Origin of the sequence: Snodgrassella alvi (assembly GCF_002777425.1) — a bacterium.
In the GTDB taxonomy this organism is placed as follows: domain Bacteria; phylum Pseudomonadota; class Gammaproteobacteria; order Burkholderiales; family Neisseriaceae; genus Snodgrassella; species Snodgrassella alvi_B.
Window position 1 is genome coordinate 1 of sequence record NZ_MDVC01000099.1, and the last position, 47,395, is coordinate 47,395.

Below are 47,395 nucleotides of genomic sequence, written 5' to 3' on the forward strand. Positions count from 1 at the left end.
TTATTTTAATATTAGTAGTTTACATATAAATTTTTAGTCAGTTGAAAATATTTAAAGAACTGGAGTTTCAATTTTTTATCTCAGAATCAGCAAGAGCGGAAAGATTAAAGAGTGCTGAGCAAAAGTATTGACAAATCAGCCTGAAAAATTTGTTATCTGCTGGTTACATAATATTTCTGATTTTAATGCAATAAATTTTTAATTCCAAATAATTACAATCGTGATTGATATCAGTTAATTACCAAAATACTTTGTGATTAGTTTTTCCCGTTAAAAAAATCGGGCATACGATTGTATGCCCGACACTTAAAATGTTTATTCAGCTATTACCATTTATAGCCGATACCTGCATTAAAGCCAGTTTCATGACCGGTGGTAGAGACACCTGCACCCCATGAGAATTTACCGCTGTTGTTTGTGGCTTTGTAGTTAATACCAACGGCAGTATAACCATGGTAGGAGCCCATACCCACGCCGACAGTCTGCTCACCGGCATTCAGCTGTGGCAGATAGGCACCTGATAGCGCCATGGCCAGTGCCGTACCGGAATAGGCACGGCGTTCTACGTGCTGTATACGATCGTTAACATTGTTGACGTAGCGGTTGATGTTTTCTATACGGGCATTAACGCCTTTGAGCTGTGCCACGTTCACGGCATCGGAATCTTCTGTACCAGCGGCTACACCGGTAATCTGGCGATAAATACCTTTGGAAGCATCACCTACGGAAACTGCTGCTTCGGTGCTGGTGGTAGCCTGAATGGCGCGAGCCTGCTGCGCTGTGGCACCTGCCGGAATATAGCCCATGATGCCACCTGCTGTATTCGCTACAGAGTTGGCACCCAGCGCAACTCCGCCACTTTGGGTAACGCTGGCATGATTACCAATGGCAACCCCATCTGCGGCACTGGCTTTGGCTTCTGCGCCGATGGCCACAGCCGCATTGCCGCTGGCTGTAGCAGCACCGCCTATGGCAATGGCATTATTGCCACTTGCCGAAGCGGCACTCAGGGTGGAGTTGACTTTGGCATACTTGCTGCCACCGTTGTACAGATTGCTTAACGCATCACCGACATTATTAGCAGTAAGCGCAGTACCATCAGCAGCGGTGCTGCTGTAGCTTGGTGCGGTAAAGCTACCCGTTTCGGCATTATAGCTGGCATTGCCGCCCAGACTGCTTGCCACTTCGGATAGTGTCTTTGCTGTAGAGGTAGACAGGCTGTCCGCTTTGGCCATTGCCTGATTGGCTTTATCAGTTGCTGCATTAATGGCTGCGGTACTGCCACTGTTGTTTTGAGCCAGCTTGTTGTCAAATGAATCAGACAGGTTTTGCAAATCCTGTTTGAAATCATTTTTCATTTGCCACAACTGGCTGCCATTAACCGCATCCGTTGAATGTTCACCAATATCACCAACAGCAAGATTAGTAATTTTCTGCGGGCTACCAGAATGATGGCTGGCATCATAAGCATTGCCATTCCATTGCAGGGCGTCTGTCAGCAATGTGCTCAGAGAGCTTGATAACCCTGCTGGTATATTGCCAGAAGCTAGATTCAGCTGATCCTGTAAGCTGGACAGACTGGTCGAAGTAGAAGTAGACAGCGCATAGAGCTGACGGCCATTCACTGCCTGATTAGAGGTGGCATCAACACGACCGTTTGCAATATTACTAATCGTTCTTTCATTGCTGGTATCACGGTTCAGCCCGAAGAAGCTGGATGAACCTGCATCATCGTCGTCGAAATGCACAGCATTTTTTTGCAATTCCTCAATCAGTTTTTTCGAGGTCTGGATATCAGTCTGAGCCGTTTGGATATCATTCTGCGCAGTCTGAAGGGCTGATTGTGCAGTTTTGAGATCTCGGTTTACAGCATCCATATTAATCTTGTTTTCATTAACTACATTTTCAACGCTACTGGATACTGAGCTGAAGATTGAAGATGAAATGCTGTATAGCTGTCCGCCATTAATGGCATCAGTTGAATTTTCCCCGATATTACCGTTAGCAACATTAATGATTCTCTGCGCATTGGCCGTACCGTGGCTGGCATCATAAGCGGTGCCATTCCACTGCAAGGCATCTTTTTGCAGAGTGCTGATGCTGTTAACCGCAGTAGAGAGATTACCGGCCAGGGTGGCTGTAGACTGGGACACAGTATCAATACGCGAATTGGCAGTGTTCAGACCAGTAGAGAGGCTGTCACTGAAAGCAGTAGACAGATTATCCAAACCGGTCATGGCAGAGCTGGACAGAGAATATAATTGTCCGCCATTAACAGCATCGGTGGAGTTTGCGCTGATATCACCAGCAGCCACTTTAATAATTTTCTGCGCATTAGCAGTGCCGTGGCTGGCATCGTAAGCGGTACCATTCCATTGCAGGGCGTCTTTCTGCAAATTGGAAACACTGTTAGTTAAAGAGCTGATGCTGTTATTAACATTACTCAGGTCACCAGCATTGCGTAAAGTAGTAGACAGCGATTCCACACTGGTAGATGTAGAGCTGGAAAGACTGAAAAGCTGTCCGGCATTAACAGCATCGGTAGAGTTTTCGCTGACATCACCAGCAGCTACTTTGATAATTTTCTGCGCAGTGGTAGTACCGTGGCTGGCATCATAAGCGGTGCCATTCCACTGCAAGGTATCTTTTTGCAGAGTGCTGATGCTGCTAACCGCAGTAGAGAGATTACTGGTTAGGGTGGCTGTAGACTGGGACACAGTATCGATACGCGAATTGGCAGTGCTCAGACCAGTATAGAGGTTGCTACTGAAAGCAGTAGAGAGATTATGCAAACTGGTCATGGTAGAGTCGGACAGAGAATATAATTGTCCGCCATTAACGGCATCGGTAGAGTTTTCGCTGACATCACCAGCGGCCACTTTAACAATTTTCTGCGCATTGGCAGTGCCGTGGCTGGCATCGTAGGCAGTGCCATTCCATTGCAGAGCGTCTTTTTGCAAATTGGAAACATTGTTAGTTAAAGAGTTGATGTTGTTATTAACATTACTCAGATCACCGGCATTGCGTAAAGTAGTAGACAGCGATTCGACACTAGTCGAAGTAGAGCTGGAAAGACTGAAAAGCTGTCCGGCATTAACGGCATCGGTAGAGTTTGCGGTGATATCACCAGCGGCCACTTTAGTAATTTTCTGCGCATTGGCCGTACCATGGCTGGCATCATAAGCGGTGCCATTCCACTGCAAGGCATCTTTTTGCAGAGTACTGATGCTGTTAACCGCAGTAGAGAGATTACCGGCCAGGGTGGCTGTAGACTGGGACACAGTATCGATACGCGAATTGGCAGTGCTCAGACCAGTATAGAGGTTGCTACTGAAAGCAGTAGAGAGATTAAGCAAATTGGTCATGGTAGAGTCGGACAGAGAATATAATTGTCCGCCATTAATGGCATCGGTAGAGTTTTCGGTGACATTACCAGCGGCCACATGGGTAATTTTTTGCGCATTAGCAGAACCATGGCTGGCATCGTAAGCGGAGCCATTCCATTGCAGGGCGTCTTTCTGCAAGTTAGAAACATTATTATTTAAGCTACTAATACTGCTGTTAGCAGTATTGAGGCTACTGCTTAAAGAGTTGATGTTGGTATTAACATTACTCAGATCACCGGCATTGCGTAAAGTAGTAGACAGCGATTCGACACTGGTAGATGTAGAGCTGGAAAGACTGAAAAGCTGCCCGGCATTAACGGCATCGGTAGAGTTTTCGCTGATACTACCAGCAGCTACATTGGTAATTTTCTGTGCAGTAGTAGTGCCGTGACTGGCATCGTAAGCGATACCATTCCATTGCAGGGCATCTTTCTGCAAGTTAGAAACATTATTATTTAAGCTACTAATACTGCTGTTAGCAGTATTGAGGCTACTGCTTAAAGAGTTGATGTTGGTATTAACATTACTCAGGTCACCGGCATTGCGTAAAGTAGTAGATAGCGATTCCACACTGGTAGATGTAGAGCTGGAAAGACTGAAAAGCTGTCCGGCATTAACAGCATCGGTAGAATTTTCGCTGACATCACCAGCAGCTACTTTAACAATTTTCTGCGCATTAGCAGTACCGTGGCCGGCATCATAAGCGGTGCCATTCCATTGCAGAGCGTCTTTTTGCAAATTGGAAACACTGTTATTTAAAGAGTTGATGTTGTTATTAACATTACTCAGATCACCGGCATTGCGTAAAGTAGTAGACAGCGAATCCACACTGGTGGAAGTAGAGCTGGAAAGACTGAAAAGCTGCCCGGCATTAACGGCATCGGTAGAATTTTCGCTGACATCACCAGCAGCTACTTTAACAATTTTCTGCGCATTAGCAGTACCGTGGCTGGCATCGTAAGCAGTGCCATTCCATTGCAAGGCGTCTTGTTGTAGGGTGTTAATGCTGTTGTTTATTGAGGTTAAATCAGTTGCTCTAAGGATTGCTGTAGACAAACTGGATAAACCTGTCGAGGTAGAGCTGGCCAGATTTTTTAATTGTGCTACGTTAACCGCATCAGTATCGGCAGTACCGGCCGCCAGGCCAGTTATCTGGCGGGTGAGCTGCATACTTGTATTCCCGATGGCAACTGCACCAATGGTACTTTTCCATGTTGCAGACTGATTTACAGCATCGGTATTAGTGCCGGCCGGGTCATAACCCTGAATACCGGAGCTAGTATTGGCCAGAGAATCGCTACCCAGAGCCACTGCTTTTTCTACTATTGCCATGGCGTTGGCACCCAACGCGGTAGCATTATCTTTCTGGGCAGCACTATTGAAACCAACCGCCACACTTCCTGCACCATCGGAAGTGGCCACGGAACCAAGCGCTAAACTTGCAGTGTTAGTAGCCTGAGCACCAACACCGATTGCAACAGCAGTTGCGCCAGAAGCCAATGCCGCTACACCAAAAGCCTGAGCACCACCAGCTGTGGCAGTGGCATTATTACCGAATGCTGTTGAATAATTACCTGTGGCATAAGAGCCGCAACCTGATGCAAAGGAATAAACACCATAAGCTACAGGAAGTCTATTGGTGTCTCCACCAGTTGGAGTACCCATGTAGCCGGATGATCCGGTGGTAATCCCACCAGTAGCACCGTCTCCTGTCCATACTTGCTGACCGTTGCTGACGCCATAAGGATTTCTGCCATTAAACGAACGATTCTCGGCAAAACGCAAGTACTCATCCATGGCACTGATTCCACCTGTGGTAATATTTCTGCGCCCGTTTACTTTGTCTGCACCACAATAGTCATCATCACCAGCCAGAGCAATACTGCCGTGGCTGCCGAAAGCATAGCTTACGCCTGTGCCATTGGTACTTGCATTAGTAGTGCCGGTGATAGCTAGATTGGCAGCATAGACTGGGGAAATTGCCTGCAATTGTAGTATTAGTGTTGTAAGTGTGAGGCTGACAATTTTTTTTAGCCCAAACATATTTAATATGCGTTTGACAAGTGGTAATTCACAAACAGTATTTGATTTGGTTTTACTGTTTGCCAATTCTGATACAGCTACCCACGTTTGCGTATGTTCATTCCAAACAACTCGATAGACTTTATTCATAGGTTTTCCTAACTCTTGATGAAAATTAAATAACTAACAAACCTAACCTCTTCTACACATAACCATATCTGTTCATTACATCCGCCAGTCGTCCAAGCAGGCCGACAGATACATAAACAGCCAATCAATAAGGATTAAAACTGCCTGTATAAATTTTCTAATCATTTACACATAGTCAAATGCAGCTAATCTGAAAGATTACGCTTGAAAAATAAAATCTTATTAAATATTAATTATTAATTATTAATATTTTCAGAATAGGAAAATAATTAACTTATTGCTGTGGCTTTTTAATGTATGAGTATAAATAGAAGTGGGTATTTATTATTTTTATTAAAAAAATTAACTAATGAAAATATATTTATTCCTGTAAAAGGACAAGTAAACTTGATAATATTTAATGCAAAGATTAATAAGAGGAAAATTGGTCTGGCTGAGTAAAAGAAAACATCAGACAAAAGCAGAAAACAGTTGAATATAAAGTAATCATAACTATTCTGTTAATTACACTGCTGCCCGGTCTGGATAACAAAGAATATATGTTTTAATTAAACTATGATAAAAATGCAAAGAAAATAATTAATTTTTGGAAAAAGAGTTGTAACTGTATAAATTTAAGCTGAGTTTAAAATGGTATTAATTCAAAACCAAACAGAATAATTTTTACTTTTGCACCTTTTAATTACTTTTATATTTATAGTAATAGCATAAAATTCAGAGATATTAAATTTAATATGCCATTAATTAGTGTAATATCTGGAATAAGTATACTGGCAGGCTATACTAAACCATAATGTAAATGCCCCATAGTTAGTATAAAACTGACGTAGAAAATTATACTGCTTGTTTTAGTGTCTGATATTCAATTGATGTCATATTATTTAATACCTACTTTATATATTGCGGCAAGTATTAAATGAGTGAAATAATCTATCAAAATGGATACAAGAATAGCTTTTTATTATGATTAATTAAAAGTAAATATTACAGAAAAGAAAATTTTGTTGATTTGTTAAATTGATATTAATCATATTAATCAGTAGTGTAGACAAAAAAATAACCGCATTTAGCGGTTACTAATGGTGGCCAGAGGCAGGATCGAACTGCCGACACACGGATTTTCAGTCCGTTGCTCTACCGACTGAGCTATCTGGCCATCGGGGAAGAGTGCGCATTAAACCAGATATAAACTCTCTTGGCAAGTGTTTTATGTGTGCGATTGTATATGTGGCTGTTTATTTAATGGAAAAAGTCTGATTTTGCCTGTTTGTTGTGCTATGTACGATTTTGATTTGGCCTGTGTTTATGGCTAATCGCTGCTTATTTCCCGGATTGTGGCCTCCCTCTTCGCTAAAAGTGGACGATTAAACCAAGCTGTATTAAGGTAAGCACTTTTATCACAAAGGCGAAGAGGATGCAGGGCGAACAAAAGCCGCTATGGACAGACGGCTGGTTACAGCAGTGTACGCATGTGCCGTCACCGAATTTCAGCCAGCGCTCGCAGCCGGCTGAAGTATCGCTGGTGGTATTGCATAATATTTCCCTTCCGCCGTTTGAATATGGGCAACAGGCCGTGCAGCGTCTGTTTACCAATCAGATTAAGGCGGATGAGCCGGATGATTTTATGCGTTCGCTTATCAATTTGCGGGTATCAAGCCATTTTCTGCTGGAGCGCAGCGGGGCATTAACCCAGTTTGTTTCCTGTGATGATGCTGCTTTTCAGGCAGGCGTGTCGCGTTTTGACGGACGTGAGGGCTGTAATGCATTTTCAATCGGGATTGAATTGGAAGGCTGTGATTTTGAGCCGTTTACAGAATCGCAGTATGCACAGTTAAATAAATTATTGCAGGCACTGTGTGAGCGCTACCCAATTCAGGCGATTACCGGGCATCAGCATATAGCGCCGGGGCGCAAATCTGATCCGGGACATTTTTTTCAATGGGACAGGCTGCGTGCATGGGGCTTGCCGGTGATAACAAAATATCAGTGGCCACTATAGTTTAAGGCTGCCGGCAGGGGTATTTTTGGTTATAATTCTGTTTAGCTGTTAATTAAACTGCGGCTTCCGCAAATTGCCTAGTAGGAATGTAATGAGTGATTCTGTATTGATTATGTTGGTAGTGGGTGCGGCGTTCATTCTGGCAGTGCTGGTCTATAATATTTATCAGGAAAGCCAATACCGCAAACAATTGCGTGAACAGTTTGGACACGCCAATAAGGATGCTTTACTGGACAGTCAGGTGAATTCTGTACGTGATGGCGCTCAGGCACAGTCTGTGCTCAATGAAAAAGCTGTGCCGCCAGAAAATGAGACGGGTATGGCTGCCGATTCATCTACCGAGCAGGCTGAATCTGTGGCTACTGGTGAGGAAGCCGTGCCTGAAGCCAGTAATGGCCATATACAGGAAGAAACAGTGGCCACTGCGCAACCACCGGAGCTGCCCGTCGCTAACGAAGATGCAGCACCAGAAAGCTCGCCTGTACACCGTGATATGGAATCATTATCACGAACTATTCCGGTAAAAGGGCGCAAAACCTTATTAGATTTGCGCGATATGGCCAAACAGCCGCTGCCATGGTTTGATGTGCGCTTTGATTATCTGGCTTATATTGCTTTGTATGAGCCCAAAGAACTGCACGCCATGCCGCGTTTAAGCAGCCGTTCACGTTTTCGGCTGGTGGGCTGTACCATGGATGACCGTTATCAGGTGGCTGAGCCGATTCCCAGTGTTTATTATCAGGGATTTGTGGTTGGCTTGCAGGCTATTAGCCGCAGTGGCTTGATCACGCATGAAGAGCTGGCAAATTTTGGTGAACAGGCCAACCGTTTTGCCGAGCAAATGGATGGGCAATTACTGTTAACGGATATTAATACTTTCCTGAGTGTTGCGCGGCCACTGGATGACTTGTGTGCCCGCGTTGATCAGACAATTGCTATTCATCTGGTCTCACGCACTAATGTAAGTGGTATGGAGTTGCGTTCTGCGGTTGAAAGGCAGGGTTTTGAACTGGGGCATGATGGTGCATTCTACTATGCCGATAGTAATGGTGAACCTTTGTTCAGTATTGTAACGCTGGATAACTCGCCGTTTACTTCTACATTGTTAGCAAATCAAAATTATCGTGGATTCAGTATGTTATTTGATATAGTACACATACCGAACGGCGAAAAATGTTTTGATCAGTTTATGGATATGGCCGTTAAGCTGTCTAGTCAGCTAGGCCTGGATCTGGTCAACGATAAAGTGGAAGAGTTATCCACAGAGTGGTTGCGTGAAGTACGCCGCTATGTGGTTGACCGGCAGAAGGAAATGAAGCAGGTTGAGCTGAAGCCCGGAAGTGAGCTGACGAAAAGGCTGTTTTCCTGATATTGCCTGTATTTTTAATTTTATAATGAGATGGCAAGCCGCAGAATGGGGGTTGCCATTTTCTTTTTAGCTGCTTGAAGGAATAACTGGAATGGATACAGTGAGCGAACAGCAAATTATTGATTTAACCGCACTGCTTAATCGCTATGCACATGAGTATTATGATCTGGATGCGCCTACTGTACCGGATGCGGAATATGACCGGCTATTCCGCGAGTTACAGGCTCTGGAAGAGCAGTATCCGCAATGGCGCCAGCCGGATAGTCCCAGTATGCGTGTGGGTGGACGCGCACAGCAAAAATTCACTGCTGTGGTGCATCAGATTCCCATGTTGTCATTGAATAACGCGTTTTCGCCGCTGGACGATAATAATCAGTTTGACCATAGTGAAATGTATGCTTTTGATAAGCGCGTGCGCGATGGTCTGGGTGCCGAGCCTGAATATATTGTGGAACCGAAATTTGATGGTCTGGCCATCAGCTTGCTTTATCGTGATGGTTTGCTGGTACAGGCTTCAACTCGTGGTGATGGCTATACCGGCGAGGATGTAACAGAAAACGCGCGCACGATTGTGAATATTCCTTTGCGTCTGCATGGGGATAATGTGCCCGATGTGCTGGAAGTGCGCGGTGAAGTGCTGATGCTGAAAGCAGATTTTGAGCGGCTTAATGCACATCAGCAAGCAGAAAATCAGAAAACATTTGCCAATCCGCGCAATGCAGCAGCTGGCAGTTTGCGCCAGCTAGATCCGAAAATTACAGCACGCCGACGCCTACATTTCTATGCTTATGGAATTGCCAGACTGGACGAGCGTTTTGTACCGGATAGTCACAGTGAAGAGCTGGCGCTGCTGGCGCGTTTGGGTTTGACCATACCGCCAAAGGATACCTTGTGTTATCAGGCTGATATCAAAAAGGTACTGGCATTTTATGAGCAGATTTATCGGATACGTGCTGATTTGCCGTTTGGCATCGATGGCGTGGTAATCAAGGTTGATAATCTGGCACAGCAGGAACAGCTTGGTTTTGTGGCGCGGGCACCACGCTTTGCCATTGCGCAGAAGTTTCCGGCAGAGGAAATGCTCACCACAGTTGAAGCAATTGATGTACAGGTTGGGCGTACAGGCGCGATAACACCAGTAGCACGTTTAACGCCGGTATTTGTTGGCGGCGTAACCGTAACCAATGCAACTTTGCATAATGAAGGTGAAGCTCAGCGTAAGGATGTGCGAGAAGGTGATACGGTCATTGTACGGCGTGCCGGCGATGTGATTCCGGAAATTGTATCTGTGGTGCTGGCACAGCGGCCAATGGTGGAAGAACAAACAGATTTACTCACGCCAGCAGAGGCTGTGCCAAAGTATCCGCCTTTCCGTATGCCGCAACAGTGTCCGGTTTGTGGGCATGAGATTGTGCGCGAAGAAGGAGAGGCAGTAGCACGCTGTAGTGGTGGCATGCTGTGTCAGGCACAGCGGGTACAGGCACTGATTCACTTTGCGTCACGCCGGGCGATGGATATTGAAAATCTGGGCGAGCGGCAGATTGAGCTGCTGGTAACACAGGGGCGTGTGCATCATTTTGCCGATGTGTACCGTTTACAATTGGCCGATTTGCTGGCCATGAAACAACAGGCCAAGCAGGAAGCAGCGGATAGCGCAGAAGCAGCGGCGGATGAGCTGGCCTTATCCACTACCGGTAAGGCGGCCAAACAGCAACCTTCCCGCTGGGCAGAAAATATTCTGGCCGGTATCGATGCCAGCCGCCGGCGTCCACTGGCCAATCTTATCTACGCTTTGGGTATTTTTCATGTGGGTGAACGCACCGCCAAGCAGTTGGCACAGGCATTTGGCGATTTGACCACGCTAACTCAGGCTACTGAGCCATTACTGGCCTGTTTGCCGGATATCGGTACTGTTGTGGCGCACTCGGTAGCGTATTTTTTCAGTCAGGAAGATCAGACTGGTCAATTGCAGGAATTGCTTGATGTAGGCGTAGAACCACAGACAGAAACCCGCCGTATACCATTGCGTGAGTATTTTGCCCCTGAGCGAGTACTGGCACGCCTGCCCGGCGCGGGTTTAACTGAAACGCGGGCGCAGAAACTGTGGCAACTGGTGGGCATGGACTGGGCGCAGCTATTAACAGATAAGGCCTTACCGGAAAGCTGGCAACAGTGGTGTGCTCAGCCGGAAAACCGCTTATTATTGCAAAAAACCATTGCTTTACGTGAGCAATTACTTGCCGGCCAGCCAGAAGAAAGTGCGCCGGCAGCCAATGAAACTGTTGCCGGTAAAACTTTTGTCTTAACCGGCACATTGCCAGACTGGTCGCGAGATGTGGCGCAGCAGCACATTGAGGAAGCCGGTGGCAAGGTTAGTGGCAGTGTGTCGAAAAAAACCGATTTTGTCGTGGCCGGTGCTGAAGCAGGCAGCAAGCTGGCCAAAGCCGAGGCACTTGGTGTTACCATACTGGATCAGGCTGCGTTGATGGCTATGTTGGGAATTAAAGAGTAGAGCTGATGAAAGCAGAACCAATCCGTAAATGTGTGTTTCCGGTAGCTGGTATGGGAACACGGTTTTTACCGGCTACCAAAGCCAGCCCGAAAGAAATGCTGCCGATTGTGGATAAACCACTGATTCAGTATGCAGTGGAAGAAGCCGTGGCTGCCGGCTGTACCGAGCTGGTATTTATTACCGGCCGCAATAAGCGCTGCATCGAAGATCATTTTGATAAGGCGTATGAGCTGGAAACCGAGCTGGCTTACCGCAATCAGAATAAATTACTCGATTTTGTGCAGGATATTCTGCCACCTAATGTCACTTGTCTGTATATCCGCCAGCCGGCTGCGCTGGGACTGGGGCATGCGGTGCTGTGCAGCCGTGCCGCTGTGGGCAAAGAAAACTTTGCGGTGGTGCTGGCAGATGACCTGATTGATGCCCAGCTCGGAGCCTTAAGTCAGATGATGGATGTCTATCATCGTACTGGTTGTAATGTGCTTGGTGTGGAAAATGTAGCCCCCCAACAGACTGGTGCTTACGGTATTGTGGAAACTGCCCGCGAAGATAGCTTTGATTATGTCAAAAGTATTGTGGAAAAACCGCATCCGGATGAAGCACCTTCGCATCTGGGCGTAGTAGGGCGCTATATTTTATCTGCCCGTGTGTTTGATTTTCTGACTAATTTACCGCGAGGCGCGGGTGGAGAAATCCAGTTAACCGATGCTATTGCCCGCTTGCTCACCGAGCAGAAGATGATTGCTTATGCTTTTGCCGGCAGACGCTATGATTGTGGCGATAAGCTTGGCTATCTGGAAGCAACAGTGGCGTATGGAATGAAGCACCCTCTGGTGGGTGAAGACTTTAAGAAATTGTTGCAACGGATGGTGTGTTAATAGAATGACTGCCTGCTTACAGCTTTGCAGGCAGTCTGATTTATTGTGGTTATGATTTCAGGGTAAGCTATCAAGGACAGTTATTGCAGATAAATCATCTGATATTCAAGTTTAAGCGGTTATGCTGCTTCTAAATGACGTGATGCCCACTATCTTTTATCTGCTCCCAGCTTAAATCAAACTTGGCCAGATATTTTTTCAGCCTGTCGGCATCATTGGTACGCTGTTTCTGTGCTCGTGATACAGCAAACAGATAGCGGCCGGCCTCGGATAAGGTTCGGCTTTTGCGGCATACTTCAATCACCTTTTCTAGCTGATAGCGGTCGAATTCATCAATTTCAGCCGGAATCAGCGCATCGGCGGGTGTTGTCTGCTGCCAGTGTTGCTGTAAGCGCTGAATTTCGTCTTCAACCTGTGCCAAAGTGATATTACCTTGCGTGGCCAGTGTAGCCATGCGGGTAATGGAAGCAGTGAGTTCGCGGAAATTACCCGTCCATCGTGCGGTAGCCGAAGTGGCAAAGTTTACATAGCGGGTTCTGGATTGCTGATTAAAGCGTGGCATAGTGCCATATTCCTGTGCATAGCGCGCCAGCTCAAAATCAATATTCGGCTCAATATCTTCTTTGCGTTCTGCCAGCCCGGGTAATTGATAGCTCCACAAATTAATCCGTGCATATAAGTCTTCCCTGAATGCGCCACAGGCAATTGCCTGTTTTAAATCTTTATTGGTGCCGGCAATCAATTGAAACTGGCTGGAAACCAGTTTATCCGAGCCCAATGGATAAAAATGTTTTTCTTCAATGGCTTTGAGCAGGATAGCCTGTTCATCCAGCCCCAGCTCACCGATTTCATCCAGAAACAAAAGGCCGTTATCAGCCTGTTTGAGCAGGCCGCTTCTGGCCATGCTGGCACCCGTATAAGCACCTCTGCTATGGCCAAACAAAGTTGACATGGCATTATCACCGGTAAGAGTAGCGCAGTTAATTTCCACAAACTGGCCGCTTATCTGATGCTTATTCAGCTTAAGCTGGTAAATTTGCCGGGCAAGAAATGACTTACCGGCGCCGGTAGGGCCACACAGCAGGATAGGCGCATGGGAGCGGCTGGCTACCTGTTCTATTTCAGTAATTAGCTGATTGTAATGCGGGTTTCTGGTGGCAATGCCGGATTTGAGTAATTCAGTCGCCTGGCCGGCGTATTGCTGAAAGCGGGTCAGAATCTGGTCGTAGCGGTTTAGATTCAGGTCAATAATGTTGATTTGTCCGCGGCTGCATAGCTGTTGATGCTCTGCCGGCTCAGTTAACGCCGTTTCATGCCGTGCTGCCCCTTTGGTTGGCGATAATTGCAGCAGTCTGGCCGGATAAAAGCGTGATTCTGCCAGCAGAAACCAGCAAATCTGCATAACGTGCGTGCCGGTAGTGATATTTAAATAATAATTTTCCTGTTCATAATCAAATTGATAGCTTTTAGCTAAATCCAGTAAACAGGTATACACCTCCTCAAAATCCCACGGGTCATGTATATCCACTGCAACCGGATTAACCTGTGTATCCGGGGCAATGGTTTTAATATCCTGAATAATTTCAGCCAGTAACTCGTTATCATTAACGTGATAAAGCAGCTCAAAGCGGGATACCGGCAGTTCCGGATGATTACAGACATCAACCGTTGGCCGCCAGCGCCCCCAGCGTTTTCTGCCTTTACCGCGCTGGTCAAGCACATTGCCTAAAAAGCCGAATACAACGTTTTTCCTGTTCATGGGATTATTTTATTGGTTTATAAATATAAATAAAATTATATATAAATTTATAAAATCATGTTGGGTTTAAGCAATAAATGGCTGGCAAGTAATTTTAAAATTTAATTATTTAATTAATAAAAATAATGGTTTATAAAAATTACCTAAAAAAATTTACCTGTTGGTACATTAATTGCAATAAAGCCTGTGTCTGCAATACATGCTGTCTGATATGGCAGTCAGGTGCATAGCGAATGCTGCCGGATTCGCCGCAAGGCCAATTCATTTGCATTATCAACATGTATTCCTGAGTATAAAAGACACCTCCCTTTCACGGAGTATTTTTGAAAAGCTCACTGGATAGAGCAATTGGTACCAAACCAATCTGTGACAGGTTCGATTCCTGTTTCAAAAATCACATAGTAATACTTGTAGTATTAAGCAATACCAGCCAGTAAATGGGAATAAGCAGAGTAGTCAAAGCTTAGGCACAGGAAAAACCGGTTAACCGGGCAAACTCAGCTATAGTTGTTTTTGTCTGGGTAAAAAAACCGGATAGCAGGCAAAATATTTATTAACCATAATCAGGCAGTGATTAGATTATGGTGATGAATCTTTCCCCTGTTATTCCGTTACTTAATCCGTTTGATTGTGTTCATCCGATTTACTGGCTGCAATAGACTGGAGAATGAATATGTTAACCATAATTGATGTAAAAAAAGGTGAGCTGGCTGTTGTTAATAAACGGGATGAAATTAATACCATTGTTACCGCCGGCCGCCACACTTTCTGGGATCCTTTTTCTGCAATAACGTATTCTCTGATGGATTTGGCCGATACTGAAATCGAGCCGAACATCGCCGAAAAACTGCTAAATTTTTATCCGCAACTAGTAGAAAAATATTGTCATTATGTCAATGTTGCTGATAATGAAATTGCCCTGCGCTATGAAGAAGACATGCTGGTAGAGATTATTATGCCCGCTACCAAAGCACTGTACTGGCAGAGTTATAAGGCGCAATCAATTAAAAAAGTCACTTTGCAGCAGGGCTACCGCTTGCCGGATGAAGTAGCGCTGGAACTGATACAGGCCAAAAATACCGCCAGACTCATTACCGGTATAGACAATGTAAAACTGCATTATTTTGTGGATGAACAGATTGGTACCCTGTTTGTGGATAACCAGTTTGTGCAGATTATTCCGCCCACATCTGTAATTGGCTTGTGCGAATTCAAACATAAGCTTGTACTGGGAAAATTCAAATTACAGGACAACCGTATCGATGACCTGCTGGCCGCCACGATTGAGCAGAATGCACCGGAGCAGATGCAGCAATTCTGTGTGCAGATGCAGGTAGGTGCCAATCAGGCCGGTTTACGCTTTGAAGACGATTTACTGGTGGAAATCCTGCCGCCGGGAACAAAAAGATTATATTGGCAGAATAATTGCAAGCAGCACATGCAGACTATCGAGCTGGCTGCCGGCTACCAGCTTTCAGAACAAATGGTACAGCAATTATTACAGCCTAAATTGCGTCAAAAAGAAGTGATCGGCGACAGCAGCGTGCTAATTGCGCAGGTACCGGCCTATCATGTTGGTGTATTAAAAGTAAATGGAAAAGTAGAGCAGCTACTGGATGCCGGCATTACCGCTTACTGGCGCTTTAACCGCGAAATCAGTGTTGAAATCGTCGATACACGCTTGCAGACAGTAGAAATATCCGGGCAGGAAATACTAACTCGCGACAAAGTAAATCTGCGCATCAATCTGGTGGCCAACTGGTGCTATACCGATGTATTAACTGCTTTTGCCAAAGCTGCTCAGCCCGTGGAACTGTTGTACCGGCAATTGCAATTTGCCTTACGCGAAGCAATTGGTACCCGCACACTGGATGAATTACTGGAAAACAAGGATGTGATTGATGAAGTCATCAATGCACATATGCAGGCCAATATGGCAGGCTATGGAATTGAAGCCATTAGCGTAGGCGTGAAAGACATAATTCTGCCGGGCGACATGAAAACCATTCTAGCGCAGGTAGTGGAGGCTGAAAAAGCGGCACAGGCCAATGTAATCCGTCGCCGCGAAGAAACTTCCGCCACCCGTTCCCTGCTGAATACCGCCAGAGTAATGGAAAACAATCCGGTGGCTTTACGCCTGAAAGAAATGGAAACACTGGAACGTATTGCTGAACGCATCGACAAAATTTCAGTTGTGGGCGGTCTGGATCAGTTATTACATGGTTTGATTAACATTCAGGCGAAATAGCAGCCTAACCTATGCTGATTGATTAAACAGAAAAATAATGAAAGATAAAAATGCAAAAATATGAAGTATTAAAAGAAGATAAAACCCGTCCGGTAAAAATGTGGACTAAAGGCGTACCAGTAGAAGATATCGCCAAAACACAATTGCTGCAAACCGCACAACTGCCCTTTATTTTTAAGCATATTGCCGTGATGCCCGATGTGCATCTGGGACGAGGCTCTACCATTGGTAGTGTGATTCCCACCACCGGCGCAGTTATTCCCGCTGCGGTTGGCGTAGATATCGGCTGTGGCATGATGGCAGTACAGTTGTCGCTTACAGCACTGGATTTGCCGGAAGACTTAATGCCATTGCGGCTGGCGATTGAAAAAGCCGTACCGCATGGTTCTACTCCGGGTAATAAAAAATATGATAAAGGTAGCTGGCATAATCCGCCTCCGATTGTGCAAGAGTACTGGCAGCAGCTATTGCCAGGGTTTGAAAAACTCACCAACAAATATCCGCGCTTTTTAAAAGCCAATAGTTTGCATCATCTGGGCACACTGGGCAGTGGTAATCATTTTATTGAAGTTTGTCTGGATGAAACCGATCAGGTATGGATTATGCTGCATAGTGGTTCACGTGGTATTGGCCATGCCATTGGCAAATATTTCAGTGAGCTGGCGCAAAAAGAAATGAAAAAGTATTTTATTGATACCTATCTGCCCAATAACGATCTGGCGTATTTTGCCGAAGGAACAGAATATTGTCGTGATTATTTGGAAGCCGTGCATTGGGCGCAGGATTTTGCCCGCGTAAACCGTGAAGTAATGATGCACAACACCATTGCTGCATTACGCCAAGTGATTGATGTGCCGTTTACCACGCATCTGCAAACAATAAACTGTCATCATAACTATGTGCAAAAAGAGCGGCATTTTGGCCACAATGTTTTTGTAACTCGTAAAGGAGCCGTCTCTGCACGCGAGGGCGAACTGGGGATTATTCCGGGCTCAATGGGGGCAAAAAGTTATATTGTGCGTGGTTTGGGTAATACAGAAAGTTTTCATTCCTGTTCGCATGGGGCAGGGCGCGTAATGAGCCGCGCCGAAGCCAAAAGAAGATTTACCATTGAAGACCAGATGCAGGCCACCGCCCATGTAGAATGTCGTAAAGATGCGGAGGTAATCGACGAAATTCCATTAGCGTACAAAGATATCGATGCTGTAATGCAGGCACAGCAGGAGCTGGTGGAAATCAGGCATCAATTGCGTCAGGTTGTCTGCGTCAAAGGCTGATGATTTAGCTGCTTTTGCTGTATCTGATATTTAGCCAGTTCAGATTGGCTACTTAATATAATCATTGCAATAAAAAAGGATGGCTATGCCATCTTTTTTGATGTAATAAAGTGATTCAAACATCTACCTGCGCATTTAAGGCATTGTATGCAATCAATGCCCGCTGTGCTTCTACTGCATCACCTATCAAGGGTAATAACGCCATTATCCGCAGCCAGCGCATCTTCGATTTTCTCTGCCTCAGTCGGTTAAATACCAAATTCAATGCAAATCATTACTGCTAAAATTGCGCTATGGTAGAAAATAAATGCTTGCAATGGCACCCCCTTTTTAAATAATTTTGTCATTAAATAATTGATTGACTGAGCAATACAGCAAACGCCAGAAAATAAATCATGTTCAATCGGCACAGGCAAAATGCAATGTGCCGACCTGTTACAGAATCTGCGGCCAGAATGAATCGCCACTTGTAAAAGCAATATACACAGAATGCAGGCTAAAACCTTGGGATCGAAGAACCCATAACGCAATTATTGCCTTGTGGCGTATATTATTTTGTACCCTGATGAACCAATAAGCAGCCATACTGATAAAATACACAATTACAGCTTAGATATCTCAATAAGCCTAATATTTAACACACAGATTTTTATTGGAATTTAATCATGGCCATCAGTATCCAGCAACGAGACCAATTACAACGCCAAATATGGAAAATTGCCGACGAGGTAAGAGGCGCTGTCGATGGCTGGGATTTCAAACAATATGTACTTGGCACCTTATTTTATCGCTTTATTAGTGAAAACTTTGCTGATTATATGCAAGCTGGCGATGAGAATATTGATTATAAAACAATTTCCGATGATGCTATCACCGACGAAATCAAACAGGATGCCATTAAATCCAAAGGCTATTTTATCTATCCAAGTCAATTATTCTGCCATACTGTTGCCGAGGCCAATACCAATAAAGACTTAAATACCCACTTGGCCAATATTTTTAATGCGATTGAAAGTTCGGCTATTGGTTATCCTTCTGAAAGCGATATTAAAGGATTATTTGCTGATTTTGATACCACCAGCAACCGTTTAGGTAATACCGTAGAGGACAAAAACAAACGGCTAGCCGCCGTACTTAATGGCATTGCTGAGCTGGATTTTGGGCAATTTGAAGATAACCATATTGATGTGTTTGGTGATGCTTATGAATATTTAATCTCTAATTATGCTTCTAATGCCGGTAAATCAGGGGGCGAGTTTTTCACCCCGCCAAGTGTATCCAAATTAATCTCACAATTAGCCTTACATAATCAAACTAAAATCAATAAAATCTATGACCCCGCGGCAGGCTCAGGCTCTTTATTATTACAGGCAAAAAAACAGTTTGATAAGCATATCATTGAGGATGGATTCTATGGTCAGGAAATTAACCATACCACCTATAATCTTGCCCGTATGAATATGTTTTTACACAACATCAACTACGATAAATTTGAAATTGTCTTGGGGGATACACTACTTAATCCTAAATTTGGCAACGAAAAGCCGTTTGATGCCATTGTTTCCAATCCCCCTTATTCGATTAAATGGATTGGCAGTGATAACCCAACCTTAATCAATGATGAACGATATGCCCCCGCTGGCATACTTGCGCCAAAATCAAAAGCCGATTTTGCCTTTATTTTACATGCATTAAGTTACTTGTCTGAGCGAGGGCGGGCGGCGATTGTTACCTTTCCGGGTATTTTTTATCGAGGTGGTGCTGAGCAGAAAATCCGTAAATATTTAATTGATAATAATTTTGTTGAAACCGTGATATCACTGGCACCAAACTTATTTTATGGTACTTCAATTGCAGTCAATATTTTGGTACTGGCGAAAAACAAAACTGTCAGAACCACACAATTTATGGATGCCAGCAAACTGTTTAAAAAAGAAACCAATAATAATGTCCTAACTGATAAGCATATTGAAAAAATTGTGCAAGTATTTGCCAGCAAGCAAGACGTCGAATATTTTGCCAAATCGGTTGCTAACCAAACCATTGCCGACAATGACTATAATTTATCGGTAAGCTCCTATGTGGAAGCCGAAGATACCCGTGAAATTATTGATATCACCCAGCTTAATGCTGAATTAAAAGACACTGTAGCTAAAATTGATAGCTTACGCGCCCAAATTGATGCAATTGTGGCGGAGATTGAAGCATGATTAATATAATCACAAAATTACTTAATGGTATGAATATTGAGTGGAAACCATTAGGGGAATTACTTATACGTACTAAAGGAACAAAAATTACAGCAAGTCAAATGAAGGAACTCCACAAAGATGATGCTCCTTTAAGGATTTTTGCTGGAGGAAAAACATTTGCACTAGTCAATTTTGATGATATACCTGAGAAAGATATCAATCGAGAACCTTCTATTATTGTAAAATCTCGCGGAATTATCGAATTTGAATATTACGGCAAACCATTTTCACATAAAAATGAAATGTGGTCATATCATTCCAAAGATAAAAATATTAATATCAAATATATTTATTATGTTTTGAAAAATCAAGAAAGATATTTTCAAAACATAGGCGCTAAAATGCAAATGCCACAAATTGCAACGCCTGATACCGATAAATTTGAAATCCCTATTCCTCCTATCTCTATCCAGACCGAAATCGTCCGTATTCTAGACACTTTTACAGAGCTTACAGCAGAGCTTACAGCAGAGCTTACAGCAGAGCTTACAGCACGGAAAAAGCAATACAACTATTATCGTGATAAATTGTTGACCTTTAAAGAAGATGAGGTTGAGTGGAAAGCTTTAGGGGAAGTAGGGCAGTTAATTCGTGGTAATGGGCTACAAAAGAAAGATTTTACTGAAACGGGTGTGCCGGCTATTCACTATGGGCAAATTTATACTTATTATGGAACTTTTGCTACTGAAACCAAGTCATTTGTTTCAGCTAAATTAGCTGAAAAATTAAAAAAAGCCAGATACGGCGATATTTTGCTTGCAGGTACCAGTGAAAATGTTAAAGATGTGATGACACCTTTAGGATGGCTTGGGGGAGAAATTGTTTTTTCTGGCGATATGTTTGCATTCAGACCAAGTAATATTCTTAATACAAAGTATTTAACTTATCTTTTGCAAACAACTCCCTTCCAGAAGTTTAAAGAAAAATATGCTAATGGTACTAAGGTTATTCGTATTCCAGCCGAAAAGTTTTTAACTTTCAATATTCCCATCCCCCCACTTAAGGAACAAGTCCGTATCGTCGAAATTCTAGATAAATTCGATGTACTCACTAATTCAATCACCGAGGGTTTACCGCGTGAGATTGAATTACGCCAAAAACAGTACGAGTACTATCGTAATTTATTATTGAACTTTCCTAAGGTAGAAGATAAATAACACAAGACAATCAGAATATGAATAATACACTGATAAATATTGCTGAGCAGATTGATAGAAACGCCCAAAGCACCCAAAAAGGGAAAAAGGGAAACAAAGCCCAATTGATTTATGCTTTTAATGGCACCGGTAAAACACGTTTATCGCAAGCGTTTAAAGAGTTTATTGTATCGCAGGATAAAGCGGATAAAGAAAACAGTGGCGCCTTAACACGGCATAAGATTCTTTACTATAACGCATTTACTGAGGATTTATTTGTCTGGGATATCGATAAATATCAGCAAGGCGAGCATCAGCTAAGCATACAACCCAATTCATTTACGGATTGGATTCTGAAAGAGCAAGGGCAGGAGCAAAATATTGCTCGTTACTTCCAATCATATACTCAGCAAAACCTGACGCCGCATTTTAATGAGGATTTTTCCGCTATTACTTTCTCGCTCGCAACGGGTAATGATCAGCGTATTGCCAATATTAAAATCTCCAAAGGGGAAGAAAATAACTTAATTTGGAGTATTTTTTTCACCTTGATTAGTTTGGTGATTGCCGAGCGCAATATTGCGGAAAAAAGCGAGCGTTCTACTAATGAATTTGACCAATTACGCTATATTTTTATTGATGATCCGGTTAGCTCATTAGATGAGAATCATCTGATTCAATTGGCGGTGGATATCGCAAAGTTAATTAAATCGAATGACTCCGAAATTAAATTTATTATCACTACCCATAATCCACTGTTTTATAATGTACTTTATAATGAATTGAAGTTGCCAAACGGTTATATTCTAAGACGATTAGCAGATGGCTATTTTGAACTAGAAGAAAAAAAAGGCGATTCAAACCACAGTTTTTCCTATCATCTGTATTTAAAACAGTTGCTGCAACAAGCGATTAAGGAAAATAAAATTGAAAAATATCATTTTACCCTATTACGTAACCTGTATGAAAAAACCGCCTGTTTTTTAGGCTATCAGCGTTGGTCAGACTTGTTGCCTGACGATAGAGACGTATACTTAACCCGCATAATCAATTTTACCAGTCATTCAACCCTATCCAATGAAATGGTGCCCGAGCCTTCCGAACCTGAAAAAAAGATAGTTGCCTTTTTACTGAATCATTTAGTTAAAAATTACAATTTTTACGAGAAGGAGGAGGAATAGACGATGGTCAATTACACAACCCCGATTGCCGAAACTGATCACTATATTATTTTAGATAACTACACCAAGCTTGAAGAGCCAGCGGCAGCGTATCAAACGGAAAATGAATTAGAAAACGAATTGATTCAGGATTTATGCCATCAAGGATATGAATATCTGCCTGAGCTGAATAATCAGCAGAAATTGTTGGCCAATATTCGGGTGCAGTTGCAAACGCTCAATAATATGCAGTTTAGCGATGAGGAATGGCAGCGCTTTGTATTAGAGTATCTGGATAAACCGAATGAATCGATGATCGATAAAAGCCGTAAAATTCACCATAATCACATCTACGATTTTGTGTTTGATGATGGGCATATTCAGAATATTTATCTGCTTGATAAAAAAAATCTCAGCAACAATAAATTACAGGTGATTCGCCAATTTCAGCAAACTGGCAGTTATGCTAATCGCTACGATGTTACTATCTTAGTTAATGGCCTGCCTTTAGTACAGGTGGAGCTTAAAAAACGTGGCCTTGCCATTCGTGAAGCGTTTGGCCAAGTTCATCGCTATAGTAAAGAGAGTTTTAATCAGGACAATTCCCTGTTTAAATATCTACAGTTATTTGTGATTTCAAACGGTACCGATACCCGGTATTTTGCCAATACCACCAAACGGGATAAGACCAGCTTTGATTTCACCATAAACTGGGCGAATGTTGAAAACGAACCAATTAAAGACTTAAAAGATTTTACCGCCACCTTTTTTGCCAGCCGTGTGCTGTTAAGTGTTTTAATCACTTACTCCGTTCTGGATATCAATGATACTTTATTGATTATGCGCCCTTACCAGATTGCCGCAACCGAGCGGATTTTATGGCAGATTATCAGTGCTTATCAGGCCAAAAACTGGAGTAGCTTACATAGTGGTGGCTTTATCTGGCACACCACCGGATCAGGAAAAACCCTGACCAGCTTTAAAGCAGCGCGTCTGGCCACCGAACTGGAATTTATTGATAAAGTGTTTTTTGTGGTGGATCGTAAGGATCTGGATTATCAAACCATGAAAGAATATCAGAAATTCTCAAAAGACAGTGTCAATGGTTCCGATAGTACTGCCGGACTGGAGCGCAATATTGAAAAACAGGATAATAAAATTATTGTCACCACCATTCAAAAACTCAATAATCTGATAAAAGCTAAGGATGATTTAGCAATCTATAATAAACAGGTCGTATTTATTTTTGATGAAGCACATCGCTCACAATTTGGTGAAGCACAAAAAAATATTAAGAAAAAGTTTAAGAAATATTATCAATTTGGTTTCACCGGCACGCCAATTAAGAAAGAAAATGCATTTGGCGAACAAACTACTGCCAAGGTGTTCGGGCGAGAACTACATAGCTATTTAATTACCGACGCTATTCGCGATGAGAAGGTACTTAAATTTAAAGTTGACTATAATGATGTACGCCCGCATTTTAAAGCGATTGAATGTGAGCAAAATCTGGACAAACTCAGTGCCGCCGAAAATAAGCAAGCATTACTGCATCCCAAACGGATTGAACAGATCAGCCAATATATTCTGAACAAATTTAACCAAAAAACGCATCGTTCAAATGGCAGCGGCAAAGGCTTTAATGCTATGTTTGCCGTGAGCAGTGTGGACGCGGCAAAGCTGTATTATGAGTCGTTAAAAAAGCTGCAACAATCATCCAGTAAACCATTGAAAATTGCTACGATCTTTTCCTTTGCTGCTAATGAGCAACAAGACCCCGCTGGTGCTATTGCTGATGAAAGCTTTGAAACCAATGCGTTAAATCAAAGTGCCAAAGAGTTTTTAGCCTCTGCGATTGATGATTACAATCAAATGTTTAAATCTAACTATGATGTTAGCAGCGGACAATTTCAGAATTATTACCGTGATTTATCTTTGCGCGTAAAAAAACAGGAAATTGATTTATTAATCGTCGTGGGTATGTTTCTAACCGGCTTTGATGCGCCAACCCTTAATACGCTATTTGTCGATAAAAACTTACGTTTTCATGGCTTAATCCAAGCTTTTTCACGCACCAATCGCATCTACGATAACACCAAAACCTGCGGTAATATTGTGGCATTTCGTGATTTAGAACCGGCCACCATTGACGCCATCAAACTATTTGGCCAGAAAAACACTCAGGATGTGGTATTAGAAAAAAGTTATGAGGAATATATGCAGGGCTACACCGATGAGATTTCCGGTGAAATCCATAGCGGATATTTAGCTCTTGTGGCTGAGCTACAGCAACGTTTTCCCCATCCGGATCAGATTACTACTGAAAAAGATAAAAAAGCGTTTGTTAAATTATTTGGCCAGTATTTACGTGCCGATAATGCATTACAGAATTATGATGAACATATCGCTTTAAAGGCATTGCAACAGCTGGATACAACAGATAAACAGGCGGTTGAACAGTTTAAAGCGCAGTATTATGTTTCAGATGAAGCTTTTGAACGGATGCAAAAGATTAAGATACCAACAGAAAGAGCGATCCAGAATTACCGTTCAACTTACCATGATATTCGTGACTGGCTGTATAGACAACAAGCCGCTGAAAAACAGGAGCAGCTAACCATTGATTGGGATGATGTGGTTTTTGAGGTGGATTTATTAAAATCGCAAGAAATCAATTTGGATTATATTCTGGAATTAATTTTTGAGCAGAACAAGCAAGATAAGAATAAACAAGTCATTGTTGAAGATGCACAGCGCTTAATCCGCTCCAGTTTAGGCTATCGTGCCAAGGAGGAATTGGTTATTGAATTTATTCAACATACCGATTTAAATGCTATTGCTGATAAAGCCGGTATGATTGATGCTTTTTATCAGTATGCCCAACAGCAGCAACAAGCCGAGATTAAGGCATTAATTGGTGATGAAAATTTAAATGAAGCTGCTGCTAAGCGTTATATTGCATCCTCATTAAGGCGTGAATTTGCTACTGACAACGGCACGGAGCTGAACGAAATCCTGCCCAAAATGAGCCCGCTTAATCCGCAATATTTACCCAAAAAACAAAAGGTGTTCAAAAAGATTGCTGATTTAGTTGAGAAGTTTAAGGGCATAGGTGGCGAAATTTAATTGTGAACTATCAGGAAGAGGAAATGGGAATAAACGTTTCCTCTTCCTGATAAAAACTGATTAATTCAGGCGTGCTTAATATGCTTGTATGCAATCGGCAATGAAATGGTCAATATGCCATTCTCAGTATAAAACGCACGTAGAAAATTACGTTGTCTGTGTCAATGTTTGATATTCGATTGAATTGATATTGTTTGCTGCTTGATGAGTATACGGTGTTATCAATCATCAGCCATGTTTGGCTTATTTTTCTTGCCAGTGCCTGATTATGAAAAAGATATCAATTCAGTAGTTTTGTTGGATACAGACAATTATGCAATATACCCGTTTGAATATGCTGTGAGATTGAATATAGTCTGTGCTTATACCATGTGATTTTGTTTAGTTAGTAAATGTTCTTCCAGTCAATTCTGGTTCATTATTCACCTGTCTGTTTACTGGTAGCCAGCATATTTATCTAGCTTGTTCTGATAACAAAGTTATTCTACTTACGGGGCATCTGACTGAAATGCCAATGCCTGATATTTTACGATGATACTTATTTATTATATTTAATGATTTAAAGTGCCATAGATTTTGATAACTATCATGCATAAAATCGATTGTTGGATAGCACTTTATTTAATAAGTGCCGATAATTTTTTTATAATCGCTTTATGAAAATAGGTATGAGTATTTTGTTATAAGAATTGGCGTTATTTTTTTTGAGTAGTAATAGCTGTGCAGTCGATTAATCTGTGCCGGTGCAGCAAGCTGTTTGTTGAAAAAGTCGCCAAGCAGAACTATCTATCTTTATCTTAAAGTAAGATTCAGTATAAAAAATTTAAATCAAATAAATTTAATTATTAACTAAATTTAATCGCCCATACAATGATTGCAAGCAATGCCAGTATAATTACAGTGCTTTTCTCAAGATGGCTTCTGGCAAATTTGAAACGAACTATCTGCATAATAACTAATATTAAAGTTAAAATAGTCATTCCAATTGCCGTATTTGCAGAGCTATCTTCTGGCAATTGAACTATTGTACTATCCATTTCCTGCATCCACTCATATTGATTATTAGAAGTACACAATAATATTAAAAGTCCTATAATATAAATGATAGGGTATATAACCATATTAATTTTTTTCATGTTAGTACCCGCACAAATCTTGGCCAGAATTTAACAATAAAATCACCACATGATGTAATTTTATTTATTGTCTCAATGGATAAACTTATACTTCGATTATAGCGAGCTCCCATAATGAACAAAAAAGGATGGCTGTGCCATCCTTTTGGGTGGGATAAGGGAGTTTAAATATCTACCTGCGCATTTAAAGCATTGTTTTCGATAAATGCACGCCGTGGTTCAACTTCATCACCCATCAGGGTAACAAAGACATCATCCGCGGCCATCGCGTCTTCGATTCTGACTTTCAGCAGCCGGCGTACGGCGGGATCCATGGTGGTTTCCCATAGCTGTTCCGGATTCATCTCGCCCAGCCCTTTATAACGCTGAATACTTAGTCCTTTCTGGGCGTTAGTCATCAATAAGTCCAGCGCCTGAGCAAAGCCGGTAACTTTGTTGCTATTGTCACCTTTAACCACTTCAATTGGTGTATCAATGATGCCGCTTAAGGTGGCGGCCGTCTGGCGTATATTCTGGTAGGCGCGGCTTTCAGCAAATTTTTGCTCCAGATAGCTGACCATTCGATTACCATGCAATTGACGGGTGATTTTAATCATTTGCACTTCGTCATCGGCACCGATGCGTTCCAGTTTGAGATTGTCATCATTAACAAGGGTGGTTAATGTTTGCACTGCTTTTTCAGCACTGGCTACGGTACTTAAATCCAGATTTTCATTCCAGGAGAGCAGGGCGTTCAATACCGCACTGTCAATGATGCGACTTTCACGCATAATTATGCTTTGTGTCAGAATATATTGTTTGGCAATTTCAGCCAAAGCATTACCTTCAAGGGTGCTGTCGCCAATAATTAGCTGTATTTTGTCCAGTGCCAGTGTGAGCAGGAATTGGTCTTTTTCAAACTCGTCTTTCAGGTAGCGTTCCTGTTTGCCGTGTTTGGCTTTATAAAGCGGTGGCTGGGCTATATAAACATAACCACGTTCTACCAGCTCAGGCATTTGCCGGTAAAAGAAAGTCAGCAGTAGGGTACGAATGTGTGCACCGTCTACGTCGGCATCGGTCATGATGATGATGCGATGGTAACGCAGTTTTTCAGGGTTGAATTCTTCCTTGCCGATGCCCGCACCCAGCGCGGTGATTAAGGTAGCCACTTCCTGACTAGCCAGCATTTTTTCAAAGCGGGCTTTTTCTACATTCAGGATTTTACCTTTCAGCGGTAAAATGGCCTGAAATTTACGGTCACGCCCCTGCTTGGCGGAACCACCGGCCGAATCACCTTCGACCAGATATAGTTCTGATAAAGCTGGGTCTTTTTCCTGACAGTCTGCTAGTTTGCCCGGCAGTCCCAAGCCATCCATTACCCCTTTGCGCCGGGTAATTTCACGTGCTTTACGTGCCGCTTCACGTGCACGTGCTGCATCGACGATTTTACCGGTGATGATTTTAGCGTCTATTGGATTTTCTTCCAGAAATTCGGACAGGGCTTTGCCTAATACTTCGTTAACCACCGGGCCGATTTCGCCGGAAACCAATTTGTCTTTGGTTTGGGATGAAAATTTTGGATCGGGCAGTTTAACGGATAATACGCAGGTTAGTCCTTCGCGCATATCATCGCCATTGGTGTCTACTTTGGCTTTTTTGGCTACTTCGTTAGCTTCAATGTAGTTGTTGATGGTACGGGTCATCACCTGACGCAAAGCGGTCAGATGGGAGCCACCATCACGTTGGGGAATATTGTTGGTGAAGCACTGTACATTTTCCTGATAGCTGTCGTTCCATTGCATGGCACATTCAACGCTCATGCCATCTTTTTCACCAGAGGCGTAGAAAACTTTTTCATGCAAGGCTGTTTTGTTGCGGCTCATGTATTGTACGAAGCCGGCAATACCGCCGCTAAAAGCAAAATTCTCATGCTTGCCATCGCGTTTATCGAAAAGTTCGATGCTGACACCATTGTTCAGAAATGACAGTTCGCGGATGCGTTTGGCCAGAATATCGAAGTGGTAATCGATATTGCCGAAAGTTTCGGTGCTGGCTAAAAACTGTACTCGTGTACCTTGTTTGTCGGTGTCGCCTACTACAACGAGCGGTGCTACGACATCGCCACGGCAGAATTCAACATAGTGTTCTTTATTATTGCGGTAGATAGTCAGGCGCAGCCAGTCAGACAGGGCATTGACTACAGAAACGCCTACACCATGCAAACCACCGGAAATTTTGTAACTGTTGTTATCAAATTTACCGCCAGCGTGCAGTATGGTCATAATCACTTCGGCAGCGGAACGATGCTCTTCCGGATGCATATCGGTAGGAATACCGCGGCCATTGTCTTCGATGGTGATGGAGTTATCGGCATTCACAGCTACGGTGATGTGATCACAATAACCACCCAGTGCTTCGTCAATGGCATTATCCAGAACCTCAAATACCATGTGATGCAGGCCGGTGCCATCTTGAGTGTCGCCAATATACATGCCGGGACGTTTGCGCACGGCATCTAAACCTTTTAGTACTTTGATGCTGTCGGCACCGTAATCTTCAGAACTGTGATCGGTCATAAGAATTCTTTACTAAATCTGGGGCAGTGGTCATGCCGTTAAAAAATGCGCCTGTAGCCTTGATATGATGATAAGCATACTTCCGGTTTGCCAGTATTAACAGGCCTGTTTCAGGGCAATTGACCAAAAGAATATTATAACAGAAAACCAGCTTTTTTTCAGCCGGTTGTTATATTTAACATGATGTTTTGGCTGATTTTTATTTATGGATAATAATGCTGAATGTAAATAATAAACGGCCGTAAACCAGATTAGGCTGCTATGAAAACAGCAGGCTGGTTTGCGGCCGTCGCTAAGTGATTGTATGAATAACGCTTAAATACGCATTGGCATCACAATATATTTAAAATTGGGGTTGTTGGGGATAGTAAACAGGGTGGAGCGGTTTGCATCGCCAAAAGCTAGCTGCAAGTCTTCCGCATGTACATTGCGCAATACATCCATCAGATAGTTGATGTTAAAACCTACTTCCAGTGTATCGCCCTGATAGGCAATTTCCAGTTCTTCGCGTGCTTCTTCCTGTTCATTGTTGTTACAGGTAACACTGAGCAGGCCGGGCTGGATTTGCAGGCGGGCACCGCGGAATTTTTCATTGGCCAGAATGGCTGCCCGTTCCAGTGCGCCCAGCAGCTCGGTACGATTGGCTAGGAAGATTTTATCGTTATCTAATGGAATAACACGGTTGTAGTCCGGGAATTTACCATCTACCACTTTGGAAACGATAATGGTGTCATTGCAGCGGAAACGCACCTGATTATTCAAAAGTTCAATGGTTATCGGCTGTTCGGGGAAGGTGAGCAGCTTAAACAGCTCCAGTACGGTTTTACGGGGCAGAATCACTTCGGCTTTAGGCAAATCTGCTTCGATATTGCAGGCAGCATAGGCCAGACGGTGCCCGTCGGTGGCTACCAGACGCAGCTGATTGCCTTCGGTTTGCATCAGCAGGCCGTTAAGGTAATAACGGATATCCTGAATAGCCATGCTGTACTGTACCTGTGACAGCATTTCGCGGAACATTTCCTGTGGCAGGGTAAAGGTGGCATCGACATTTTCGCCAACGCTCATCAGTGGAAAGTCTTCTGCTGGCAGGGTTTGCAGATTAAAACGGCTTTTACCGGCTTTCAGCACCAGACGGTTGTTATTCCAGTCTAGTGACACCATGGCACCAGCAGGCAGGGCGCGCAGGATGTCTTGCAGTTTTTTGGCATTGGTGGTGATGCGAAAATCTTCTGCTTCACTTTTTGGCCCTACGGTATCAATCTGAATTTCCAGATCGGTGGCCAGAATTTTGATTTGCCCCTGATGGTTTTCCAGCAATACATTAGACAGTATCGGTAAGGTGTGGCGACGCTCAACAATACCGGTTACGGCTTGCAGCGGTTTGAGCAAACTGTCGCGTTCTGCTTGTAAAATCAGCATATTCTGTTCCTTGGTTTAATCTCGCAAAATCATCATTAAGGTTTCATACGCTTTGGTTGTTTCGGCATCATCTTTACGGAGTTTGGAGATGCTTTTTACCGCATGCATGACCGTTGTGTGGTCGCGGCCACCAAATCCGCTACCAATAGCGGGTAAACTAAGTGGAGTAAGTTCTTTTGCTAATGTCATGGCCATCTGGCGCGGACGAGCCAGAGTGCGGGTACGTTTTTTGCCCACCATGTCACTAATGGTGATGCCATAAAACTTGGCTACTGTGTTCTGGATGTGTTCCAGAGTCATGGGTTTGTGATTGACTGCCAGAATATCCTGTAATGCTTCTGTGGCCAAGCCCACATCAATCGGACGGCTGGCAAAACGGCTTTGTGCGACTACGCGCTTGAATGCCCCTTCCAGCTCGCGCACATTGCTGCGGATATGCTTGGCAATAAAAAACGCGGCTTCGTCTTCCAGTTTTACCTGTGCCAGCTCGGCTTTTTTCTGCAAAATAGCGACACGCATTTCCAGTTCTGGCGGTTCGAGCTCCAGACTCAGCCCCCAGGAAAAACGTGATTTCAGGCGGTCATCCATGCCATCAATATGGGTAGGCAGGGTATCACAGGTAAGGATAACCTGTTTTTTTTCGTCAATTAAATGATTATAGACGTAAAAAAACTCTTCCATGGTACGGTCTTTGCCGGCAATAAACTGCACATCATCCATGATAAGCAAGTCTACCTGCTGATATTGCTGGCGCATGGCATCAAATGATTTGGCATGGAATGCATTCATAATGCCGCGGATAAATTCGTCAGCATGAATATAACGTATTTTTACTTTGGCATCAGTAGCAAAAAGCTGGTTGCCAATTGCCTGTACCAGATGGGTTTTACCCAGACCAGTACTGCCATAGACGAAAAACGGATTGTACATGCTGTTGCCGGGATTTTCTGCGATAGACAGGGCGGCGGCATGAGCCAGACGGTTACCTTTACCCTGTACCAGAGCAGCGAAAGTATGCTCAGGATTCAGATTGGTTTCGGTATAGCGGGATTTTTTACTATTTTCATGTGCTGAATCAGATGCGGTTGCTGGTGCAGCTGCTTCGTGTTTTTCTGCTTTGGCCGGTTTGGTATTGCTGCTTTCGCCATTGTCAGCAGGGCTACTATCGCTTTTAGACTGGCTGTGACGCAGTCGTTTGGCGATGATGTCCTGAGCAGATTCAGTCCGTTTTGGTGTGGCACGTGTTTTGGATGCCACCTCGGGAGTTGCTGCGTCTGTTTCTGGTTTGGCTGCTGGCGGATTCTCAGTTACCGCTGTAGCCGGTGGTGTAACCGCGGCAGGAGCCGGGCTGGCTGCGACGTTTAGCGGTACTGCCTGTGTGGCCGCCTGCAAGGATTGTCCTTGGCCGATTTTCAGAATTAATGGTGTGTTGCCATCCGGCAGGATAGCCTGTTTGGCGCTTTCGACAGATGGCCAGAAACGTTCGCGGATATGATTAAATGTAAAGGTATTACGCGCAAAAATTACCCAATTGCCATTTTCCTCGCCTACGGTTAACGGAGCAATCCACATCTGGTATTGCTGGGAGGGCAGGCTCTGTTTTAATTGCAATAGGCACTGTGGCCAAAATTCTGTCAGGGTCATGCGTGAAGCTTAAATTTGTCTGTCAATCGGGACGGGCTAAAGGCTGGAAGTAAAAAGTGCCTATTATGCTAATTATACGCAATAAACAGATTTCTGACCATGATTTGCACTTTATGTTAAAGCAGTTGCCATAAAGCTTTGCTGTAGATTATATTGATTGACAAAGTGCTGTTCTTGTTGTGTAATGCCACGTTTTATTTAAAGTTAATTCGGGAATAAATTATGAAACGTACTTATCAACCATCCGTTACCCGTCGCAAACGCACTCATGGCTTTCTGGTTCGCAGCAAAACCCGTGGCGGACGTGCTGTACTGGCTGCCCGTCGTGCCAAGGGTCGTAAACGTTTGGCTGTGTAAGAACAAGAATGGATTATCATTTTGGCAAAAAATATCGCCTATTAAAAACGGATGATTTTTCATCCGTTTTTGCGTTACGTTGCCAAAAAAGCCGTGCCTGGATTCAGGTATTTCAGGCACGCAATGCTTTAGGTTTCCCGCGTCTGGGGCTGATAGTTGCCAAAAAAGTGGCCAGACGTGCCAACCGGCGCAATTACATGAAACGGGTGTTACGGGAATGGTTTCGCCTGCACCGGCATGAATTGCCGCCGGTAGATATAATCATTCGCATACGCCAGCCTTTCCAGCACAAGGACTATGCTGGCGTTGTCAGAACTTTACAGCAGTTGCTTGTGGCAACTGACGGGTGTAAAACAACGTCGCAATGAAATATTTATTGCTGGGTCTGATTCGGTTTTACCAGTATGCCATTAGCCCGCTGCTGCCACCACGTTGCCGATATAGCCCGACCTGTTCGCAATATGCAGTGCTGGCGCTGCAAAAATACGGGGTATTTAGGGGTAGCTGGCTGGCGCTAAAGCGCATTTGCCGCTGTCATCCATGGGGTGGTTGCGGTCATGACCCACTTCCTTAGCGAACACACACGGAATACACTATGGATTTCAAACGATTACTGATATTTTTTGTGCTGACTATGGCAATTTTGCTGGGTTGGGAAAAGTTATACCCACAACCCGAAAATCAGCCTGCAACACAACAAACATCATCCACCAGCAATGCTACTTCTACCGATGTGGCTGCTGAAGGTGCATTGAGTAAAACGGATCCGGTAACGGTTACCACCGATACCGTCAAAGCGATTATTGATGAAAAAAGCGGTGATTTACGCCAGCTCACACTCAATCAATACAAAGCTACCAGTGATGCCAGCAAGCCTTTTGTGTTGCTGGATAACGGTGCTAATGGCCATCAGTATATTGCCCAGTCGGTGTTATTAAACCGTCAGGGTGACTATCAGTTTAAAAACCTGACATTTACTGCTGCACAAAAACAGTACACGCTTAATGGTGACAAACTGGATGTGCGTTTGACTGCTGCGGAACAAAATGGCGTGCAGGTTAGCAAAATTTACACCTTCACCAAAGGTAGCTATCTGATTGGGCTGCGTTATGAAATTGCCAATCACAATGCCCAGCCACTGCAAATGGATGTGGCCTATCGTGTGTTGCGTGATGACAAGGAACCGGAAGGTAGCGGTTATTTTGACCATACCTATACTGGCCCGGTGTTGTATACCCCGAATGGCAAATTTGAAAAAGTAGCCTTTAAGGATTTGGACAGTGATTACGCTTCTGGCCGCGATCGGGCAGATTATCAGCGTAAGACTAACACTGGCTGGATCGGCATGACCCAGCATTACTTTATGACCACATGGATTCTGCAACCTAAAGAGGGTAGCAGTGTTTGTGACAGCAGTGACTGTCGGATTGATATCCGCAAACGCAGTGATGGCCTGTATTCGGCTGGTGTGCGCGTGCCGTTAAAAGATATTGGTGCCAATGCTACCGGCAGCTTTGGTATTTCTCTGTATGCTGGTCCGCAGATTTATTCAGTGATTACCAAAGTTGCTGACCATCTACAGATGATTAAAGACTACGGTAAAGTATCGCTGTTCTCTTCGCCTTTGTTCTGGCTGCTGAACTGGTGGCATGGTTTGGTGCATAACTGGGGCTGGGCGATTATTCTACTGACACTCACCGTAAAAGCGATTCTGTTTCCGCTTACCCATGCATCGTATAAATCGATGGCCAAGATGCGTGCTGTGGCGCCACGCCTACAGGCATTGAAAGACCAGTATGGTAACGATCGCATGCGCATGCAGCAGGAAATGATGTCGCTGTACAAAAAGGAAAAAATCAATCCGGTAGGCGGTTGTTTGCCAATGCTGTTGCAGATTCCGGTGTTTATTGGTTTGTATTGGGCGCTGTTTGCTTCGGTAGAATTGCGCGGTGCACCATGGATTGGCTGGATTACCGATCTGGGACGTCAAGACCCTTATTTCATCCTGCCTGTGCTGATGGCGCTAACCATGTATCTGCAAACATTCATGAATCCGCCGCCAACAGACCCGGTTCAGGCAAAAATGATGAAAATCATGCCGGTAGCGTTTTCAGTGATGTTCTTCTTCTTCCCTGCTGGTTTGGTACTGTACTGGTTGACGAATAATATTCTGACTCTGGCACAGCAATGGTTTGTCAACAAACGCATTGAACGGCAGGCGAAGCTGCATCGTTCACTGGATGCATAAATTAGCTGATAGCAAAAAGCACTTCATTTTGAAGTGCTTTTTTTGTAGATAAGCCTGATTAGTGCTTTGTAGATTATTGACTCACACCAGCATACAGATTTGGATATCATTATGGTTTGCTAGTCGTAGGCAATGACACATAACACACCTAGTCCCATGCAAACAGTGATGATTACCAGAGAAGCTTTACAAAAATTGGAGCGGTTAGGATTATCATTTTCACCAAAAGCCCATATTAGCATCATAATTAGATTGATTATAGGAATACACAGGATAATCAGGCTGATTAGCCAGTCGACTGTTGACATAACCGGAGCTGTTTGTGCTGAAGACTCTCTATCGTATTTGTATGAGTTTGTAGCCATATTATTAACCTTGATTATATTTTTGAAGTTTCATGAAATTATAATATAAATGCAGGTATTTATATTATAAATAACAAAAACGGACGGTTTAATTGAAGATGCTCTGGTAATTAATAATGCCGGCTTCTGCGCTAGCTGAAACAGGAATGGTTTGGAATATTAATATGTGGCCATTTGATTGTACTGGGCGGATTCAGATTTTTATATTGCATCCGTTAAGATAGCTGGCAAATTTTGAAACTCGGCCAGTTCTCGGCCAGTTTATGAGGAGAAGTGTCTGCCTAATCAGGTCTTATTGGTAACTTTAGATTTAAAATAAAAAAGCACTTCAGTTAAAAGTGCTTTTTTATATACCTTGTATTTTTGATGTCTTAAAACTGATTCAGTTATTAATATTAGGTACGCTAAATCATATATAACAAATCATAATTTCTGATTTGTTATCAAGAATATGAATTAATTAGTAGGTATAGAGCTGGCCAGAATACTTCCAAATACTGCCATGAGTGCAAACCATAAGATTATTCCAATTACCATTAGTATTAAATAGGCTTTGCAGAAGTTGGCGCGATTAGGATTGCTATTGCCACCAAAAGCCCATACTAGCATCATAATTAGATTGACAAGAGGGATGCAGAAAATAAACAGCGTGATTAACCAGTCGCCTATAGACATGACTGAGCTAGTGTTACCAGAAGAGGTGCTAATATTAGAGTTTGTTTGGTTTGACATATTTAATTAATTTTATGGTTAATAAATGTAATTTATTTTACCATAGTTGTAAATATAAATAAATATGCCATGAAAAAATTTGGTTTGTTGATGTATAGGCCTGATTGATTAAATTGCACTGTAATCAATCAGGCCTGATTCAGCAATTACTGTACGTAGGTTGTAGTTTGCTGTGTAGTCATGGTTTGCGCCTGCGGTGCCGGATTTACCCGGATTTCCACACGCCGATTTTTCGCACGGCCTTCAACTGTGGCATTGCTGGCAATCGGACTGGCCGAACCATAACCAGTCGCACTGATACGGTTATAAGCCACTCCACGTGAAGTCAGGAAACTGGAAACTGCCTGAGCACGGCGTTGTGACAGAGGAATGTTGATGCTGTCATTACCTGTGCTGTCTGTATAACCAGCGATGCTGATAGTGGTGTCCACATATTTAGCCAATACTTCGGCTACAGATGACAGGGAAGAAGTAGCGGAGCCGCTTAATTCTGAGCTATTGGTAGCAAAAGTTACATTTTCAGGCATAATCAGTTTAATCTGATCACCATCGCGCTGAACATCAACATTGGTATTGGCCAATTTCTGGCGTAACAGTTTTTCCTGATAATCCATATAGGCACCAATACCGGCACCAACAGCGCCACAACCCAGCGCTGCGTTACGTGCACCGCGGCTGTTATGCGTAATCGCGCCTACAATGCCGCACACGGCAGCACCGCTTAAGCCATATACGGCAGTTTTGCTGGCATGTGACTGGCCAGTAGTTGGATCAGTAACGCAGCCAGTTAAGGCCAGAGTGGTGGCGGCTGCCAGTGCAGCCAATGGTTTCATGATAGTCATACTTACTCCTTCTCTTTAAAACTTGTTTTGGTTCCCACGATTAATGTTTTATGTCATCTGTAGCAGAAAAGCAAGTGAGACACCCGGCTTAGTGGGTTATACACATAAACAGAAAAAGCAGTACTATCTGTATGCAAAAGGTATTTTTTTGCTTTAAAACTGCTTTAGACGACAACTTATACTGCGCTATATTACAATTCAGACTACTGTAATCGTGCTTTTAGACTCTCTGGCTCTTGAAAACAGCCAGTTTAACCTTATACAAATAAATTACCCGGGTACAGTGCTACCATTCAGTTAATTTGGAAACAGACATGCTCAGCTTGTATAACACCTTAACCAGAACCAAACAGGAATTTACACCGATTAATCCGCAACAGGTGCGCATGTATGTGTGTGGTATGACGGTTTATGATTATTGTCATCTTGGCCATGCACGGGTAATGATTGTATTTGATGTGGTAGCACGCTGGTTGCGTGAACTGGGTTATCAGCTAGATTATGTACGCAATATCACGGATATAGACGATAAAATCATTGCTCGTGCCAATGAGCGGGGCATCAGTATTACCGAGCTTACAGATTTCTATATTCAGGCCATGCGTGAAGATGCGGCGGCTTTGGGCGTACTTGCGCCAGACCATGAACCACGCGCCACCCAGTATATTGCGCAAATGATAGCCATGATTGAAGACATCATTGCAAATGGCAAAGCATATGTGGCTGATAACGGCGATGTTTTTTATGCAGTGCGTGAATATCCGCCCTATGGCCAGTTGAGTGGAAAAAGTCTGGATGATCTGCGTGCCGGAGAGCGGGTTGATGTTGACGGGCATAAGCGTGATCCGCTGGATTTTGTGTTGTGGAAAGCCGCCAAGCCGCATGAACCTGCGTGGGACAGTCCATGGGGACGCGGTCGCCCGGGATGGCATATCGAATGTTCTGCCATGAGCAAGGCTCTTTTGGGCAAAAACTTTGATATACATGGTGGTGGTGCCGATTTGCAGTTTCCGCACCATGAAAATGAAATTGCCCAGAGTTGTGGTGCCGAAAAACAGGGTTGTTGTGATGAGCAGAATCACTTTGCCAGCCATGTTAAATATTGGTTACATAATGGTTTTATTCGTGTGGATAATGAAAAAATGTCCAAATCTCTTGGAAACTTCTTCACTATCCGCGAAGTGTTGCAAAAATACGATGCTGAAGTCGTGCGTTTTTTCATTTTGCGTGCACATTACCGCAGCCCGTTAAATTATTCTGATGCTCATCTGGATGATGCCAAAGGTGCGTTAACTCGTCTGTATACTGCCCTGAAAAATACGCCGGCAGCAGACATAACCGTGCATGCGCAATTAAATGACTATACGCGTCGCTTCTATGCAGCCATGAATGATGACTTCGCTACTGTGGAAGCAGTAGCTGTTCTGTTTGAACTGGCTAATGAAATCAACAAAACTCATGATGCTGAACTGGCCGGGTGTCTGAAAGGGTTGGCCGGTTTGCTGGGTTTATTGCAACGTGAGCCTGAGGCTTTTTTACAGGGTGAGGTAGGTGAAAAAGCGCAGGGGTTGGATAACGCAGCAATTGAGGCACTGATTGCTGCACGGCAACAGGCACGTGCAGAGCGCAACTGGGCAGAATCAGACCGGATTCGCGATGAGCTTACTGCGGCCGGTATTGTGCTGGAAGATGGTGCCAGTGGTACTACTTGGCGCCGTGCCTGAATTGTTCTGTATAAACGGCTGCTTTAGTCAGATGTATAGGTCTTGACAGCAGTGTTACACTGAAAAAAGCAGGATGTAATCAATCGGGCAGCTTCTGCTGTTTTGTGTTTGTCAGCCGGCTTGATGTTGTAGCTGCTATGTGCTGATTCACTTGAAAATCTTACCCATGCGAGTATAATTATCCGATTGCAAACATCCGTTTCAAGAGGTACAGGCACAACCCCTGTACCCGCCAACCGAGGACGATACTATGAATAACAGCATTCAACCAAACTACCACGACGTAACCGTGACCTGCTCTTGCGGCAATACTTTTGTAACCAAATCCGCAATGGAAAAAGATACTTTCAATATTGAAGTATGCTCTGCATGTCATCCGTTCTATACCGGTAAACAGAAAATTGTTGACTCTACCGGTCGTGTGGACAAATTCAACCAAAAATACGGCAATATGTTCAAACGTTAATCATAGTTTGCAACATCTTGCACCTGAAAAGACTGCCCTGAGGGCAGTCTTTTTTATTGGGTAATCTGATATTTGTAATCTGTGCTAATGAACTGTATCTGCCTGTGCATCTATTAATCAGCAAAAATAGTTTTCTGTGTGATTAATGCATCATCCTATTGATAGCAATTAACGTTGGTTTAGAGTCTGATTAAATAATAACCATAACCAGCTTACCAGTATAAATGGCATAGTCAGTACCGGTATGGCAAATGGCTTGAACAGCGTGGTCAAGGCTGCCTGAGTAAATACAGTTAGTATAATTCCAAACACAATATAAAGACTGGTTTTAACATCCTGATTACTGCTGAAAGTGGCCAGCGTAATAGCAGTTAGAATAGCATTAAAAGAGTAGAGTCCCTGAGAAATGATAGCTATCTGACCGCCGTACAACAACGCAATACCAATTGCTAGTACAGAACCGGCCAGCACGATACTGCACCATAAATATAGCGAATTTTCGCAGAAAGTAGTTAAGGCAATACCAATCAACAGGCATTAAAACCATAAATTCCCTGCTGCCATGCTTTGCGGTTAAGCCGATACAGATACGCCGCTGCATTGGCAGAGATAACAGCCAGCAAACAGGCTAGGCCAATTTGTGGCTTGCCCGCATTATAGCCACCAAATATTACGCCTACCAGAAAAATCAGCCCGGAAAGAGGATTATTCTGCAACATAACCTGCCCGTAGCTGCGCAGAATTACATCAATAAACAGGCAAAGCCGGTTGGTATTGGTTAACTCATGCCAGTGCTGGCGTACAAATTGCATTTTCATCCGCATTTCTCCTTTTTTATTTTTTCACTTTGGCTGGTCAGACAAGTTGCCTTCAATAGCCATGACGATAAAGGTTTAAAATAATTATAAAAGAGAATGTGCGCTATTTGGAACTAAGTGAGCTGGTTATATAGTTTCCCCAGCCTTACTGCATATCTCACATAGGAAATCACGCTCCTCGGTACAATATTTCATACTTACGTGATGTTATCTTATTCAATAATGCATGAGATTTTCGCTTAATAAATATTTATCTGGTAAATTGTGGCCGTTGTCTAACCTTGTTTTTAACGGATAGCCATGATATTCAGCACAGTTTGGGCAGATAACGGGTAGTTCTACCCGCCGGTAAACTAACCACAATATCAATGCCTAACACCTCACGATTAAAGCCATCTATTACGTTGAATGTTGTGAATCTGTATTGATGTCGACTACTGTCACACATAAAATCCATTAACTAACACTTACCTTGCTTATTGACTGCCGATAACCAGTCCCGACTTTGTGGTGGTATGTATTTTCAAGCTTTACCTTTAAGATTAAGTTATAACTCACAGTACAATCTGGCTATCCTATAAAATAGATATAAATTGGTGTTCAGGCATTTTTTATATTTAAATTCCCTTTGGGTTACTAGAAAGTATTTTCTACTTTGAGCAGTACTATTTTAAGGAATACGTAGCCTGCCAGTGCGTAAATAGTTATCCAGAGTAACTTGATTACCAATATATGACTAAAAATTATTCCTGCCAGCGTGCTGTTGCATAAAAATACGCCAGCAAAGCCAAGAACCTTATCAGCTGCAAAATACAGCAGGTTAAATATCATTGTAGTGATCAGGCTAGCAGTTTTCTTCAAACTTAATTTCAGATCAAAATACCAATTAGAATTTAAAATAGTTAAAAAAAATTCATTGGTATTATATAAGTTTAAATTAAATCTGATAGGTTTAGAAAATTATACAAGTATTAATTAAAAGAAATATTATGAAAAAACTTGTTATTTTATTTAATCAATGATAATAATAATATTTTTATAATTTACTAAAACGGAATAAACATGAAAGTTTTAAAGACAATAGTACTGATGTCAATGAGTCTGGTTCTCTTTGGCTGTGACAATTCGAAATCAGCAGATGCAAATAAAGCCAGTAGTGATATAGCACAATCAACTGAAAAATCAGAGCTTGGTAAAATTCAGGATGCGTATATTAATGATGCTAAGCGGTATCTTCCTAAAAAAGTTGATTCAAATTCCAACCTGGTTGATATCTATAAAGAGAATGATACGATTAATTATAAATATGTTATGGATATAAATAAAGATGAGCTAGATTTGCCCGGGACTAAAAAAATTACTACTAGTAACCTGAAACAAGTTTATTGTGGCACCAATCCTGAGCTTGTCAAATTCAGAGAGTCATTCGCAAATGGTGTTAACCATTATTATTATATAAAAGATAAAGAAATATTTAGTGTGCATCTTTCACTTTCTGATTGTGAAACAAAATAAACTGAAATAATTGGCTTGATAGTGTAATCAGATAGCAAATACGACAGCAGGGCACTAAGCCCTGTTTTCATGCATTAATACTATTCAATGCCTTATCTTGTGTTTTAGATATTAAAAATAGAAATACAGTTACTGATAATAGGTATGCAGTGGGAACTAAAAAGTGTGAATCATTATACTTTTAACCATTAATATAGTGCCTTTTCACACAAAGGGGTTAAGACAGTATCGAGCAGGCAGGAATCAAAATTGTTAATGCTAAGCTTTGCGGTTAGGCTGATACAGATACGCCGCCACATTGGCAGAGGTAACGGCCAGTAAACAGGCCAAACCAGTCTGCGGCTAGCCGGCACTATGGCCGCCAAGCAATACGCCTACCAAAAAAATCAGCCCGGAAAGAGAATTAGTCTGCAACATAAGCTGCCCGTAGCTGCGCAGAATAACATCAATACACTGGCAAAGATGATTGGTATTGGTTAACTTATGCCAGTGCTGGCGTACCGATGGCATTTTCATGTGGATTTCTCTTTATTAATTTTCACCTTAACCGGATACCAAAGTTGCCATCAACAATATGGATACAATAATAGAATATGTATCCAAAATACAAACTGTGTTTGTTCTGGCAGCAGCGTAATCATGGGCATACCACCGGTATCCATAGCATAACCAGACTTTTTGTATCGGCACAACTAATGACAATAGGGGGATTATCTATGCTATTGTTCGATTATTGGCCTGTAAAATGCCATTCACAGGACTGTTGTATCTGGAATTAGTCTTGTCACCGGATTTTGTATGATAAAAATATTTAGCAGGAAGAATGCATGCAACCACAACTGAATTCAGTAGGTAACCCCTTATTTTACGGCGTATTTATCGCCATTGTGATTGTTATGATTGCGATTGATATGTTCACGCTGAAAAAAGAGGGTGTACATCGCGTCAGTACAAAAGAAGCCCTGCTGTGGACAACTGTATGGATTGCTGTTTCTCTGGGATTTGCTGCCTGGCTGTATTTTGAACTGGCACATAATCCTGCACTTGGTTCGGAAGTAGCTGCGGATTCCGTGATGGATTTTCTCACGGGCTATGTGCTGGAAAAATCGCTATCAGTCGACAATATTTTTGTATTTGTATTGATATTCAGTTATTTCAAGGTACCGGCTGAATATCAGCATCGGGTTTTACTTTTTGGGGTGCTGGGGGCGATTGTTCTGCGCGCCATTATGGTGGCTTTAGGTGCGGTGCTGGTTAGCCGTTTTGAGTGGGTGCTGTATCTGTTTGGCGTATTTCTGCTTTATAGTGGTATTAAGCTGATGCTGCCGGAAAAGGCTGAGGATAAAGGCTTGGCTGATAATCCACTGGTGCAGTGGCTACACCGGCATATGCGCGTAAGTGAGCAGTTGAATCGGGAGAAGTTTTTTACCGTTGAAAACGGCCAGCGCATGGCCACTCCCTTGCTGCTTACTTTGGTTGTGATTGAATTAAGCGATGTGGTGTTTGCCGTTGACAGCATTCCGGCTGTATTTGCGGTAACCACCGATCCGTTTATTGTTTTTACTTCCAATATTCTTGCGGTACTGGGATTGCGCGCGATGTACTTTTTGCTGGCCAATGTGGTAGAAAAATTTATCTATCTTAAATACGGGCTGGCGGTGGTATTAACCTTTATCGGCGGCAAAATGCTGGTTGCCAAGTGGTGGCATATTCCTTCTTTTGCTTCACTGGCAGTAGTGTTCAGTGCCTTACTGATTGCCATACTTGCTTCATGGTGGAAAACCAGACAGCAGCCGGATACTCATTAAAACAATACACTACACTTATCCAAACAGCCCGGTATGCCATTGCTTTGTCTTTCAGGGATAAAGCAATGGCATACCGGGCTGATATGCGGGACTGGTTTGAATACCTTCAAGCTAATTTGTTAATAATGTCACTTATTCGTGCCACATAAATTTTAACCGTTTCAATATCGCCGCTCGGAATTTCATCCACACTGGCGTCGGCTGGTGTCTGTATCAGAGCACCAACAGAACCGCCAAGTGTATTGACATCATTACGTTGTGCATTTTTGGTGTTTGCCGGCAACAGCCCCAGACTGACCCAGATACCACCATGCTGTGCCGCCAGAGTTTGCATCCAGATTAGGGTTACCTGCTTATCGCCGTTAAAACTGGCGCTATTGGTAAATCCGCCAAATACTTTATCCTGCCAGGCGCGCTGTGCCCATAATGCCGAGGTGGCATCGGCAAATTTCTTGAATTGCCACGGTACATTGCCCATATAAGTAGGAGCTGCAAAAATAATCCCTTTGGCAGTATGCAGCTGTTGCCACTGATCATTATCCAGATCACCATTAGCATCAATTTCCACCAGTATTGCACCGGTATCTGCTGCCGCTGCTTCAGCAATTTTACGGGTATGGCCGTAACCGGAAAAAAACACAATTGCCAGTTTACTCATTTGTATATCCCTTATGTATGATTGATTAAGTACTAAAACAGCTTAAGCCGGCAAGTGCTGCTACGGCAAGAGCGTTTCAGGAAACAAAAATATCCATTGTTGCCCAGCAGGAAACCACGAGCATCTCAACGCAGAAATCTTCACAAGAGTGAAAACAGCCTGCTTTATGCATTAAAAAGCTCAGCCTGACAGTTATATTTTATTGCTTTATGGTATGCTTGATAACACGGTAAATAATTGTTAAACTGAATTAAATACAAAATCATCCCTAAATATTGGTATTCAGGTATGATGAATAATATGGCCGTCTGCCTTTATCGGCTTACAGATAATCAGCAGCAGCGGTAGCATACACATCAGGCAAAAAAAACATTTCCGGATAGTAATACATAACAGATTTTCTCAGAATCTGCCCGTAAATAGTCAGCCGACAGGGCAGTATCTGTGGTGTAACCCTTACTCATGAAAGGTAATAATATGGCGTACGCTAGTACCAATCCCTATACCGAGCAACAGGTAATGGCATTTCCTGATACCACCGATGTTGAACTGGAAGCAGCATTAAGTCGTGCTGATGCCGCTTTCCAACAGTGGAAAACTACCACATTTGCCCAGCGTGCATGTATTCTGCAAACCGCTGCCGACATTCTACGTGCCAATATTGACGAATATGCCCGCCTACTGACACTGGAAATGGGTAAGCTGTTTAGTGAAGCCAAGGCAGAAACCGAGCTGTCTGCGCAGATTTTCGAATATTATGCAGTTAATGCTGAGCGTCAGCTACAGCCGGAAGTTTTGCCGGTTACTTCCAATAAAGGTAATCGTGCCCGCATCGAATTTGCTCCGCAGGGCATTATCTTGGCGGTAGAGCCGTGGAATTTCCCGTATTACCAGATAGCCCGTATTGCCGCGCCACAACTGGCTGCCGGTAATGTTGTTGTGCTGAAACATGCTTCTAATGTTCCCCAGTGTGCCGCTAAAATGGCTGCCATGCTGTCACAGGCCGGATTGATGGATGGTGCCTTTCAGAACCTCTTTCCAACCCATGCCCAATTGGCCAAAATCATTGCCGACCCGCGCGTACGCGGCGTGGCCTTAACCGGTTCGGAAGGCGCTGGTGCGATTGTGGCTGCACAGGCAGGCGCGGCATTGAAAAAATGCACGCTGGAACTGGGTGGCGCTGATGCCTTTATCGTACTCAATGATGCCGATATCGAAAAAGCCGCTAAATGGGCAGTGTTTGGCCGTCACTGGAATGCCGGACAGGTATGTGTGAGTGCCAAGCGTATTATCGTGGAAGATGGCGTATATGATCGTTTCCTGAAACTGTATCGTGAGGGTATCCAGCAATTGCGCATGGGTGACCCGATGGATGCTGCCACGACATTAGCGCCATTGTCTTCCCGCTCCGCCGTTACAGGCCTGCAACAGCAGCTAGACGAGGCAGTTAAACTGGGTGCGCATGCCGAAGAAATTGCGCTGGACATGCCTGCGCAAGGCTGTTTTTTCCGGCCGGTTATCCTGACTAATATTCAGCAGGATAATCCAGCACGACACTGGGAATTCTTTGGCCCGGTTTCTTCCGTGTATCGTGCCAAAGACGCTGCCCACGCCATTGAAATTGCCAACGATACCCCTTATGGCCTTGGCGGTTCCATCTTTACCGCAGACGAAGAACGCGGTGCACAACTGGCACAGCAGATTGATACCGGCATGGTATTTATCAATCACCCCACCATGGTGAAAGCCGATTTACCCTTTGGTGGCGTAAAACGTTCCGGCTTCGGACGTGAATTGCTGGATTTGGGCTTAAAAGAATTTGTTAATGCCAAACTGGTAAGCATTGCCGACATCGACGCTGAATTCTAAGCAGCGCACAATAATATAACAGGGTGGCCAAATGGCCACCCTGTTATTTGTATCTTATCCTCAGACAAATTTCCCCTCTTGCTCTAATGCCATAGCAACGATAAACAGCCTGTTGCCATCAATACCGCCAAGTGTTCACTAAGCTGGCGTTACCGAATGCTGCCCGAATTTGCAGCACAGGATTATCAGTTTGTAGCAAATAAATCTAATCAACATGAGCTAATGTCCATACGCTCAGAAAAAACAGCGCAACAATACCAGAATCAGGCATAATTTCTGTATCGGCAGCGCAGATGCTGCAAAAGAGCGTAAGAAGTACATAAAAATATGGTGGTTGTTACAGAATTAGGTACAATCGCCGCTTTTACCATTGCAGAGGTTTAACCATGTCTGAATCAACCCCAATCTGCCCACAATGCGCCAGCGAACAAAATTACTTTGATGGCACCTTTACTGTCTGCCTTGAATGTGGACATGAATGGGATGCTGCCAGTACTACCAGCACACAGGAACTGGATGTTAAAGACAGTAACGGCAATCCGCTGGCCAATGGTGATGATGTTATCCTGATTAAAGACCTCAAACTCAAAGGCAGCAGCACCGTGCTGAAAAAAGGCGCCAAAGCCAAAGGTATCCGTCTGGTTGAAGGCGACCACGAAATTGATTGCAAAGTAGATGGCATGAAAATCATGCTTAAAGCGTGTTTTGTGAAAAAAGCCTGAGTAACAGCTTAGAGAAATAATGGCCAGTCTGTCTGCCTGATAATACTTGCAGATGGGCTGGCCAGTTTTTTTCTGGTTGTGGATAAGTACAGTTATCCACAATTTGGTTGGTTACGGTTTATTTATCCGCAGGGAGCAAACTCGGGTCAACTACTGTATAAACACAGTTATCCAGTGCAGCAGTGCTGATTCTTTGCATAATCATATTTGCCAGCTCCGCGCGGTGAATATAACCTGTAGTAGTCTTTATTTAATCTGACATTTAGAGTATTTTAAACCAATAATGGAGTGTCAGTAATGAATCAATCTGCAAAAATAATTAAACCAAAATTAGGTCTTTTAGAACTCGCTAAACAGTTAGGTAATGTTCAGCAAGCCTGTAAAGTCTTGGGATATAGTCGCGACAGCTATTATCGCTTCAAAAAACTCTATGAACAGGGCGGAGAATTAGCTCTTCAGGAAATAAGTCGCAAAAAACCTATAGAGAAAAATCGCGTAGAGCCTCATATTGAGCAGGCTGTCGTTAATATGGCTTATGAATTTCCTGCTTATGGGCAACATCGGGTAGCTAATCAGCTACGTCTGCAAGGAATAATGGTCTCTGGCAGCGGCGTACGTTCAATCTGGTTACGCCACGATTTAGAAAGCTTCAAAAAAGGCTGATCGCTCTGGAAACAAAAGTAGCTCAGGAAGGGCTTGTGTTAACAGAAAGCCAGCTACAGGCTTTAGAGAAAGCGAAAGCAGCGCGAGAGGCACAAGGTGAAATTGAGACCCAGCATCCTGGTTACTTATGCGCACAAGATACATATTATGTTGGTCATATTAAAGGGATTGGGAAAATATACCAACAAACGTTTATTGATACCTATTCAAGACTGGCGTTTGCTAAAGTATATACGGAGAAAAACAGTTTAGTTGCTGCGGATATGCTCAATGATAAAGTGATACCATTTTTTGATAATGAGCAGGTAGCGCTTTTACGAATTCTGACGGATAGAGGAAGTGAGTATAACGGTCATAAAGAGCGTCATGCATACGAACTGTATCTGAATTTGGAGGATATAGAGCATACGAAAACAAAAGCTTACAGTCCGCAAACGAATGGTATATGTGAGCGGTTCCATAAGACGATGAAGACCGAGTGTTATGATATTATGTTTAGACGTAAAATATATACAGAACTGAAAGAGATACAACAAGATATTGAGCTTTAGCTAGAGTTTTACAATCGGGAAAGAGCACA

The 47,395-nt window shown here is 43.2% G+C and carries 32 protein-coding genes, 2 tRNA genes and 1 pseudogene; 22 read left to right on the top strand and 13 right to left on the bottom strand.

Going from position 1 to position 47,395, the window contains the following annotated elements; translation table 11 throughout:
• Positions 1-326 precede the first annotated feature (326 nt).
• On the bottom strand, positions 327-5,558 hold the full coding sequence (locus tag BGI33_RS09425; RefSeq protein WP_100090942.1) for an ESPR-type extended signal peptide-containing protein: 5,232 nt from the start codon (positions 5,556-5,558) through the stop codon (positions 327-329).
• 1,080 nt (positions 5,559-6,638) lie between these two features.
• Positions 6,639-6,714, bottom strand: a tRNA-Phe gene (locus tag BGI33_RS09430).
• Positions 6,715-6,972: 258 nt separating this feature from the next.
• Between BGI33_RS09430 and ampD the strand changes: the two genes are divergently transcribed.
• The 4 genes from ampD to galU all read left to right on the top strand — a co-directional run bounded on the left by ampD (position 6,973) and on the right by galU (position 12,316).
• Positions 6,973-7,557, top strand: coding sequence for a 1,6-anhydro-N-acetylmuramyl-L-alanine amidase AmpD (gene ampD / locus BGI33_RS09435; RefSeq protein WP_100090943.1), 585 nt, complete (start codon positions 6,973-6,975; stop codon positions 7,555-7,557).
• 106 nt (positions 7,558-7,663) lie between these two features.
• Positions 7,664-8,926 (top strand): cell division protein ZipA C-terminal FtsZ-binding domain-containing protein, encoded by a 1,263-nt coding sequence (locus BGI33_RS09440; RefSeq protein WP_180297015.1) that lies wholly within the window; start codon positions 7,664-7,666, stop codon positions 8,924-8,926.
• A gap of 91 nt (positions 8,927-9,017) precedes the next feature.
• Positions 9,018-11,438 (top strand): NAD-dependent DNA ligase LigA, encoded by a 2,421-nt coding sequence (gene ligA / locus BGI33_RS09445; protein WP_100090945.1) that lies wholly within the window; start codon positions 9,018-9,020, stop codon positions 11,436-11,438.
• Positions 11,439-11,443: 5 nt separating this feature from the next.
• A complete protein-coding gene (galU, locus tag BGI33_RS09450; RefSeq protein ID WP_100090946.1) occupies positions 11,444-12,316 on the top strand; it encodes a UTP--glucose-1-phosphate uridylyltransferase GalU in 873 nt (290 codons plus the stop codon).
• 130 nt (positions 12,317-12,446) lie between these two features.
• Here galU and rtcR read toward each other — a convergent pair whose 3' ends face one another.
• Positions 12,447-14,075 carry an RNA repair transcriptional activator RtcR gene (gene rtcR / locus BGI33_RS09455; RefSeq protein ID WP_100090947.1) on the bottom strand — a complete coding sequence of 543 codons (1,629 nt, stop codon included), beginning with the start codon at positions 14,073-14,075 and terminating at the stop codon, positions 12,447-12,449.
• A 321-nt stretch (positions 14,076-14,396) separates the two neighbouring features.
• Here rtcR and BGI33_RS09460 point away from each other — a divergent pair.
• From BGI33_RS09460 to BGI33_RS09490, 7 genes are all read left to right on the top strand, one after another.
• A tRNA-Trp gene (locus tag BGI33_RS09460) sits at positions 14,397-14,469 on the top strand.
• A 279-nt stretch (positions 14,470-14,748) separates the two neighbouring features.
• Positions 14,749-16,323: a slipin family protein gene (locus tag BGI33_RS13855; protein ID WP_257378968.1), complete on the top strand. Its 1,575-nt coding sequence runs from the start codon at positions 14,749-14,751 to the stop codon at positions 16,321-16,323.
• A 50-nt stretch (positions 16,324-16,373) separates the two neighbouring features.
• The gene (locus tag BGI33_RS09470) at positions 16,374-17,600 is read left to right on the top strand and encodes an RtcB family protein (protein ID WP_100090948.1); all 1,227 of its coding nucleotides are present in this window, start codon (positions 16,374-16,376) and stop codon (positions 17,598-17,600) included.
• Positions 17,601-18,265: 665 nt separating this feature from the next.
• On the top strand, positions 18,266-19,810 hold the full coding sequence (locus BGI33_RS09475; RefSeq protein ID WP_100090949.1) for a type I restriction-modification system subunit M: 1,545 nt from the start codon (positions 18,266-18,268) through the stop codon (positions 19,808-19,810).
• On the top strand, positions 19,807-21,009 hold the full coding sequence (locus BGI33_RS09480; protein ID WP_100090950.1) for a restriction endonuclease subunit S: 1,203 nt from the start codon (positions 19,807-19,809) through the stop codon (positions 21,007-21,009). The genes BGI33_RS09475 and BGI33_RS09480 overlap by 4 nt, the downstream gene beginning before the upstream one ends.
• Before the next feature lie 17 nt (positions 21,010-21,026).
• Entirely contained in the window at positions 21,027-22,169 is a 1,143-nt protein-coding gene (locus tag BGI33_RS09485; protein WP_100090951.1) for an AAA family ATPase, read from the top strand.
• Between the two features lie 3 nt (positions 22,170-22,172).
• Positions 22,173-25,274 carry a type I restriction endonuclease subunit R gene (locus tag BGI33_RS09490; RefSeq protein WP_100090952.1) on the top strand — a complete coding sequence of 1,034 codons (3,102 nt, stop codon included), beginning with the start codon at positions 22,173-22,175 and terminating at the stop codon, positions 25,272-25,274.
• 845 nt (positions 25,275-26,119) lie between these two features.
• Here the strand turns inward: BGI33_RS09490 and BGI33_RS09495 are convergent.
• The 4 genes from BGI33_RS09495 to dnaA all read right to left on the bottom strand — a co-directional run bounded on the left by BGI33_RS09495 (position 26,120) and on the right by dnaA (position 32,028).
• A complete protein-coding gene (locus BGI33_RS09495; protein WP_100090953.1) occupies positions 26,120-26,410 on the bottom strand; it encodes a hypothetical protein in 291 nt (96 codons plus the stop codon).
• Between the two features lie 164 nt (positions 26,411-26,574).
• Complete coding sequence (gene gyrB / locus BGI33_RS09505; protein WP_100090954.1) at positions 26,575-28,965, bottom strand: DNA topoisomerase (ATP-hydrolyzing) subunit B; 2,391 nt, start codon at positions 28,963-28,965, stop codon at positions 26,575-26,577.
• A gap of 315 nt (positions 28,966-29,280) precedes the next feature.
• Positions 29,281-30,384: a DNA polymerase III subunit beta gene (gene dnaN, locus BGI33_RS09510; protein ID WP_100090955.1), complete on the bottom strand. Its 1,104-nt coding sequence runs from the start codon at positions 30,382-30,384 to the stop codon at positions 29,281-29,283.
• Between the two features lie 15 nt (positions 30,385-30,399).
• Positions 30,400-32,028, bottom strand: coding sequence for a chromosomal replication initiator protein DnaA (gene dnaA / locus BGI33_RS09515; RefSeq protein WP_100090956.1), 1,629 nt, complete (start codon positions 32,026-32,028; stop codon positions 30,400-30,402).
• A gap of 222 nt (positions 32,029-32,250) precedes the next feature.
• Between dnaA and rpmH the strand changes: the two genes are divergently transcribed.
• The 4 genes from rpmH to yidC are packed head-to-tail and all read left to right on the top strand — an operon-like array spanning position 32,251 to position 34,633.
• Entirely contained in the window at positions 32,251-32,385 is a 135-nt protein-coding gene (gene rpmH / locus BGI33_RS09520; protein ID WP_004283944.1) for a 50S ribosomal protein L34, read from the top strand.
• An 8-nt stretch (positions 32,386-32,393) separates the two neighbouring features.
• Entirely contained in the window at positions 32,394-32,753 is a 360-nt protein-coding gene (gene rnpA, locus BGI33_RS09525; protein WP_100090957.1) for a ribonuclease P protein component, read from the top strand.
• Positions 32,750-32,959, top strand: coding sequence for a membrane protein insertion efficiency factor YidD (gene yidD / locus BGI33_RS09530; protein ID WP_100090958.1), 210 nt, complete (start codon positions 32,750-32,752; stop codon positions 32,957-32,959). Before rnpA ends, yidD begins: the two co-directional genes overlap by 4 nt.
• Positions 32,960-32,980: 21 nt before the next feature.
• Positions 32,981-34,633, top strand: coding sequence for a membrane protein insertase YidC (gene yidC, locus BGI33_RS09535; RefSeq protein ID WP_100090959.1), 1,653 nt, complete (start codon positions 32,981-32,983; stop codon positions 34,631-34,633).
• Positions 34,634-34,752: 119 nt separating this feature from the next.
• On the opposite strand, the gene BGI33_RS09540 is transcribed toward yidC, so the two are convergent.
• A complete protein-coding gene (locus BGI33_RS09540) occupies positions 34,753-34,998 on the bottom strand; it encodes a hypothetical protein (RefSeq protein WP_100090960.1) in 246 nt (81 codons plus the stop codon).
• An 878-nt stretch (positions 34,999-35,876) separates the two neighbouring features.
• Complete coding sequence (locus tag BGI33_RS09550; protein WP_100090962.1) at positions 35,877-36,572, bottom strand: OmpA family protein; 696 nt, start codon at positions 36,570-36,572, stop codon at positions 35,877-35,879.
• Positions 36,573-36,886: 314 nt separating this feature from the next.
• On the opposite strand from BGI33_RS09550, the gene cysS reads away from it, so the two are divergent.
• Positions 36,887-38,296, top strand: a complete 1,410-nt coding sequence (gene cysS / locus BGI33_RS09555; protein WP_100090963.1) for a cysteine--tRNA ligase — start codon at positions 36,887-36,889, stop codon at positions 38,294-38,296.
• 250 nt (positions 38,297-38,546) lie between these two features.
• The gene (gene rpmE, locus BGI33_RS09560; RefSeq protein WP_100090964.1) at positions 38,547-38,762 is read left to right on the top strand and encodes a 50S ribosomal protein L31; all 216 of its coding nucleotides are present in this window, start codon (positions 38,547-38,549) and stop codon (positions 38,760-38,762) included.
• A gap of 168 nt (positions 38,763-38,930) precedes the next feature.
• On the opposite strand, the gene BGI33_RS09565 is transcribed toward rpmE, so the two are convergent.
• Both BGI33_RS09565 and BGI33_RS09570 read right to left on the bottom strand, forming a co-directional pair.
• Entirely contained in the window at positions 38,931-39,293 is a 363-nt protein-coding gene (locus tag BGI33_RS09565; protein WP_180297011.1) for an urea transporter, read from the bottom strand.
• The gene (locus BGI33_RS09570; protein WP_180297012.1) at positions 39,290-39,580 is read right to left on the bottom strand and encodes an urea transporter; all 291 of its coding nucleotides are present in this window, start codon (positions 39,578-39,580) and stop codon (positions 39,290-39,292) included. The genes BGI33_RS09565 and BGI33_RS09570 overlap by 4 nt, the downstream gene beginning before the upstream one ends.
• 1,062 nt (positions 39,581-40,642) lie before the next feature.
• Here BGI33_RS09570 and BGI33_RS09580 point away from each other — a divergent pair.
• Positions 40,643-41,095: a hypothetical protein gene (locus BGI33_RS09580; protein WP_100090968.1), complete on the top strand. Its 453-nt coding sequence runs from the start codon at positions 40,643-40,645 to the stop codon at positions 41,093-41,095.
• Positions 41,096-41,437: 342 nt separating this feature from the next.
• Here BGI33_RS09580 and BGI33_RS12950 read toward each other — a convergent pair whose 3' ends face one another.
• Positions 41,438-41,611 (bottom strand): urea transporter, encoded by a 174-nt coding sequence (locus BGI33_RS12950; RefSeq protein ID WP_144235420.1) that lies wholly within the window; start codon positions 41,609-41,611, stop codon positions 41,438-41,440.
• Between the two features lie 311 nt (positions 41,612-41,922).
• On the opposite strand from BGI33_RS12950, the gene BGI33_RS09585 reads away from it, so the two are divergent.
• The gene (locus BGI33_RS09585) at positions 41,923-42,903 is read left to right on the top strand and encodes a TerC family protein (protein ID WP_100090969.1); all 981 of its coding nucleotides are present in this window, start codon (positions 41,923-41,925) and stop codon (positions 42,901-42,903) included.
• Positions 42,904-43,009: 106 nt separating this feature from the next.
• Here BGI33_RS09585 and BGI33_RS09590 read toward each other — a convergent pair whose 3' ends face one another.
• Entirely contained in the window at positions 43,010-43,561 is a 552-nt protein-coding gene (locus tag BGI33_RS09590) for a flavodoxin family protein (RefSeq protein ID WP_100090970.1), read from the bottom strand.
• Between the two features lie 477 nt (positions 43,562-44,038).
• Between BGI33_RS09590 and BGI33_RS09595 the strand changes: the two genes are divergently transcribed.
• From BGI33_RS09595 to BGI33_RS09605, 3 genes and pseudogenes are all read left to right on the top strand, one after another.
• The gene (locus tag BGI33_RS09595) at positions 44,039-45,430 is read left to right on the top strand and encodes an NAD-dependent succinate-semialdehyde dehydrogenase (protein ID WP_100090973.1); all 1,392 of its coding nucleotides are present in this window, start codon (positions 44,039-44,041) and stop codon (positions 45,428-45,430) included.
• A 386-nt stretch (positions 45,431-45,816) separates the two neighbouring features.
• Positions 45,817-46,152, top strand: a complete 336-nt coding sequence (locus BGI33_RS09600; protein ID WP_100090971.1) for a zinc ribbon domain-containing protein YjdM — start codon at positions 45,817-45,819, stop codon at positions 46,150-46,152.
• Between the two features lie 297 nt (positions 46,153-46,449).
• A pseudogene (locus BGI33_RS09605) lies at positions 46,450-47,363 on the top strand (IS481 family transposase); the annotation flags it as partial.
• Between the last annotated feature and the right edge of the window lie 32 nt (positions 47,364-47,395).

Bases quoted from the DNA above. Each gene is read 5' to 3' on its own strand.
- BGI33_RS09425 (WP_100090942.1), bottom strand. From the start codon at position 5,558: ATGAATAAAGTCTATCGAGTTGTTTGGAATGAACATACGCAAACGTGG.
- ampD (WP_100090943.1), top strand. From the start codon at position 6,973: ATGCAGGGCGAACAAAAGCCGCTATGGACAGACGGCTGGTTACAGCAG.
- ligA (WP_100090945.1), top strand. From the start codon at position 9,018: ATGGATACAGTGAGCGAACAGCAAATTATTGATTTAACCGCACTGCTT.
- galU (WP_100090946.1), top strand. From the start codon at position 11,444: ATGAAAGCAGAACCAATCCGTAAATGTGTGTTTCCGGTAGCTGGTATG.
- rtcR (WP_100090947.1), bottom strand. From the start codon at position 14,075: ATGAACAGGAAAAACGTTGTATTCGGCTTTTTAGGCAATGTGCTTGAC.
- BGI33_RS13855 (WP_257378968.1), top strand. From the start codon at position 14,749: ATGTTAACCATAATTGATGTAAAAAAAGGTGAGCTGGCTGTTGTTAAT.
- BGI33_RS09470 (WP_100090948.1), top strand. From the start codon at position 16,374: ATGCAAAAATATGAAGTATTAAAAGAAGATAAAACCCGTCCGGTAAAA.
- BGI33_RS09475 (WP_100090949.1), top strand. From the start codon at position 18,266: ATGGCCATCAGTATCCAGCAACGAGACCAATTACAACGCCAAATATGG.
- BGI33_RS09480 (WP_100090950.1), top strand. From the start codon at position 19,807: ATGATTAATATAATCACAAAATTACTTAATGGTATGAATATTGAGTGG.
- BGI33_RS09485 (WP_100090951.1), top strand. From the start codon at position 21,027: ATGAATAATACACTGATAAATATTGCTGAGCAGATTGATAGAAACGCC.
- BGI33_RS09490 (WP_100090952.1), top strand. From the start codon at position 22,173: ATGGTCAATTACACAACCCCGATTGCCGAAACTGATCACTATATTATT.
- BGI33_RS09495 (WP_100090953.1), bottom strand. From the start codon at position 26,410: ATGAAAAAAATTAATATGGTTATATACCCTATCATTTATATTATAGGA.
- gyrB (WP_100090954.1), bottom strand. From the start codon at position 28,965: ATGACCGATCACAGTTCTGAAGATTACGGTGCCGACAGCATCAAAGTA.
- dnaN (WP_100090955.1), bottom strand. From the start codon at position 30,384: ATGCTGATTTTACAAGCAGAACGCGACAGTTTGCTCAAACCGCTGCAA.
- dnaA (WP_100090956.1), bottom strand. From the start codon at position 32,028: ATGACCCTGACAGAATTTTGGCCACAGTGCCTATTGCAATTAAAACAG.
- rpmH (WP_004283944.1), top strand. From the start codon at position 32,251: ATGAAACGTACTTATCAACCATCCGTTACCCGTCGCAAACGCACTCAT.
- rnpA (WP_100090957.1), top strand. From the start codon at position 32,394: ATGGATTATCATTTTGGCAAAAAATATCGCCTATTAAAAACGGATGAT.
- yidD (WP_100090958.1), top strand. From the start codon at position 32,750: ATGAAATATTTATTGCTGGGTCTGATTCGGTTTTACCAGTATGCCATT.
- yidC (WP_100090959.1), top strand. From the start codon at position 32,981: ATGGATTTCAAACGATTACTGATATTTTTTGTGCTGACTATGGCAATT.
- BGI33_RS09540 (WP_100090960.1), bottom strand. From the start codon at position 34,998: ATGGCTACAAACTCATACAAATACGATAGAGAGTCTTCAGCACAAACA.
- BGI33_RS09550 (WP_100090962.1), bottom strand. From the start codon at position 36,572: ATGACTATCATGAAACCATTGGCTGCACTGGCAGCCGCCACCACTCTG.
- cysS (WP_100090963.1), top strand. From the start codon at position 36,887: ATGCTCAGCTTGTATAACACCTTAACCAGAACCAAACAGGAATTTACA.
- rpmE (WP_100090964.1), top strand. From the start codon at position 38,547: ATGAATAACAGCATTCAACCAAACTACCACGACGTAACCGTGACCTGC.
- BGI33_RS09570 (WP_180297012.1), bottom strand. From the start codon at position 39,580: ATGAAAATGCAATTTGTACGCCAGCACTGGCATGAGTTAACCAATACC.
- BGI33_RS09580 (WP_100090968.1), top strand. From the start codon at position 40,643: ATGAAAGTTTTAAAGACAATAGTACTGATGTCAATGAGTCTGGTTCTC.
- BGI33_RS12950 (WP_144235420.1), bottom strand. From the start codon at position 41,611: ATGAAAATGCCATCGGTACGCCAGCACTGGCATAAGTTAACCAATACC.
- BGI33_RS09585 (WP_100090969.1), top strand. From the start codon at position 41,923: ATGCAACCACAACTGAATTCAGTAGGTAACCCCTTATTTTACGGCGTA.
- BGI33_RS09590 (WP_100090970.1), bottom strand. From the start codon at position 43,561: ATGAGTAAACTGGCAATTGTGTTTTTTTCCGGTTACGGCCATACCCGT.
- BGI33_RS09595 (WP_100090973.1), top strand. From the start codon at position 44,039: ATGGCGTACGCTAGTACCAATCCCTATACCGAGCAACAGGTAATGGCA.
- BGI33_RS09600 (WP_100090971.1), top strand. From the start codon at position 45,817: ATGTCTGAATCAACCCCAATCTGCCCACAATGCGCCAGCGAACAAAAT.